We start from the raw sequence: 57,671 nt of genomic DNA on the forward strand, positions 1-57,671 counted from the left end.
TAAATGAGTTAGATATCAATCGAAAGATTAAATAATTGTTAACACTAACGATGGACTATTTCTCTTTCGCGACCACAGAATTTTGATGCTAGTATTGCGCTAATAAAAATAAAGCAGTCATAGCTAAGGAACAGAAATGAAAGTAATTTCTTTCAATATAAATGGCCTTCGTGCCCGACTTCACCAACTTCAAGCTGTTATTGATAAGCATCAGCCAGATGTGATTGGTCTGCAAGAAATCAAAGTCCATGACGAAGCCTTCCCTCTCGAAGACGTTGAGGCAATGGGCTATAAAGTCTACTTCCATGGCCAGAAAGCACATTACGGCGTGGCTATGCTATGTAAGAAAGAGCCGCTTTCGGTTCAAAAAGGTTTCCCTACCGATAACGAAGATCATCAAAAACGTATGATCATGGTGACCCTGGAAGATGATAACGGCGAGAAAGTGACTGTCCTTAATGGCTACTTCCCACAAGGTGACAACATCAACCATGAGACTAAGTTCCCTTACAAGCGCCAGTTCTATTCAGATCTAATGACCTACCTAAACGATCATCACAGCAATGATGAGCAGTTGATTGTGATGGGCGATATCAACATCAGTCCGATTGATGCAGATATTGGTATTGGTGAACCTAACCGTAAGCGTTGGTTGAAGACAGGTAAATGTTCTTTCCAACCAGAAGAGCGCGAATGGTTGAAGACACTGCTAGATTGGGGCTTTGTTGATACCTTCCGTCAAATCCACCCTGACGTGAACGATCGTTTCTCGTGGTTTGATTACCGTTCAAAGGGCTTCCCAGATAACCGTGGCCTTCGTATTGACGTAGTACTTGCGACACCTAAACTAGCAGAGAAGTGTATTGAGTCTGATGTCGACTACGAACTACGTGGCATTGAGAAACCATCTGACCATGCGCCAATTTGGTCAACGTTTAAGTAATAGATAACGCAAAGTCGATAAAGGCCAGCATTGTTGCTGGCCTTTTTTATTAAGCATTAGTCATCCTCAAGAGTGAGGAACAAACGAGTTGGGGATCTCTTATAGTGAGTAGAAAACAATTAAAGATTCCCTACTCACTCATTCTTCGCTCTATGGAATGACACTTCTATCTCAGCCTAAGGCAGCGCATTTCCGGATAGCTCAAACAAAAAATCCGGCGTCTAGGCGCCGGATTTTATTTTAGAGTTGATGCTTTCAATTAGATAGCAACGAAGTCTGCTTTGTAGTCTGGGTTTACATCAGCGTCGTAATCAACACCTTCAACACCGAAGCCAAATAGCTTCAAGAACTCTTCTTTGTACTCAACGTAGTCAGTTAGCTCTTTTAGGTTTTCAGAAGTGATCTGTGGCCATAGGTTGCGACAATGCTCTTGGATATCGTCACGAAGTTCCCAGTCATCTAGACGTAGACGGTTCTTATCATCCACTTCAGGCGCTGAACCATCTTCTTTGTATAGACGCTGGCTGAACATACGGAAGATCTGTTCCATACAACCTTCGTGTACACCTTGCTCACGCATCTTCTTAAATACCATTGCAATGTACAGTGGCATTACAGGAATAGCAGAAGAAGCTTGAGTCACAACAGACTTAAGTACTGCCACGTTAGCTGTACCACCAGTTGCATAAAGCTTGTCGTTAAGAGCTGTCGCTGCGCGATCTAGGTCCATTTTCGCTTTACCTAGCGCACCATCCCAGTAGATTGGCCAAGTTAGCTCAGTACCGATGTAGCTGTATGCTACAGTCTTACAACCGTCAGCTAGAACACCCGCTTCAGAAAGTGCATTGATCCAAAGTTCCCAATCTTCACCGCCCATTACAGTAACAGTGTCTTTGATCTCTTCTTCAGTTGCAGGCTCAACGCTTGCTTCGATGATCACGTCTTTGTTGGTATCAACGGCAGTCGATGTGTAACTATCACCAATTGGTTTCAGTGAAGAGCGAATCACTTCGCCAGTTTCTGGCATTTTACGAACTGGAGACGCTAGCGAGTAAACCACCATATCAATCTGACCTAGGTCTTCTTTGATAAGGTCGATTGTTTTCTGTTTCGCTTCGTTAGAGAACGCATCGCCATTTAGGCTTTTTGCGTATAGACCTTCTTCACGAGCTAGCTTTTCAAATGCAACAGAGTTGTAGAAACCCGCTGTACCCGGCTTTTTCTCTGTGCCTTCTTTTTCGAAGAAAACACCGATAGTTGAAGCACCGCCACCAAATGCCGCAGCGATACGAGAAGATAGACCGTAGCCACTTGATGCACCCACAACAAGTACGCGCTTAGGTGCGTCTTTGATTGGGCCTTGTGCTTTTGTGTAAGCAATTTGTTCTTTTACGTTAGCTTCACAGCCTACTGGATGCGTAGTAGTACAGATAAATCCGCGAATTCTAGGTTTGATGATCATATTCAACTTCCTTTAAATAACCCCGCTAGAATAAAAGTTTCATCATGAGATCGCATCTAATTTCTGTAAAAATGTCGCTAAAATGCAAGTGGTTGGAGCACTTTAAACCAATACTCGGGCCTCAAATAACAAAAAGGCACTCATTTGAGTGCCTTTACTATGAAATGTCTAATTATTGTTCAGCGGAAACGTAATCCGCCCACTTTAAGCTACGCTGTCCAGTTTCGCTTTAGACTTTTTTGACGTTTCGTGAGTACGAACTTCGCTCATATCGTGGCTAAAGTGGTCAACTTGGATAGCTTTGTAGCGTAATTTGTCAGCTGCAACAATCTTATCTACCTCTTCCTGCGTCAGTACGTCGGCTTCTAACGCTTGCGCAAGTCTATCCATTAATAGACCTTTACGTGCCACTTTGCCCTCTTTCGCAGCACGCATCAGTTTACGTTCTAGGCTCTTAATGTCGTACATCGCTAAGAATGCGTTTTCCATCAAGCCAACACTGTCGTTCTCGTCTTTACCAACGAAACATAGATTCGTTAGGCGATCGCGATGCGCGCCCGGTGTCATCAAGCTTTCTGCCAATTTCACAGTAAGATCATCACTTGGCTTCGCAAAATTATTACCCAATGGGAAGATAATCACTTTAAGTAAGCGACCGACCGCTTTTTGCGGGTAGTTACTGAATGCTTCTTGCAGTGATTTCGCACCGTTATGTAGACAGTGCTGAACGGCATAGTGCACGTAATCGAGATCTTGCTGCTGACGACCTTCATCTTCGTATTTCTTCAATGCTGCTGACGCCATGTACAGGTAAGCAAGTACATCACCTAGACGAGCAGAAATCATCTCTTTACGTTTTAGATCGCCACCCAACGTCGCCATAGCGATATCAGCACTAACTGCAAGTGCACGACTCAAGCGAGTCATATCTTTGTAGTATTTCTGAGTTGGACCACTCATGTCAGCCTTGATAAAGCGCGAACCTGTTAACGCCGCACCAAACGCACCGAAGGTGTTACCCATCGCATGTTTAATGTGCTTGAACAGCAGGTTATCGAACTCTTTGGCACCTTGCTTCTCATCTGGGTTCGCTGCCGCTTCCATCTCTTTTAGTACGTATGGATGACAACGTGTCGCACCTTGACCAAAGATCATCAGGTTACGCGTTAAGATGTTTGCACCTTCCACCGTGATAGCTACTGGGATACCAAGATAAGGCGCTGCAAGGTAATTCATCGGGCCATCTTGAATTGCGCGACCAGAGTGAATATCCATTGAGTCATTAAGGATCGTACGCGCCATCTCAGTCATGTGGTATTTAGCAATTGCGGTAACGATGCCTGGCTTTTCTTTTAGATCCAATGAAGTCGTGGTTAGCGTTCGTGTCGCTTCCAATAGGTAGGTTAAACCGCCGATACGGCCCAGTGATTCTGCAACACCTTCAAACTTACCAATCGACATACCAAACTGCTTACGAACGTAAGAGTAAGCACCGGTTGTACGAGCGGTCAGGTGACCCATCGCCGTGCCTAGTGCTGGCAGCGAAATACCGCGGCCCGCTGACAGACATTCCACCAGCATACGCCAGCCTTTACCTGCATAGTCCTGACCACCGATAAGCCATTCCATAGGAATAAACACATCTTTACCACGTGTTGGGCCATTCATAAATGCTAGGCCAAGTGGGTCATGACGCTCACCGATTTCAACACCCTTGTGATCTGCAGGAATAAGCGCACAAGTGATACCAAGCTCTTTCTTATCGCCCATTAAACCGTCTGGATCGTACATCTTAAATGCAAGACCAAGTACGGTAGCCACAGGCGCTAAGGTAATGTAGCGCTTGTTCCAGTTAAGACGGATACCCAGCACTTCTTTGCCTTCGTGCTCGCCGTAACAGACAATACCGTCATCTGGAATACCACCTGCGTCCGAGCCCGCCTCTGGGCCAGTCAATGCAAAACATGGAATATCGGTGCCGTCAGCGAGACGCGGTAGCCAGTAATCTTTTTGCTCTTGCGTACCATAGTGAGACAGAAGCTCACCAGGACCAAGTGAGTTAGGTACCATAACCGATACCGCAGCACTGATACTGCGAGTCGCAATTTTAGTTACGATGGTCGAGTTCGCCAGTGACGAGAACTGACGACCGCCGTATTCTTTTGAAATGATCAAAGAGAAGAAACGCTCTTTACGTAAGTACTGCCAAACTTCCTCGGGCAAGTCGCGATCTTCTTTTACAATCTTATGGTCATCAAGCATTTCAAGCAGGGTGTTCAGCTCGTTATCCATAAACGATTGCTCTTCTGCTGAAAGCGTTGGTTTAGGGTATTGGTGCAGCTTAGTAAAGTCTGGACGACCTGAGAACAGCTCTCCATCCCACCAAACACTCCCCGCTTCCATTGCTTCTTTTTCAGTGCTTGATAGCGGTGGCAATACTTTCTTAAACATTTTGAAAGCTGGGTCGCTTACCCATTTTCTTCGTAGAGAGCCCATAATCAGATCCTTTTGTTCACTATTTGGTGGTCCAATATTATTTTTTTATATAGGTACAGATTTTCGTTTTATTCAGCAGCAACTCCAGCTGCTAAAAATGGAATCAGTTGGTCTACAACAGACTTAGCGTCCATCGCTTTTCCATAGTCGTTTTCAGCAATTTCCAACAGTGCTTGGCTTGATGCCATGGTGAAAACGCATGTTCCCAAAGTAAAGTGCAAACGCCAGAACAACTCTTCTTGAGTCAATTTCGGGTTGGCTTTCATTACCGACTGGGTAAACAACGTCAATGCTTCAGAGTAACGAGTGGTAATAAACCAGCGTAAATGACCTTGCACATCGGTGTAGCCGCGGCCGATCAGCAACATAAAGCGGCTGGTCCCGTTTGGTCTAACATCATTAAGATTACGCAGCGGTCCTCGCAAAGACTCAAACACATCCGCCATCTCGTAATGATCATTTAGGTTTAGGTTTATCAGTGCGTCTTGAACCGCTGGCATAAACGCCTCTAGGTATCGATTGAGTACCGCTCTTACCAAGGTCTTCTTATCACCAAAATGGTAGTTAACCGACGCAAGGTTAACGCCCGCTTTACTGGTAATCGTACGCAGAGAGGTATCTTTGAAGCCATGTTCTGCAAATAGAGCCTCAGCAACATCAAGGATTTTCTCTTTAGTAGAATTTCTCACTGGCATTTCAATCACTCGTATTAAACAACTGTTTGAAAATATACATTCGAAACACCAAAGCAACAAGTTATTAACATCACACTTTTACTTATTGGTCTGACCAGATTGCGTAACTTGTTGAGATGAAGAAAAATTTAATTTTTTTTAATTTGAAGGGAACTGATTGGAAAAGCCCGAGTCTTACTAAGTGTAGTTAGCAGAGCATTCAGGGTTTGGACAACCCATAAGTTTACAGGCCGTCAAACTTGTTTTCTTACTGAGGCTACTAATTTACGCTGCTTTTTCTTATTAACTCCTATGTTTTTTGTATCCGCCCAGAGCATACTTGCTCTGGGCTTTTTTTATTCTGATGTTACTTATGGGCTTTTTTGAACACCCACATCGAGCTAAACAGATAGTTGCTACCCATCCCGACTAACACGCCCACGGCTAGTGCCAGCATCGGCATCACGCCCGTTTCACCAAGAACCAATACCACTGCTTTAAAGGCGAGAAAGTTAGGGATAGCGGATACGCACGCGACGCTGATAAATTTAAGCCACTGTTTTGCTAATGCGCGGTCCTGGCTCGCGAAAGTAAAGGTTCGATTGCCAAACCAAGTTACAGTTGCAGCAATCACAAAGGCAATTAGCCTACTAGTGATAAGTGATACTTCAAGCAAATAAAAACACAGCGAAAACGCGGCAGCATCGGCGATAAAGCCGATGCCTCCTACTAGTGCGAATTTCAGTAGTCGATGCGCCATTAATTAGCCTCACATCGATAAAGGGAACGACGACTTTTCGACGTAAACTCTATGATGCAGTTGAGTGACCTCTCTTGTACAACTAGCTCAACATTCTCTTTGCGTCCAATCAGTTGGACCTTTTCTAGCGAGTCCAACACACTTTCGTCGGTCAACTTTTGCGCTTTTCCATAGCTATAAAACTGTCCAGAGAATGGCCTTTTTCCCACGTAATAAGTTTCGACACTAGGATCCGCCATGGAAAAAATCACCTTGTCACTTTTCTTATCGCCTGTACCCAATTGGATATAGGTTACTGCTGCAATCAGTAACACGGGAACAATACTCGCCACCACTTTAAACCACTTAGGATCTCCGGTTATATCAGAAACAAGGATCGCTATAAGTACCCCTAAGGCAGGGATCCCCGGTAACACGTAAGCAGGAAGAATGTTGCCTGAGAAGGTGAATAGAATGAGTGGCGCTATCAACCACAAAATTAACAAGCTCAATAAACCATTTTTAACTGAAATAGCGGACCCTAACGCCTTGCGTTTAAACCACAGTAGAGCAGGTAACACGATGGACCAAGGCGCAGCCGAGTAAGCCCAGAACAGCCAAATAGTGCCACGAACTTCATCATGGGCACTACCATACAAATCCCCTTCCCAACCACTGACTAAAAAGCGTTTAAAGTGTTCGCCAACAATGAAGTAATCAATAAACCCCGGAGTGGCACGTTCAGCCATCACATACCAAGGCAGCGCAATCACCAGCATCAATGCGCTGCCAAAGACTATCGGAAATCGTCGCCACAACTGTTTAAATGCGTCCAACAAACCATGTTGAATTACTAACCAAGGAAAAACGGCTAACCCCATCAGGACGATGACTAAAGGCCCTTTCGCTAGCAGTCCAATAGCAAGACCAAAGAAGCCTATATAACCCCACGCTTGATTCGGCTTTTGTTGTTCATAGCTGAGCCAACATAGATAAAAGCCGATCATCGCAATCGTCATACCCAATGTCAGAGCCATATCCGTCATAACAGCGCCTGCTGCAATCGAGAAAATACCGCACGTTGCAAGAACCAGCGCTGTGATAAGCCCGCTATACCCCATCCGACGAGCAAACATTGCCATCATGACGATAACAGCAATTCCAGCAAGCCAATGAGGGACACGTACCGCGAATTCATTCACGCCAAAGGCTTCGATGCCATAGGCGCTCATCCACGTAAACAGTGGCGGCTTACCCCAAAATGGCACTCCATAGTCAAACTGCGGGGTGACCCAGTTGCCGGTTTCGATCATCAAGCGCGCCATCTCGCCATACCTAGCCTCTGTGGTGTCCATCAGTGGATATGCGCCAAGGCTTAATAGCCGAATAAACAGCGCGGCACCTAAAATTGCCCATAGATGAACTCGGTTGAAATTCACGCTCTTTTCTCCATTGATTGAAATGTTTGTTGCGGTTGTTTTTGTTCGATTGATTGGATGAGGTAAAGCGGACGCTGCTTGGTCTCAATAAAAATGCGCCCGATGTATTCACCCATTACGCCGACACACAAAAGTTGTATTCCCCCCAGCGCGAGTTGGACCACCATCATTGACGGGTAACCGGTAACGGGATCGCCAAACAGCATGGTTTTAGCAACTATCATCATGCCGTAGATAAATGCGCTTAACGCAATCAAACTGCCTAGCACCGTTGCAATGCGTAGTGGTCGGATAGAGAATGAGGTGATGCCGTCAACGGCAAGACCGATTAGCTTGAAGTAATTCCATTTGGTTTCGCCGCAAAAGCGCGCATCGCGCTGAAATTGAATTGTGGCCTGCTTAAACCCCGGCCATGCAAAAATCCCTTTCATATAGCGATTTCGCTCCGGCAGAGCATTGATATGGTCAACGACCTCTCGAGCCAAGAGGCGAAAATCACCGACGTTCTCAGGAATTTCAGACTTAACCATAGAATTGAGTAACCGATAGAAAGCCGCAGCCGATTGCCGCTTGAACCAAGTCTCACCCAACCTTTCACGGCGCTGCATATTGACGATGTCATAGCCTTCACGCCATTTGGCTAACATCTCTGGGATCAACTCAGGGGGATCTTGCAAGTCAGCATCAATTACAATCACAGCTAACCCGTTGCTGTGTTCAAGCCCCGCACTCATCGCTGACTCTTTGCCAAAGTTACGGCTAAGGGCAACACTTTGGATAGATGAGGTTAAAGACTCAAAACGATTCACAAGGCGTAAACTATCGTCTGTGCTACCATCATCGATATAAATGATCTCACTAGAATCAGGCAATTGGTCTAGCACGGCGGTAAGGCGTGCATGCAGTTCGGGTAAAACGTCTTGCTCATTAAAATATGGCACGATGACACTAAGCGTTATCGCCGCGTTTTTGTAGTCTGGAACAGAAGTAACGATACCCATATTCGCCCCTTATTTACTGGCTTTTAGATTCGAGATGTTCAAGGCGATGGTTGAGCTCACCGCTGATAGAAAGCCAATCTAACAACGACGATGTGGAAAGCTTGTTGTTCACGTTTTTTCCACGTTTGAATTGAGATCATTAAGTCGTTAATCATCGAGAGAAGACTATGAACAAGGTATTGCTGGTTGAAGATAACCGTGAAGTTGCGGGCATCTTATTTGATTACTTCGAATGCGAAGGGATGGAGCTTGATTACGCAGATAACGGCGAACTTGGACTTCAGCTAGCATTAGAAGGATCGTTCGACCTTATCCTGCTGGATTTAATGCTGCCACGCATGGATGGCCTAACGCTTTGCAATAAGCTCAGAGAAGCCGGTGTAAGTACACCTGTCTTGATGCTCACTGCGCTGGATAACCGTGAAGATATGCTCAAAGGATTTAAACATGGCGCGGACGATTACTTAACCAAACCGTTTGACTTAGAGATCTTAGAAGCGCGTATTCAAGCCTTAATCAAACGCTATCGTGGCCAAGTCGCCAGTACCGTGTTGCAATTTTCGAGCTTAAAAATCGACCAGAAAACCCGCCAAGCGTTTCGTGAAGACAAGCTGCTAGCGCTCAATCCAACCACCTACACCATACTAGAAATGTTGTGTCAAAAAGCGCCTGAAATCGTTACTCGCCAAGAACTGTCAGAAAAACTTTGGCAAGAGAGTGAACCCAATAATGACGTTCTTCGCAGCCACATTTATCAGCTACGAAACCAATTAGATAAGCCGTTTGCCAAGCCGATGCTGACCACCATTCCTAAGATTGGCTTTCGTCTAGAGGAACTCTGATGCTCAACGCCTCTTTCTCAAACACCAAAACTCTAACCGGCCATTTAGCGATCTTTTTCACCGCAGTATCCTTCACCGTCGGGATTGTCAGCTTTGCCATCTTCTATCTCGCTCTACAATGGTCTGAAGATAGAGTGGGTGAACGGAGAATTCTTATCGACCGTGATGCGGCTGTAGAGCGTTTTTTGAGTGGCGAAAGTGGCGTCATCCAACTCGATGAGCTGACCGTCGCATACAATGATATGGACTTAGTACCAGAAAACTATCGCGAATTTTTGCAAAACAAAGTGAGTTATTTGGGTGAAGTGGGTGAAAGCTTTAATCCCCTGTCTCATATGGTATTCAAAGGCCAATATACCGACCAAGGCAAAACCCGATCTTTGGTCCTATTAACCTTAATCGACCGAGTTGAATTTGGGGTAGATGAGCTGGTCTATTCAGGCGCCATCGTGGTGATGTTTGTCGCGACATTAATGTTTGCATTCGGCACCATTCTTTACCGATTATCGATTCGACTCATCGAGCCGCTTAACGATATCACCGAACAGCTCAATCAAGATTCCATCGATGTCGAACAAGCGTTTTCCATTCAGCCTCAATCGGCACATGAATTTCATTTATTAACCAACAGGCTCAACCAATACCGCTCTGAGTTGAACCAAACCCTCAAACGTGAACAAGCATTTGCTCGTTATGCCAGCCATGAGCTTAGAACTCCCCTCACTGTGGTCAAAGGCGCAAACAAGTTACTGATGCGCGCAGAATCCACCGAGTTTCAAAGTCGCCAGGTTCAACGTATAGAAGATGCCACACGCGAAATGATCACCATGGTCGATGCGCTGCTCTCGATTGTCCGCTATGAGCGCAATACAAGTGATGCTCCGCTAAGGGAAATAACAAAAAACGAAATTGAGTCGATCGTTGAAAGCAATACGACACAAGCCGAGCGCAAACACCTCGATATCGAACTCTCCTTTGCTGGCTCGCCGACTACCCGAGCCACAGAGCCAGTAATCAATATGATTCTGGGTAATCTGCTGCGCAATGCCATAGCCGCCACTGAGCAAGGCACTATTACCGTTGATATTTCTAAGCAACAACTCGTTATTATTGATGACGGCGCAGGGCTAAAAGAAGCGCCAAATTCTGAAGGTCATGGGCTTGGATTATTGATTGTCGACGATTTATGCCAACGTTACCAATGGCAGTTTGATATTCAAAATCATCACTCAAGGGGATGCGTGGCAACAATAAAGTTTGATCCAGTTTGATACTAACGGCTGACAATTAAGTAAGATAGGCGGCCGTTTTGCAATAATTAGAACCCATGAAGCTCGCTCATACGCCTATCACTCAACACCAATTTAATGACATTGCGTTTTTTCTAAAACGCGATGACCAACTACACAGCCACTTTAGCGGCAATAAAGCGCGTAAGTTCATGGCGTTGCTGGAACTAGAAACCACAAACATTGACACTTTGATCTGTTATGGCAGCGCACAAGCAAATAGCCTTTACTCGCTAGCCGCACTGGCCACGATCAAAGGATGGCAACTGGAGTTCTATGTTGACCGCATCCCAAGTTGGTTGATTGATAAACCTATCGGCAATTACCGCGGCGCATTAGAGCTTGGCGCAAAAGTGATACCTGTGGCTAACTCGCAACTCCATCCAGCCGATTACATTGAGCAAGTACGTCAGCCAGACCAACGCTGTCTCGTTATTCCAGAAGGTGGACGAACAACACTGTCCAAACAAGGTATCAACCAACTTGCTAGTGAGATCCTCTCTTGGAGTCGCTTTGAGCCAAGCCATCAGTTTGTCGTTGCGCTGCCTGCAGGAACTGGCACAACCGCTCTATACTTGCACAAATACCTCAAACCTCATGGTATAGAAGTACTCACTTGCCCATGTGTGGGGGGAAAAGAGTATCTGATTGAGCAATTTAAGGAACTGGGTGAATCTGACTTTCCGACCATTCTTGAGCTAGAAACCAAGCACCATTTCGGCAAGCTCTATCAACAGGACTACCAAGTTTGGCAACAACTACTCGAACAAACCGACGTTGAATTTGACCTGCTGTACGACCCAATGATGTGGCAGTGCCTACAATCATGGTATAAACAACATTCAGACAAGACCATCATCTACGTTCACCAAGGTGGAATACTCGGCAACGAAAGCATGCTGCCGCGTTATGAGCGTAAGTATGGTGTGATTTAGGAGTATGACAATGACGCGATTCATTCTAGTTACTTTGGCGCTTTTATGCTTCCCGACGATGGCAACTATCATCACCACTCCAGCGAAACCCGTAATCGGCATCAACGCATCAGAAATAGCCAAGCGTGCCTGTTACTACCAAGATCAGGCCTATTCAGACGGCGCGATTCTTCAAGTTGGTGAGCACTACATGGTGTGCAAAGCAGCCAATGATTTTGAGACCAATGGCGCGCTTAAATGGGTGCAATTAGAAGCAAGATCCGCTCCCGAGCAGCAAGCGCCGCAAGGTGGTAAGCACTACTCCGTTAACTGATAGATTTAGAGGTCCAGTTTGATCACACCTATCGCCGTACGCCTTGTTAAAGGTGACGATCTAAAATTAGCGATTCAACGCTTAGTTGATGAACACCAGATTCAGGCCGGCAGCATTGCTTCGTGCGTGGGCTGCTTTACTCAGTTCAGGATTCGTTTGGCGGGCGCGACTCAAACTTTGCAGTTGAATGAGCCGCTTGAGATTGTTTCGATCATGGGCACGCTAACCCCAGAACATCAACACATTCACCTTTCTGTCGCGAAAGAGAATGGTGAAGTGGTTGGTGGGCACTTAATGGAAGGCAGCCTAATCGATACCACTGCCGAGTTGATCCTTCATAGCTATCACAATTTGAGCTTTGAGCGAGAGTTTGATGAGCAAACGGGCTTTACCGAACTCGTTGTTCATCATCAACAAGGGTTTTAAGTCAGAAAACTTAGGCATTAACCTCCCCTAGCAGGCCCTACCTAAGCTCTCTGCCTCTTCACTTGGGTCCGCTTTATCTAAATAAAGGTTCTCGTCTGCTGCAATCAAAGCGTACTCCATGTCTTCTTCAGGCTTCTTGAAAGCGATGCCGACACTGACAGAAACTTCCATGTTGTAAGGACGCACTTTTTTACGCTCAACTTCTTTTTTAAGTTTCTCTTTAAGCTCTACCACTCTTGGTGCTGGGCAGCCTGGTAAAATCACAAGGAACTCATCGCCACCTGCTCTCACTATATAATCAGAATCTCTGAACACGCCTTTCATCGCTTCCGCTATATGTTTAATTGCCGCATCACCACAATGGTGACCATAAGTATCATTGATCTTTTTCAACTTATTGCCATCAATTGCCAAGATGGCGAGGGTTTGATTGAGAGCATCAGACAAAAATTCCGGTGTACTAAACACTTTACGATTGTATAACCCGGTCATCTCGTCACGATTGGACTCTTCGTATACCTCAGAAAAGCGCTTCTTTTGAATCTTGTATTGCATGTAATGAATCGTCGCAAACAGAGAAACCACCAATGACAAAAAGAAGATAGGCACAGTATCAAAAATTAATTTGCTAATCGGTAATTCAAATACAAGCGTTGATTTATTATCAATCACATAAGAAGAACGAAAGGAAAGCTCCCCCATTGGGTATTGCGGATAGTCCACATAGATGTAGTTCATACCGCCTTGGTCACGGCTAGAAATTGAGGCTTCCTGCGCCAATATTGAAGCATCAAAATAGATATCTGCGCTAATGTCACCAATGACCTCCCCTTGATCGATAACAGGACTAGACAAGGTAATCGTTTTAGAGCCTGTGATGATATCGCTATAAATACTTGAAACCAGCAGGCGATCAGATAATGACTCCTTAGTCGCATAGGGAGAACACAAGTTGTACATCTGGCATCGTTCTTGGCTGAACATATGCTCATTCACCTGAAAACCTTCTAGTCGACTAAATGAAATCAATTTCCCTTCATTTTCATACGAACGATAATAGATTAGGGAGTTTTCTTTCCCTATAAATGAGTTCATATTTCCGAATGCATAAATTATAGAAGAAATTATGGTTTCCTCTTTGCCTTCGAACTCTGACTTCTTTCCCGAGATTGGATAGATATAAGCGTTAAGACCATACTTACCGCTCTCATGATAAATTTTATTTAATTTATCACCATCAATGTAGAAAACAGTATTTACAAAAAGTGATGTATAAGCTAATCGCTGCTTTTGTTTATCTAGATACTCTGTAGCATAAGCAAACTTGGATTTTTTATCGCTAACTTCAGAAATCGAATACAAAATAAAGGCGATGCTATAGGATATAAATGCAAGAGCAAGAGACTTAAATGCAACATTCCATTTATGATCTTTCACACTCATATGCTCACCACTTTACTCAGTTCTATAAGGTTGTTCACACTGTACTTGTCAAAAAGCCGTTTCTTATAAGTGCTGACAGTCTTATCACTGATTTTTAATAGATGAGCGATATCTTTGTTGCTTTTTCCACTCAGTAGATGGTTCATCACCATAGCTTCGCGATTTGACAGCGTTACTCGCTCCTCATTCCCGTGGACAGATTTATCACTCTTAAATTTGAAGAATGTGTAACCGTTAGTAATGCCCTCAACCGCATCACGAAGAATTTCTTGATGCTCAGATTTACACACATAGCCATCCGCTCCCGCTTTGAATGCTAATTCGCTATATAATGAGCTTTCTTCTGCTGAGTAGAATAATACCTTACCTTGATAACCGTGGGATTTAATACGCCGATAAAAATCATATCCATCGCCATCTGACAAGTTAATATCAAGAATCACAAAGTTAATACTTTTATTCTTAGTCGCTTCCAAAGCGCTTTTCAAAGAATAAACGACAGATATCGAGTTCACACAATTCATATTGCTTAGGGTTGCTTTTATCGCCACCCCTACTAGCGGGTGATCATCAAAAACCAAAATGTTAAATTTATTCATCATCCACTCGTAACATATTATTCATTTCATCTACTGGTACAGGCTTACTGATGTAATAGCCTTGGCATACATCAACATTTATTTCTTTCAATAGCTCCCAGCATTCATAGGTTTCTACGCCTTCAGCAACCACTTTCGTTTTAAATTCACTGGCCAAGTTGCATATAAATTTTATTATTTGTTGCTTCTTAGTATCTTGTTCACAGTTCATCACAAATGAACGGTCAATTTTTATCTCATTAAATGGCAATGCATATAAATTTTCTAATGTAGAATGCCCTGTGCCAAAGTCATCGATGGATATATTGATATCGTTTATTCTTAACTTGGCTAAGTTTTTAAATAGCGATGTATTTTTTTTGTATGCATACTCTTCCGTAATCTCGATGGTCAGCCTTGCCGGGTCGATATTCGATTTATTACACTTTTCAATAAGGCTGTCAGCAAAGTAAGGTTGCTCTAAATTAAACTGGTCAACATTGATCGACACATCTCTTGGTAGCAAACCCGCCTTCATGTCTTCAAACACATTATTGACGACAATATCCAACAGTTCACAAGATAAGTTACTACGTTCTACTATCGGCAAAAACACATCGGGCGTCAGTATGCCTAGCGTCGGATGACGCCATCGTGCAAGTGCTTCTACCCCAATAACAGTGCAAGTGCTAAGTTCCACTTGAGGTTGGTAGTAGTTACATAACTCACCATTGGCTAAACCGATAAGAAAGCTCTCATCAGTAACGTCATAGCGTGTACGCGGAACACTTGGCGGGACTCTGCGCTGATGACTCACCAGTTCTTGCAACACTTCTGCTTTAAAGGGTTTTGATATCTCTGCAATTAGGTCAAAAGAGAAGCCTTCACACATTGATTTCACCGTCGCAATGATAGGTAGATCCATCGCGCTGATAATCGCAACTTCTCCCTTGAAGCCTAGTTGATTCAGCATCAGTAGCATGTCTATACCATCTTTATGAGGCATGCTTAAATCGCAAATAATCAAATCTACTGAGTGTATTTCTACAAATGCTAAAGCTTCATCAACGTTGTCAAAGCAAGATACTGTTTCCGCACCTAATGCAAGTAAGCTTCGTTTGAGCAGCTTTAACTGAATAAGGTGATCATCAAGCAGCACTATATGTTTATTAAACTTCACCTGACATCCTCCACATTTTGGTGGCTTCAATTTCTGCATTGAGTTTTTGCATAAAATCCTCCGCCGTGTGGACTAGCTCTTCATCACACGTTTTCTCTACTTGCTTACACTGTTCTGCGAGCGCCGAGATACCGACAGCACCTAACGCGCCCTTTACTCGGTGCAATGCCTTGCGTTTAGCACCCAAACTGTCCGAGCTATTAAGAACCGTTAGATCTTGTTCCATTGTCTGAATAAAGATATCGGCAAACTCTGAACGCTCTTGTTCACCATATGGAACTAACCAACTTGGCATTTCGGAGTTATCACCGAGATATTCCATAAGAAATACGCGTAATGCATCGATGCTGTAGGGCTTACATAGCACAGCATCTTGGCCTGACGCCTGCCCCAGCTCATTGGCTACTCTGGCATCTTCAGCAGTAATACCTATCACCGGCAGATGAGAGTAAACTTCACTACTTTTAATCAGTCGGGTTAACTCAAACCCGTCCATGACTGGCATGTGAAAGTCGGTAAGAACTATCGAAACATCTTGGTTGAGGTTGAGATAGTCAATCGCCTCTTGACCATTGCTAACAATATGATGTTGAACACCAATTTCATCCAACTGCATTCTTAGAATGGTTTGATTGATCCCATTATCTTCCGCAACCAGTACTTTCCCCGCTAAAGCCCTACTCTCAATCGGCTCGCTGTACTCATTGTCAGACTGACTTAACAGCTTCTGGATAACACTAGGATAGCGACACTCTTCGATAGTAATTGGGCTTTTCGCTTTGCCATTAATCGTCGCTAGTACACGACCTTGTTCATCAAGAGAAATATTGGCACCATCCGTTGCCACCGACATTTTCCAGATACGGCACCACTGCTTGAGCGCGACGGGTAAATCTTCTGAATAGCTAAACTGCGCCAGGTGACGGTCTTCTTGCTCGACACACTTAAGCGGAATCGTAAGGTAGAAGGCAGAGCCAACATTGGGAATACTTTCAACTGACATATTCCCGTCCATACAATTCACCAACTTCTCGACAATGCTCAAGCCCAACCCTGAACCGCCATACTGCCTTGTTACCCCGGCATCCGCTTGAGTAAATGGCTTAAGTACTTTATCAATCTGCTCAGTGGACATACCAATACCGCTGTCAGAAATGGTTAATTTCAATTCAGCTTGTGTACTAGTTACTTCAATTTTGACGAAACCAGATGAGGTGAATTTGATCGCATTAGACAATAAGTTATTGAAAATTTGTACCAGTCGAACTTCATCAATTAGAACAAATCGACATACTAGAGGGTTGATTTCTACTTGGTATAACAGCCCTTTAGCGTGTGCCGCTTGCTCATATGAACGCACTGACTCACACAACAACTCAAGTAAGTTCACCTTAGTTGGGTTTAAGATAAACTGCTGTGCATTAAGCTTGGAAAAGTCCAACACTTCATCGACTAGCACATTTAGGTGGCGGGTTGACTTCTGAGCCTGCGCTAATAAGTCTGCCGTTCGCCCTTGCTTTTCTCTTAGAGACGCGAGCTCTAGCGAGCCTTGAATAGCGGCGATTGGTGTTCTTAATTCATGACTCATCGTTGCTAAAAACTGCTCTCGAGCTATTACTGCTTGCTGAGCTTCTTCACGTGCGGTAATAAGGTCACTCTCACGTTGCTTCTGTTCACTGATATCATCAAGTACCGTCAGCACATATTCTGTATTAGCAGTCAACGAGCGAATAGCCTTTCGCTGTCTAGAGATATGATGAAGATTACTGTCACAGCCCTTCACTTCGTGATAATCCACTATAGATTGACCACTAAGAACCAGCGCCACTTCCTCTTCGTTATCAACGAGATATTGATTCGAAAAGTTATCGTTCAGTGTGCAGCCTAAGCACTGTTTATTTATATAGCGAGAACAATTGCTCAACAGTAACTTGTTGTGTCTATCATGGATGAACACCCAACTATCAAGTTCAGTAATAATCGATTTAAGCCACTCTTTCTCTTTTTCTCCTTGATTGGCGCTAGACTCCGCTAGCTCAACCTTCAATTTAAGGTTAGAAATCAAGAAATAGGCAAATAACCCAGAAAACAACAGAACAGCAAAGACTGCCGCTCCCATCTGCCAAAGATTTTCTGACGTAACACCATTAACCAAGTTGATGCTGCGATGGCTACGCATAACTTTTTTCAGTTCATTGGTATCGATACTTGTGAAAAGGCTGTTCAGTAGAGCATTTAATTCAGGATTATTCTTTGTCGCTAGCGCTAAATGCACTTGTAGTGAATCGTGTTCACCAACCTCAAGCTCGCTCGCATCGTTTCTTAGTAAAATCGTATGGGTAAGCTCTTGAGGAATGTAGGCAACATCGATGCGATGAGCTTTAAGATCATTCACTATCGACATAAGAGCCGTGTATTGTGAGATCTGGTTATCTCTCCACCCAACTAGGTGAACAAGACCTTTCTCATCAACACCACTTAAAATGCCTACTTTTTCAAGCCCCGGCTTGGGTTCTGGAACGCCTGACTTTGTTACCGCTACGTAGTTCACGGACATAAAGGAGTTGGTCAATTGCCAGTTGGGGATGTTTGTTACGTCTGTATAAGCGACAGGCACGATATCAGAACGAAAGCCTGACAGCTTCCCCTTAACATTATTAGCCGGTTCAACATACTCAAACTCTAACCCGCTACGTGACTTTAACAGCTCAAAAAAGTCATATAGAAAGCCGTCGAGGACGCCATCTTCATCTCGAAATAAAAACGGATAGGAGTTCGCTGCAGTACTATAAGTGATCGGTCGCTCATTACCTTTAACAGCGAGATACCTTGCTAAGCGACGTTCAATGGTATGGTAGCGGTTGTTCGATACAATCGTTCGAACGCTCGCACCAGACTTCTCGAGATCGATGATCTGATTGACTTCATCAATTAACCACTGATTGCCTTTAGCGGTAATTAACCCAATATCTTCGCCTTCAACCCACTCGGGTGTATCGACCATCCCATTGATAATGTTATTGCTATCTAGGTAGGTGCTAAGAACAACAAAACTAGAGATGAATGCGTTGCTTTTACCATCGCGCATTCTGGTGGTAGCTTCATTCAGATCTTTAGCATAGTAAATCTTGCGGATGCCATTTCGTTCAAGCTGTTCGCAATAAGATGTGCCCTTTACACATGACCAATTGAGCTCGGTCGCTGGGTTTTCACTCAGTGAGTCATCAGAATACCAAACCGCCACGCGACTTCTAAAGAATGGCTTGGAAAAGAGAAAACGCGACTCTCGCTGTTTCGTACGGCTGAAACCTACTGACCCCAGCACTTCTTGATGCTCAACAGCCAGTAGAAGTTCATTAATTGTTGGGTATGGCTTGAACCTAATTTCAACATTCATCGCCGAGGCAACGTTCGTCAGATAATCATTACTAATTGAAAAGAATGTATTGGTTTGAGTGCTACATTCCTTACCGCACAGTCCATTTGAAACAACACCAAAAATAAGCGTCGACGATTTTGGTTTGGTTGCGGGGTACACAGCATGTGCAGCACTACTTGAAATAACAAATAGCGCAACCAAGGTCATAACAAAATTTAATATACGGTAAAAACGGATCATTATTACTTTCTCTAGCCTGTAGGAAGGCAAGAATATGAATACTGGAAGCATTGTCAAATCAATAAAGACAACGAAAAATACATAAGCAACTGAATTAAATAAACTTTTCTTTCATCTGTAAGTACATTCCTACTCAAATCTCAGAGACTACTTACAATAATATTCATTACGCTTCCTTTATTCCTACAGCGATATTTTCAACGATTCCGTCTAGCCAACACCCCAAAAAAAATATGAAATTAAAGCAGGGGGGAAATATCTATACTTTCAGAAAGTAACTAGGCACTACTATGCCATTTTTTAGAATCAGATTAATGTAGGAATTATCTCTAATTACCCCAAAAATTATAAAAAAACTCCGCTGGAGTCAGCGGAGAAATGAGCACAATACTTAAGGATTATGTTTTTTAGTTCAACGTTAGCGGCGCCTATAAAGTAAGGCACGCGCATTTAATATTGCGTCCCGTGTCGGAACCTCGATTATATTCATTCCTTTAAAACGCTCTGGCTCTTTGATCGCGACATCATGAGCTAAAATAACCAATTTCGCGTTCTTAATATCTTTGCCAGTGATACGGTTGTTGATACCATTGGCACCTTGGGTTTCGACTTTAATTTTAAGTCCCATGGTATAAGCGGCTTTCTCTAGTGACTTGGCGGCTAAAAAAGTGTGCGCCACACCAGACGGGCAAGATGTCACAGCTAAGATCTCGGCCTCACCCTCTCCATCTATAGCGTGATATGCGCGAACCAATGCCGCCTCTTCTTCTTCATCAAGTACGTTTTTCTTCAATAAAATAACAATCAATGCCGTAGTTAAAGCGCCCGCTAGTGTACCGACGATATAACCGAGTTTGCCATCGACGACAGGAAGCACTATCCAGCCGCCCCAAGGCGCATGGTTAAGCACATGGAACGTAAAGCCAATCACGTTACCGACAATGCCGCCAAGGACAATCGCAGGTAATACCCGCGCAGGATCGGCCGCTGCAAATGGGATCGCCCCTTCACTGATACCAATCATGCCCATAATGCCTGCTGCTTTGCCTGCTTCACGCTCGTCACGTTTGAATTTCTTCGGAGATAAGAAAGTCGCCAATGCTAATCCAAGTGGCGGCGTACAAATTGCGATTCCAACCCCGCCCATTAACCATGGCTGAGTGTTGACTTGAGTTTGAGCAAACAAGGTCGCGACTTTATTCACTGGGCCGCCCATATCAAATGCCGTCATTGCACCTAATACCGTACCAAGCATCACTTTGCTCGCACCCGCCATACCAGTCAGCCAGTCATTAAGCCCTGCCATGGCGGCCGATATTGGCGAACCAATTAGCCACATCACCAAACCGCAAGTGGCAAAAGTCCCTACCAATGGATAGATAAAAATGGAACCGAGTGACGTCATGCTGTCTGGCAATTGGATTTTCTTAAGCATTCGCACCACAAAGCCAGCAAAAAAGCCAACCACGATCGCACCTAAAAACCCAGTGTGATACTGGTCTACCGCAACCCAAGAACCAATCATACCAGGCGCGAGTCCTGGCTTATCCGCAATCGAATAAGCAATATAGCCACCAAGCACTGCGGTAAATAGGGTTAAGCCTGCAATGCCCATTTTAGCGATATCAGCCAATACGCCGCTTTCCGGTACTGCGCCATGGCCAGAAATCATCACAGATAGGGACAGCAGCACCCCACCAGCAACGATAAAAGGGATCATGTGCGAGGTGCCAAACAGTAAGTGTTCTTTAATATGGGCTAACCGCAGCTTCCATGGGCTTAATGGTTCCGGCAGAGGTAATGGCTCGTCATCCCAAAACTCATGACTTGGCTGTTGGATATCGGTTAAAAGTTCTCGCGCCTGCTCAACACTTTGCGCCGCTTTTAACTGACTAATGAATTCTTCTTCGATGAGTTTGGTTGAGAGCTGTGCAAGCACTTCGATATGGTGATGATCGCCACCATCTGGCGACGCAAGCATGAAGAACACATCCGACAGTTCACCATCTTCAGCGCCATAATCAATACCGGTTCGACTGATACCGACCGCGACAGCAGGCTCTGTGACCGCATCACTTTTAGCATGCGGGATAGCCACACCATCTTCAAAGCCGGTGTTGCCGATCTGTTCACGCTTCCATAAATCGGCTAAAAACTGCTCTTTATCGGCTAATTTCCCTGCCGCATCGAGCAATTCAACTAACTCTTTGAGCGCGTCATCTTTAGTTGTGGCCTTAAGATCCAAACAGATCGTTTCTGGCTCAATTAGATTAGTAATGTCCATTGTATTTACCTTGCAATGTTCACGCTCGAACATAGATTAACCAGCGACCATGGTGTTAGATATAGGACGAAAACACCATTAACTGGATTATTGTAACACTCACACCAAACTGTGATATGCGTCTTTCAAATCATGGTGCCAAATCAAAACCAGCGTTTTATGCTGTGCTAATATCCGAAAAAATAACAAGCCGAGAAACACCGTGAAAATAGTCGCTGTCACCGCCTGCCCTACAGGCATTGCACATACCTATATGGCAGCCGATGCTCTTATCAAAGCTGCGCCCAAATATAAGGTCCAGATCAAAGTCGAAACACAAGGTGCAATGGGGATAGAAAACCTCCTCTCACCGCAAGATATCGCACTGGCAGATCGAGTGCTGATTGTGTCTGACATTGATATTGACCAAGCAGCCCGCTTTGAAGGCTGTAACGCGATTCGTGTTTCTATTGAAGACGTTCTGGTCAATGTCGATAAAGTGTTCTTACTGCACTGCCGTTAACGATTCCCTGCCGAAAGCCGTTAATTATGAACGAATATCAGATTACCTTTTTAGTCGAAAGCAGCGAAACAACGGCTCATATCGCCCAGCCTTTACGCCGCTTAGCCAAGAAGTTCAAAAGTACAATTAAGATCATTAACATAACCCGCAACCGTAGCGCTGACTTAACTAAGGCGGTGGCAATGCTCCAAGTGGGTTTGGTGCAAGGTGATCTGTGCCAAATCACCGCAATAGGCATGGATGCAGAGCTAGCCTGTTTTGTCCTCAAAGATGTGATTGCCGACCATTACACCCTGATTGGTTCGCAAATCAACTATGAGTTTTCTAGTGAGCTCGCCAAAAGGCTTCCTCAGCTATGCCCTGAGAGTGAAACCAAATGGCACTACGCCAAGGCCCACACCGAACTGACCAAATTTGAATGCTTAAAGGGGTTGGCTCAACTGATACACCCTGGCCATCCTGACGAACTCCTGCTCGCCTTTATTAAAAGGGAAGAGCGCTCTTCGACTTGCGTCACTCCGGGTATCGCCCTACCTCATGTGATGTTTGACGATATCGACCATATAGCCATCACGGTAATCGCCAGTGACAGCCCGATTGATTGGGCTTCACAAATGGGCGATGTTCACCTTGCTATAGCACTGGTGATGCCAGCAAAACCGACTCGCGAGCAGATCATCGCCGCCACTAACCTCACCCGTAACCTACTTTGCGAGCAGCTCCCCGAGCGACTTAAACTCACACGCAGCAGCGTTGATCTGCAAGCGCTGCTGATGTATTCCATGTCTCAGCTATTATCTTAACCTCGAAGCTGTCTTGCCTAGTTTTTCTTATCTAACCTTTAAGCCGAGCCACGATATTCGGTTGGCGTTCTTCCGGTGCGATTTTTAAACACTCGGCAGAAATAGTTCACGTCTTTAAAGCCACAACGCATCGACACTTCATTGAGCTTAAAGTTGTATTTTTTGAGCATGAACTTAGCGCGATCAATACGTACCCAAGTAATATAGTCAGCCAACGTCATATGGCCTTGCTGACGAAACAATCGAGAAAGATGATTAGATGAGATACTAAAGCGCGTCGCGATGCTGTCTCGGGTGATCTGACGATGGAAGTTCTCTTGAATATAGATACAAATACCCTGATAAAGATCTTGAACGCGACTTTGTGATTTCTCGACTGGTGCATCAAGCATGGTTTTGCTGTATTGCAGCAGCGCTTGCAGCAATAACTCATCCATTGGCTTTTTATTACTTTCTCTCGCCAGCGCACTCAGCGCCTCTAAAATATTATCGATGGCAAAACCGGAACGGGTTTGAATGCTGTGCTTTTGAATGTCGTAAAAGCTCGCCTCCCCTTTGCGCTTACTGACCAAACTGAGCCCTAATTGCCTGCGACCAAACAACATACTCAGCACCGAGCAGTCGGTATCCCAATCTGGTTTATTCCAACAGTTAGGCGGGACAAAGATCGCATCGCCTGCTTTGGCGACAATACTGGTCACTTTGCGTTCATGGGTTTCAATTTCATTGATGTATTCCCCATCCAGCACAAGTTCTAAACGCGGAAAGTTAACCTGATAGCTAAACGCCGGAGGCGTATGAAAATCTCCGGCAAACCAGATGTTATGAAAAGGCTCTCGTTCATTCAGTACCGACGAGATTAGGTCATGAAATACCATGTTTAATCATCTCTAACTACAAGCTAAGTCCGCACATTGCAGTGCTAATCACCTAGATATACTCCTTAGTGAAACATAGCGCTATTGAGCAAAATCACAATTCGGGATCTAGGTTATAAAAATCCAGCTTTAGAGATAAAACTCCAGTTACAAATTCACATAAACACCTCATAAAACCAACAACCAAAATCTACGCATCCTATATGAATAAAGGGATAAAAAGCGACTCAACTTTGTCAACACCAAGCCCCAAACCGCCTCGCAGCCGATCAAAATCACACTCTAAAACGGACGCAACAATCCTCCAGTAAATGCATTTTTTCTTCACTACAGAGCGTTGCTGATAGATTTCAGAATACCCCTAACAAAACAAGAAACGCATTAGGGGTCCACTATGATCACCAAATTGATCAATGAAAATTTAATTAAGCTTGAGCTGCAAGCCACCTCCAAACAAGAGGTATTTGAAGAGCTGATTGAGGTTCTGCACCAACAAGGTCGAATTTCTAATAAGGCAGATTTTTTAGCTGATATCCAAAAGCGCGAAGCAGAAGGTAACACTGGCTTTGAAGATGGCATTGCCATCCCGCACGCAAAAAGTGCTGCGGTAATTGAACCTGCCGTCGTGATTGGTATTCACAAAGCCGGCATCGAATACGGCGCAGATGACGGCCAGCCATCAAAACTGTTTTTTATGATCGCCTCTCCTGATGGCGGTGATAACCACCACATCGAAGTTCTTGCGGAACTCTCTTCTAAACTGATTGAAGATGGCTTTGTGGAAAGTTTTATCAACGCAACTTCTCCTCAGCAAGCGCTTGAGCTACTACTACAAAAACCTCAAGCAGAAGAGGCGCTACCTTTAGAGAACACCAAAGGATTTATCATCGGTGTGACTGGTTGCCCTGCTGGCGTTGCTCACACTTATCTAGCGGCTGAAGCACTTGAGAAAGGCGCACATGCTATGGGCTTTGAGGTCAAAGTCGAAACCAATGGCTCTATCGGCGTTAAGAACAGCCCAACAGACGAAGAGATTGCTCGCGCTGATGCGATTGTTGTGGCCTGTGATAAACAAGTTGATATGGCACGCTTTGCCGGTAAACGAGTGATCAAAACCAACGTAAAAGCGCCGATTCGTGATGCTGAAGGTTTGATTACACAAGCGCTGAATGCACCCGCTTACCAAGCTGAAACCACCAGCGCTCCTCAATCTGTTACCGAAAAAGCCTCTCAAGCACGTTCGGATCTTTACCGTTACCTAATGAACGGCGTATCACACATGATCCCATTCGTGGTGACGGGTGGTCTACTTATCGCCCTAGCTCTAGCAGTCGGTGGTGAACCAACGGAAGCGGGCATGGCGATTCCTGATGGCAGTCTTTGGAACCAAATCTTAGAAGTCGGTGTGGTTGCCTTCACTCTGATGATCCCAATTCTTGCCGGTTACATCGCCTATGCGATTGCTGACCGCCCTGCTCTGACTCCAGGTCTAATCGGTGGCTGGATTGCCAACAACGGTTCATTTTACGGTGCTGACGCAGGTACTGGCTTTATCGGTGCCATTATCGCTGGTCTGTTAGTCGGTTACTTCGTTAAGTGGATCACTTCAATCAACTACCACAAGTTTATTCAGCCACTTGTGCCAATCATGATCGCGCCTATCACAGGTTCTCTGTTTATCGCGGGTCTGTTCATCTTTGTCATCGGCGCACCTATCGCAAGCCTAATGGACGGTCTAACTGCAATGCTAACCAGCATGAGCACAGGTAACGTGGTTCTACTTGGCATCGTACTTGGTGGCATGGCTGGCTTTGATATGGGCGGTCCATTTAACAAGGTCGCGTTCCTATTCTCTGTCGGCATGATTGCTAGCGGCCAAACTCAATTTATGGGCGCAATGGCGTGTGCAATCCCTGTAGCACCACTAGGCATGGCTCTGGCGACGGCACTTGGCCGCAAGTTTGACCTGTTCGAGTCTTCTGAAATTGAAGCAGGTAAAGCCGCAGGCGCAATGGGCTTAGTTGGTATCTCTGAAGGTGCGATTCCATTTGCTGCGCAAGACCCTATGTCGGTTATTCCTGCCAACGTACTGGGCTCTATGGTTGCAGCGGTTATGGCGTTCTCGTTCGGCATTACCAATAGCGTTGCTCACGGTGGTCCAGTTGTCGCTCTACTTGGCGCAATGAACTACCCACTGCTAGCCCTTGTTTGTATGGCAGCAGGTGCCGGTGTTACAGCACTGACTTGCATCACCTTAAAGAACCTTCGTAAAGCGAAATACACAGCCGCTGCGGCTTAATCCTTCCCTACTGATATTGGCTTGGGCATCGCGTCCAAGCCACTTTTCTCTTTATGGTGATGTCAATGTCTGAACTAACTATCAATACTGAATCGCTGCTTGAGCGCGTTTTTTACCCGATGACTAACGTGATTCAAAACTACGCATGGGGCAGCCCATCTTCGTTTACTCAACTGTTTGGTACTGCGAATACAGCGGGTGAACCTCAAGCCGAGATCTGGATGGGCGCTCACCCAAATGGTTGCTCAATGGTCGATACAGGCGCTGAGCAGACTAAACTCTCCAACCTAATCAGCCAGAACCTTAATCTGTTCTTAAGTGACAAAATTGCTAGCCGCTTTGGTGAGCTGCCGTATCTGTTTAAAGTACTTGCGGCTGAAAAAGCGCTCTCTATCCAAGTTCACCCGAACAAACAACAAGCCGAACTTGGTTTTGAGCAAGAAGAGCAGCAAGGTATTCCGCTCTCTGCAAGCAACCGCAACTACAAAGATGCTAACCATAAGCCAGAGCTGGTTTACGCGTTAACCGACTATACGGCGATGAATGGCTTTAGGCCGATTAGCGAGATCCTTGCCCACTTCAACTACCTAGATATTCCTGAACTGAACTCTCTGGTGAACGACTTATCGGGCGATCAAACTCCTAATGGCCTAGCGAGCTTTTTCGCTGGATTGCTATCACTGCAAGGTGAGCAGAAAGAAGTCGCGCTGATGATGCTGATCATGAAAGCCAAGCTGTCGCCAACTCCGCTGTTTAACCTCATCACAGAGCTAGAAGAACAGTACCCTGGCGACGTTGGTCTGTTTGCTCCATTGATCCTCAATGTGATTGCCTTAAAACCCGGCCAAGCGATGTATTTAGATGCCGAAACGCCTCATGCGTACATCAAAGGCACAGGGCTTGAGATTATGGCGAACTCTGACAACGTACTGCGTGCCGGACTCACGCCAAAATACATGGATGTGAAAGAGCTAGTCTCTTGCACTCGTTTTAATGAAAAGCGCATTGATAGCTTGCTGCTAGAGCCTACTCATGACAATGGCATGCTGGAGTACCCAATTCCGGTCGAAGATTTTAAGTTCGCTATTATTGAACACTCCGAGCAGCGAGAGATTGACACACAAGGCGCTGAAATACTGCTGCCACTCGATGAAGCTATGACCCTCACCCACATTTGTGGCGAGCAGTGCGTCATCGAAAAAGGCCAATCGGTGTTTATTCCAGCTTATGCACAGCAGTACACCATTGACTGCTCAGGTCGAGTCGCCCGCGCATACAGTTAACAACGTGCTCCTGCCTTCCCCCAAGGTCAGCACTAACACAATGCCCTGCTTATGCAGGGCTTTTTTATATCTATCTAACCTATTGATTTAAATTTATTTTGTGAGCGTCCGCACAGGTTAAAAATGACGTTTATCACACTTAAAATTAGCGGATACAAAAGTCTAGTAGTTGGATTTTTTTTACTATTTCCGAGTTTGAGTTCAAGGATTAAATTGACTCCATTGCATAAGCACTGATGAGTCAAAAATAGATGATTACTGAACTAACAAACGTCAATTTAATTACTGGCAACCTTCAAGCAAATAATAAAAAAGAAGTGTTTGAAGAGCTTGCTCAAATGCTACTAGACAACCAGCGCATTAATAATAAATCTGCATTCTTAGATGATATTGAAACGCGTGAATCCTTAAGCATTACCTCTATGGATGGCATTGCTTACCCACATGCGAAAAGCCAAGCCGTAACCAATCCTGCTATCGCCGTTGGCGTTAAGCGTGAAGGCATCGAATACGGTGATGAAGACGGTATCAAACCCACTCTATTTTTTATGATCGCCTCACCAGATAACGGCGCCGATCACCATATTTATGTCCTTCAAGAGCTGTTCGGAAAATTCAGCGAAGAGTTTATTGAAGAGATCCAAAACGCGAAAGACGAACAACAAATCCTTAATATTTTAATCAATTCATAAGGCGTAGTAATTATGAGTACCCTAACAGCTCAAGCTACTAACAATAGCGATTTTAAAAAACTACTCAGCACCATGAAAGGACACCTTTTATTCGGTACTTCTCATATGCTTCCATTTATTGTTGCGGGTGGTGTACTTCTGGCATTAGCGGTAATGGCATCAGGTAAAGGTGCGGTTCCGGCTGACGGCTTACTGGCGGATATTTCCAATATCGGTATTAAAGGCCTAGTGCTATTCCCTATCATTCTTGGCGGCTTCATTGGTTACTCAATTGCAGACAAACCAGCGCTTGCACCCGCGATGATCTCTTCTGGCATCATGGCAGATATGGGCGGCGGCTTCTTAGGCTGTATCGTGGCGGGTTTCATTGCCGGTGGCGTGGTATTCCAACTTAAGAAGATCCCACTTTCAGCGAACATGACCGCACTTGGTGCTTACTTCATCTACCCGCTTATCGGTACGCTGGTTTCTGCTGGTATCGTTCTTTGGGGCATCGGTGAACCAATCAAACTGTTCATGGCGTCTATGAACGAGTTCCTAGCTTCAATGGCTGGCGCGTCTAAAGTGGTTCTAGGTGCAATTCTTGGTGGTATGACGGCGTTCGATATGGGCGGCCCTATCAACAAAGTCGCAACCCTATTTGCTCAAACTCAAGTTGACACTCAACCATGGCTAATGGGCGGTGTGGGCATTGCAATCTGTACGCCTCCTCTAGGTATGGCGCTAGCAACCTTCCTATTCAAGAAGAAGTTCACTAAGCAAGAACAAGAAGCAGGTAAAGCTGCAGCAATCATGGGTTCTATCGGTATCTCTGAAGGTGCGATTCCGTTTGCTGCAAACGACCCAATGCGCGTACTTCCTTCAATCGTTGCCGGTGGTATCGTAGGTTGTGTATTTGGCTTCCTGACTGACGTACTACTACATGCACCATGGGGCGGTCTGATCACGGCGCCTGTATCAAGCAACATCCCAATGTACGTAGTTGGTATTGCACTAGGCTCGCTAACGACTGCACTTATCGTAGGCTTCTGGAAACCAGTCGCTGAAGAATCAGAAGAAGAGCTCGAACAAGCAGCACCTGCGCAAGCTCAAGCGGCCCCTGTAGCTGGCGAAGGCGAGTACGATGTAGTAGCCGTAACTTGTTGCCCATCAGGCGTAGCACACACATTCATGGCAGCGAAAGCACTAGAGAAAGCAGGCGCAGCAGCAGGTATTAAGATTAAGGTAGAAACTCAAGGTCAAAACGGGATTCAGAACCGTATTACCGACCTAGATGTAGCTAACGCGAAACTGGTTATCTTAGCTCACGATATTCAAGTGAAAGATGCACAGCGCTTTGCCAATGCGAACGTGGTTGAGTGTTCAACCAAAGAAGCGATGAAGAAAGCGGCTGAGTTAATCAACGGCTAGTCTCCACCCTAAACAACGATTCATTAGGTCTCTTTTATGGGGCCTAATTTCATTTCTTTGACCATTAACTCAAGTTAATCCAACACCCTACTAACGCATAACCAGACACCAATTTTGGCGGAGCAAAACGGCTGACGCTAAACCCTTCTCGCTTGAGCATTTTTTCAATTCCAAGCGGTGAAACCGTCACAAAGTGCTTAGCGCCATGCTGCTTTGCAGCCTCGACCGTCAGAAGAAACAGCGTGATAGCACGTTGCGTTTGGTTAAGAGCCTTCCCATTAGATACAGGTTGGTTAAAGTCGATACACGCAAAGCGAGACAACTCCCAAACATCATTGGCTTTGGGCGCAGTCCCACTGCCCAACAATTCTGGAAATACCTCCTCTAACAAATAAGGTTGTGTGGTCGGCAGTAACCTTGCGCAGCCGACGATCTCATCATGAGTATTTTTGCTAATCACATATAAGGTGTCATCACCGTCAAATTGATCGATTTCCAACTCTTGATCAATACAGTGCTGGGTTAAATCTAGATCCCAACCAAGATGGTTGATAAACACTTTATGCCGATACTTAAAAAATGCCTTTCTTCCTTGTGCGCAAAGCTCACGCTGCGTTGCAAAAACGTATTTCACCGAGCGTTTTTCCTATTAACAACCTAAAATTTCTCTAACCCAACCTAAGCAATAGATTTTAATGCCCTGATATTTATAAGCTTTAAGTTCTATCGAACAGGTTAAGTTAGGTGAAATAAATTACCGCTAATTAATCTTTATCTTCACACTTTTGTGAATGGTTCACTGAGCTCCATACTCGGCTAGGTAAACCGAAAAGATCGATAAACCCTTCAGCACTATTTTGATTAAACGTGCAGTTTTGGCCATAGGTGATGAGCTCATGCACATACATGGAGTGCTCAGCACTGCGTCCAACAATATAGGCACTTCCTTTATAGAGCTTGAGTTTGATTTCTCCACTCACCGTGGCTTGAGTGGTATGAATAAACTGGTCAATGGCAGACTTTAGCGGGCTAAACCAAAGCCCGTCATACACCTGTTTGCTATAAACCGCCTCTAGGTTGGCTTTAACCGCCAAGAGATCCGCAGGTAAGGTCAACTGTTCAATCTCTCTATGAGCTAACAAGAGAAGTTGCATTGCCGGCACTTCGTACAGCTCCCGTGATTTGACCCCTACCACTCGGTTTTCAATCATATCCACTCGGCCGATACCGTGCTTTCCAGCCACAATATTAAGCTGACTAAACAAACTGAGAGGCGCCAAAAACTCCCCATTAAGCGAAGCAGGAACACCTTGATGAAAACCAATCGAAATATACTCAGGTTCATCAGGGGCCTGCTGCGGTGATTGAGTCAAAGACCAAACTTCTTCGGTGGTTTCCCAGCTTAAATCTTCAATCGAGCCCGCCTCAACATTTCTGCCCAACACGTTGAGATCTATGGCCCACGGTTTCTCTTTGGTTACGTGAGGTTCAATCCCATATTTTTCTGAATAAGCAATACTGTCTGCTCGGCTAAAAGGCCACACGCGAGCCGGAGCATAAATCTTGAGTGACGGGTCGAGCAACGCCACCGTCAAATCTAAGCGAACTTGGTCATTCCCTTTCCCAGTACAGCCATGAGCAACAGCACCACATCGATAGTTCTTAGCGCACTCTACCAATAGCTGACCAATCAATGGCCGCCCCAATGCGGAAGAAAGTGGATAATGATTATCGTAAAGAGCATTGGCCTTTAAGGCTGGGAGGCCATATTCCTCAACAAAACGCTGTTTCGCATCAACAATGATAGAAACGTCGGCACCTGCGATCAGAGCTTTTTCTTGGATCTCATCCAGCTCCTCACCTTGGCCTAAATCGACTGCCATCGCGACAATGAACTTGCAACCCATCTCGTGGCGCAGGTATGGGATACAGGCGGTCGTGTCTACGCCTCCGGAATACGCCAACACGACTCGATCGTTTGGATTCATAAATTACTTTCCTTGTTAAGTATGATTTAAATGAAGAGGTTATTGATTGTCAGGACTCGACTCGATGAACTGCGTAATGATCAATGCCATAAACATGATGGTGAAACCGCCAAACTGGTAAATAGAAAGCGTTTCGCCAAGTAGTCCAACACCGCCAACCACCGCAAACACGGGCTCTAATGTGAATACCAAACCAACGACAAACGCCGAGACTCGCTTTTGCGCCCAAGTTTGCACCATCAGCAATAACCCAATGACATAGAAACCAGAAATAAAGGCAGTAAGGTGGACTTGAAATGAATAACTGGATAGTTTGGTCACATCAATGTCAAAAGCAGCAAAGACCAGCAGCGTACTGATAAGCACCTGTACGGAAATGAATATTTCAGCTTTAGCATTCTTAGCCCCCCTGTCCATCATCACGATATGTAAAGCGTTAAAGAACGCACCGAGCAGCATCAACCAATCGCCCTCACTGAACTGATACACCGTCTGATAATCTAAAGACTCCAACGATGCGATCACTAACCCAGACAATGCCAGCGCCACGACATTCATTAAGCTTCTGCTCGGGAACTTACGCAGTATTACCGCAAGAATGATGGGCACAAAAACCACCGTTAACCCGGTGATAAACCCAGCTTTACTTGAGGTGGTGAATTTCAGACCAGCAATTTGCAAATAATAGATTAGGAACAGGACGACTCCGGTCGCGAAGCCATAGCCCAGATTTAGCGGCTGTCGGCCATTACGAAGATAAAAGAAGAACAGCATAGGAAGCAAAAACAGCAACGCGTACACCAGTCTTAAGAACAAAAAATCGGCCACCGGAGTGTCTGAGATGGCCATCTTCATCGGCGCAAAAATCAGCCCCCATGTCGCCGCTATCCATGTCAAACTGAACAAAGCGATACGCTGTTGAACTCGCGTAGAGAGTGAGTTGAGTCCCATCATTTTTCGGCGCTCGTAACAATCTGCGAGTTGAGCACTGCCAGTACCAGCGCCGACTCACGTACCCGTGTAGGCGATGTGCCACCAAACGAGTTGCGCGACTCGACCGAATGTCTAACTGTAAGTATCTCAGCTTTGATGCCGGAAAAGATGTCATTGAACACCACCAAGTCTTCAACATGGGCATCTTTCAGCTCTTTATCCTGCTGTTCGAGCCATTTAACCAAGCGACCGATAAGATGGTGGCTTTCACGAAACGGTAGATCCCTCTCCTTCACTAGCCAATCAGCTAGATCAGTCGCGCAGGTGTTGCCTAAGATCGCGTCCGCTTGCATTTTTTCGGGAAATGCCTCGAAACCACTTAGCATCGCATTGGTCAGTTTTACCGCGTTGGTTATGGTTTGCGCCGTATCAAACAAAGGCTCTTTGTCTTCTTGCATGTCTCGGCTGTATGCCAACGGCAAGGACTTGAGTACCACAAGCAGCGACACTAGGTTGCCGTATATTCGCCCCGACTTAGCGCGAATTAACTCAGCAGCATCGGGGTTTCTCTTCTGGGGCATGATTGACGATCCTGCCGTCAATTCCTCTGGCAGTTGAATAAATCCAAACTGCGGCGTGCTCCAAATAACAAATTCCTCCCCAAGACGAGAAAGGTGCATAGCAATAACAGACGCCGCATAAAGGTAATCAAGAATGAAATCTCTATCAGATACCGCATCAAGCGAGTTTCTCATTGGTGAACGAAACCAAAGCTCAGTAGCAGTTTGCTTTAGGTCGATGGGATGACTCGTCCCTGCTAATGCGGCAGCACCAAGGGGGGATTGGTTTAAACGACAGCGATTGGTCTGCAAACGATAGCGATCACGCAGGAACATTTCAGCGTACGCCAATAAATGGTGCCCTAACGTGACGGGCTGAGCACACTGCAAATGAGTAAAACCCGGCATGATGTCCGCATGGTGAACCAAGGCTTTGTCGACTAGGATCTCCACCGTATTGGCGAGCAACTGGTCGAGTTCATCGGTTGCTTTTCTAACCCACATTTTCGAATCGACCGCGACTTGATCATTACGTGAACGCGCCGTATGTAACTTCCCTGCCACCGGGCCAATAAGTTCACTTAAACGATGCTCGATGTTCATATGCACATCTTCTAGTTCAGGTTTAAAAACAAACTCTCCATCCTCAATTTCTTGTTTAACGGTATTTAACCCTGCTGCTATCGCATCAAAATCTTCACTAGTAATAATCGCGCAATCTTTTAGCATTCGTGCATGTGCGATCGATCCGGCAATGTCTTGTTGTGCCAATTTATAATCGAAATGTACTGACGAGTTCACCTCCTCCAATATTTTGCCTGGACTTGTTGAGAATCGACCTCCCCACAACGGATTCGATTTATTGGCGTCATCCTTCTGTGTTTTCTGTTTGTTTTCCGTAACCATATCGACTTAGCTCCTTGCTAAATAAACCGCCATCTTGAAATTAAAATCACTGCCAAACTGTTTTTTCTTTCGCCTTATTTCTCGCAGTCGATAAGCATTACTTAACCAAAGCGCCTTATAGATGATGTTCAATGACAGCCACTTAATAAGACTGCGATTAATAAACTCTTTTTCGGATGCAAAAATTTCAAACCCGGCATTAATAGAAATGGTTTCCATCACGGCTTTCGAATAAAAAAGAAATAGCTTCTTGTTTGAATGTTTTAACGTGCGTATGCAGGCATTGAGCAAATAGTGGCCATAGCCAACAGAGCGGTATTTTTCACAAATAAAAACAACCGCGATTTCTGACCAATTGTCCAATAAATCGTGGACTAGAATTGCGCCAATAAATTCACCGGTGTGAATATTCAATAAGACAAAAGTGTCTTTGCTTTTAGTCCACTCCCGATAGCTATACCCCGTGATATCAGGGGAGCTAGAGATTTGTTCCATAACGAGCAATGCTTCTTGATGTGTTAGCCCTCGACGCTGCAACTCCAGCCCTCGGTAAGTATTCAATTGGTTTGTAGTCTGTCTCTCTATAAACATGCTTTATCCATAAACATGCTTTATCCATTTTTTGTTGAATAACCTCTAGCTCAACGGCTCATTAAGAAAGCATATAAACGAATGAAATGAGAAAATAGCTGACAGAAATTACAGGGTTAGAACAGGCGATAACACTCGCCATAGAGTATTACCGCCTAAGAAAGATAAAGAGAGGTGGAATAAAAAGAAATTATAGAGGGTGCTAAAAGCCTAATAAAAACATCCATCACAATATTCAACTGGTCCAATATCGACCGTGACACTACCAAAGAAATAATAATTAATAACCGTAATATATTCCTCTAATTTTCCCACTACCACTTAGGGTAACCATCCAATTAACGACACCTTAGAAAAACATGTTAGAGGATTTAATTCATAAACTTATCGACTGCCATTCAGTCAATGAACTGGTAGAACGCGCATTAAAAGCAAGCCACAAATTAGGGTTTGAACATTTTGCCTTTGGTCACCAGCAATACTCACTCTCTGAAGGTAAGCGAATTCACCTACTTAACAGTTACCCCAAACAGTGGAATAAGCTCTACCTAGATAACCAGTTTGTACAGGTTGATCCTGTCGTGTCATATGGGGCGCGAACCTCCCAGCCATTGCTTTGGTCGAACGTAAGACATATCTCAAAAGAGTTTTGGGAAGAAGCCCGTACGTTCGACTTAGCGATAGGATGGTCGAAAGCAAATCACGACCATAAAGGTGGCGCAAGTTTAGTGTCTATTTCTCGCTCTCATAACGAGCTCACCAAAGCAGAATTAAAGCAGACCACACCCTATTTACTTTGGGCCACCAGCCTGTTTGAGCATAAATACTGGCAACTCCATACCACTGAGCGCACATCTAAAACCTTGCTGACAAAACGAGAGCAAGAGATTCTTAAATGGAGCGGTATAGGGAAAACGGTATTTGAAATTAGCGTAATACTGGGCATAAGCGAACGTACTGTCTCTTTCCACCTGACTAATGCGGCTAAAAAGCTCAATGCGTCCAATAAAACTTCTTCCGTGGCGAAAGCGATTGTATTGGGTTTAATTGAACTCTAGCCGCTTAGATTGCCCTTACCGCTATGCCAATTTACCTGTGCATGTTCTTTGTCAAAGCTCAGTCAATAAAGCGTTTTTCCAATTGACGCAAACGTTTGCTATTGATAGATTGCGCCATCTTTTTTTATTGTAAATGTTTGTTATGACACTCTTTAAACGTACCCTAGCACTCTCATTAGCACTACTTTCTTTCACAGCTTTCGCTAAGCCTCAACCTATCCTTGTTCAAGGTGCTATGGACATTGAAACCAGCACGCTTGTTAACGCTCTAGAAGACGCAAAGGAAACCACTGTTGGTTCATGGACCTTCTGGCAAGGTGAAATCGATGGCTACCCTGTGGTGGTATCACGCACAGAAGTGGGATTAGCGAACGCGGCAGCATCAACCACTATTGGTATTGAGCTCTTCAAACCTAAGTACATCATCAACCAAGGTACGTCTGGCGGCCACGACCCTAAGCTTTACCGTGGTGATATCGTGATTGGCGAGACTAGCTTCAATATGGGCGCATACAAATCAGAGTTTACCGAAAAAGGTAAAGGCATTAACCCAACCAAATGGCAGAACTTCGATGTGACGATGCGCCTTCGTGAAAACGGAGAGCTCGTCGAACACAAACAATTTGAAGCTGACCCTACACTAGTGAAAGCTGCTCTTTCTGTCGCGGGCTCTTACGAGAAAGGTAAAGTGGTGAAAGGCCGCATTGGTACAGCAGACGAATGGAACCGTGAAGTAGATCGTATCAACTGGCTGCACGAAACCTTTGGCACATCAGTTGAAGAGATGGAAACGTCATCGGCTGCACTCGTCGCAAACGCTTATAACGTGCCTTTTGTTGGCATTCGTATTTTGTCTAACACAGACCAACATAAGCAAGACTTTGATCCGCAAACCGCGGTTGACTGCCAGCTATACACAATCGATGTGATTAAAGCGCTGATTAGCAACCAGTAGCAAGCAATGCGGAAAAGTTAATCACTAACTTACTGCGAACTCGCTTAAGTTGAGCTCTATCCAAATAAAAACGCCACCGGTCAAGGTGGCGTTATTTATTCTATCTAAAACTATTGAACCTTAAACTTACCGACAAGTTGAGATAAGTCGACTGAGGTTTCACGCAGCTCTTCACATACCGAGTGCGTCTCTCCTGCGTTATTATTTAGCAACCTTACGATTTCTTGAATCGCCGCCATGTTAGTACTTACTTCTCCGGTCACCTGGCTCTGCTGCATGGCTGATGTTGCAATCAAGGCATTAAGGTCATTCATCTCAACCACAGAGTTAGTCACTTGGTTAAGCGAGTCCATAACCTGATTGGTGTTCGCTGCGGTCTGCTCGCAGCTATGACGAGTAGCGTCCATTTCATTGACGACATTGTCTGTCGTTGATCTTAGCTTGGCGAGCATCTCGTTGATCTGAGACGTGCTGTCTTGCGTTCTTGCTGCCAGCGCTCTTACCTCATCCGCTACTACAGCAAAACCGCGGCCTTGCTCACCTGCGCGAGCGGCCTCTATCGCGGCATTCAGCGCCAGCAAGTTAGTCTGCTCGGCAATCTCACCAATCACTTGCAACACGCTACTGATTTGCTTGGTGTCTTCACTCATGGTGCTGGTTACTTCAGACATCGCAGAGACCTGATTAACCAGAGCATTCACGCTGGTTACCGCGTTATTGACGGTCTGCTTAGACTGCTCAGCAAATTGATTGGTGCTTTCTGTCAGCTTGGCGGCATTATCAGCACTGTCTGAGATAGAAGCGGCGGTTGCACTCAACTCTTCAATCGCCGTGATGGCTTGCTCGGTTTCAAGTGTGTGCTGATCTAACGTCTTAACGTTTGATGCCGACTGCTCAGCGATATTATGCACCGCACTATCAATCGCTTGTGAAGAGCGAGAAACATCGACAAACATGTGCTGAAGCTTCTCGATGAACTGGTTAATAGACAAAGAGATGGTGCCTATCTCATCGTTTCGTTCCACCGTTAAACGCTGGGTTAAATCACCATTGCCTTGCGATAAATCCGCGACCACATCTTGTAAACGCTTCAACGGTTTGAAGGAGTAATTAATCACCACCACACTGACGGTGATGATAATAGCTGCGCAAACTAGCAGCGCTAAGGTGATCAGCCAATTAAGCTTATCGGTATTACTTTGGATAGTATCTAAGTCGATATAGCCGACTAACTGCCATGATTGGCCTGCAAACTCTATCTGGCGTTGAATCGGCGTTAGGTTATCACCTTGCTTATTGCTAAAGATGGTCACATTGCCTGCCATCAACTGGGCATAGCTACCTTGTGCTGCATATTCAGAAATGATCGCCCCGAACTCGTTGAGATGTAAGGTGAAGAAATCAACCGAGTCATCGGCACGTTTGACTGAAAATACGATTTGGTAACCCGCTTCCGTTCTTGTCATTGGACTAATGGCCAGCTCATCACCATGAGACTCAGCTAGGTCAATGAATACCTGCGCATCTTCATCGCTCATGCTGCCTGTATCATCGAATGCGTAGCCGTTAACCACCTTCACCACATGCGCAAAGCCGCTGTTGTCTTTAGCTTCTGCGATATCCATCATACTGAAGTTCAGGCTTGAGGCTAGCGAGAGCTTATTGCTGAGTTCGGTTTCGATCTTCTTCTTAATCAGATCAACATTGTGGGTAATATTTTGGCTATCAGATTCTTGAATATAGCGGCTAATAAAATGATTTACGCTGAAGTATGACGTCGCAATAGTGAGGGTGATGATTGCAACAATAAGGGCAATGATCTTATTCTTAAATGACAGGTTGGTCATAACACTTTACATCCTTAAAAGTGACTACGAGATAGTACTGCGCTCCGGCAGTAAGAAAGCAAATTGTAATGAGTTATTAGCCTAAAGTGAATACAATCCTCTAAAAATAGAAACAATTAAGCAACACCGTAGATATCTAGAACTATGACTAAGCTTAGGGGAATGTTTTATCAACGGATGATTAGGGAAAAATGGCCAACTCTGCTAGTATCCGCCCCCTATTACAGTTAGGGCCAACGACCATCGTTTTGTCGAGCTCGAAAGCCACCCAACCACCAGCTAGGTAAGTAGAAACCAGGAGCTTATTATGATGACTGATGAAGAAAGAATTGAACTGCAACAGAACAACCCGTTGCACGGTCTTAAGCTAGAAACCATGCTGCAAGAGTTGGTGGATTTCTATGGTTGGGACATTCTTGATACGGCAATGCGCTTTAACTGCTTTAACACCAAGCCGTCAATTGCTAGCAGTGTTAAGTACTTAAAGAAAACCGAGTGGGCACGCGAGAAGCTAGAGAACTTTTATCTTTACCGCTTTAAACGCATGCCTCGCGCATCGGCTGAAGAGTATGACTTACCTCCTCGCGCTCGTACCTTTCCACATGGCCTAAAACCGAAAGAGCCAATGGAGTTAACCGTTGAATCTATCTTGAAGTCACAAGCTAAAGCGGCGTCAGCGCACAAAGCGAAATCATCACGTGGTCGTAATTTCCGTCGATAGTGAACGACATAGATTTGAAGTGATACAGAGCCAGGTAAGTGATGTCTGGCTCTTATCTGTAACTTGTCAGGCCAACAACTCCTTCCCGTCCTCAAAGCTAAAAAACATGTTTCATGTCATATAGTTCTCGTGATAGCAATTCAATATAATTATTGAACTCCAACACCAAATCGTATTCTTTATCGACCTGGTATGGGCTAAAAGGTAGAAAGTCTTTTACGACTTCAGCACTAGGGTGGCCTGGTTTCTTGCGCTTAGGGTCTGACGAGAAAACGCTAACTGCGGGCTGTAACTTACCAGCTACCCCTTTGTGCCAGTTATTCTGTGCCCCATGATGCATAACTTGCAAACAGGCTAGATTGGCTAGACGCGCTTCACCGATACCATCAAACAACCCTTGCAACTGTTCTTTGGTAGACAGACTCCCATCTCCTGTAAACAATATTCCTGACTTTTTATCACCTTTGCTCAGCCTAGATTCATAGTTAGAGGCACTTTGGTGAACGATAAAATTATCAATTTTATCGATAGGAGAGCAGTAGAGAAATAAAGAGATAATGTTACGGTTTTCACCACTAGAGCCAAACGTTCTATCATACACTGCCTTTATTTTCTTCAATGAGCCTTCTACCGTTCTCGCCGTTCCATCTAGCAAAACACTCATCTCCTTTTCAACTGCATTAGAGAATGACTTGTTCTTATTAGCAGAAAGCGACTCATCGTTATATGTGATAAATTCAAATATCTCTTCTAACATGAGTTTATCACTATCACTTATTTGGAACACGTTCGAGTAGCCACCGACTTTATTAACCTTCCCGAGTACGTTTATTGGATCAAAACTAAAGTCATCTGTCTCAATAGCATTAGGTTGAGAACCCCTATCAGATGTAACAAATACGATATTCTTAATTTTTCCTGGGAATTTGTTATTAAGATATTTACACGGATCTAAATAAAACTTCATCTTATCACTTGAAGAAGAGAGACCTTTCGACATTGCAGCATATAGCCTTTGATCTAAGGCCATGTATGGCAGCAGTAAAACCTTTATCTCTACTTTTTTTAGTAACTCTTCGAGGCCATTAGTATGGTCTGAATCAAAATGAGAAATAACGGCGAGATCGATCGTTTTAATATGTATTTTCGATATTTGATCATTCAAAAAGACTCTCTTGCTCGATGTACCGCAATCGTATAAGAACCTAAAGCTTTCCCCTTTCCAATCTATTTCACCAGTAGAAAATAACCCTTGTCCTACAGAATGAAACTGAACTTTATATTCAAGGAAGCCGCACTCGCTCATTAAACCCATACCTTAGCCTTTACTATTACGTTAACCAAAACGAACTAAATTCCTAGTCGAGACGAATACCTAACGAAAACTAGGTATCCAATCACTAACTATTCTTCTTATAATTCTCAGCCTGCTCTAACACGCCTTTATAGACATCATCATTTGCGATTGGCGGGAAGCCGTATTTATGCAGTAGCAAAATCAGGTCTACCTTAAGCTTGGCTTTAATATCATCCCGCCCTGCCCAATCTGGGTATTGGGCAACGTCATCGACAATCACTTTCATCTCTTTGGCGAGCTCTAGCATCTTGCCGTCTTCGTATTCAAATTCATACTTGGTGCGCATGTGCTCCAAGATATCGAGGAAAGCTTTTTCTTCCATATCGATGCCGAGGTCCTCGAACGAGGTGAGCTCAGTTACCATCTCGCTCATTAGAGAGGTCATCTCTTTGATGATGCCTTCAAACATCTCGTCCACGAATGGTTCGAACTCTTCACCTCGTAGTTCGTTACCTTCACGGCGCTCGTTGTATTGCTCCACCAGCGATTGTAAGCGCTTCGAGAAGTCGACACCTTTGAGCTGGTTTACCTTTTTAAAGTCACTAATGGCTTTGCCTAGCAGCTTTTGTAGCAACTGGATTTTGGTATGAGGCAGTTTAAGCTTTAGAACTCGCTCCATGTACTCGTCATCGAAGATATCGATGGATTCTGCTTGCTCTTCACCGATAGTGAAAATTTCTTCTACGCCTTCAGCACGCAGCGCTTCTGCCACTAATTCGCGAACATGCTTGTTCATTTGTGCCGTGTCTGGCGCATCACCTTTGGTCAGCTTGTAAATGATTGACCGAACAGCAATGTAGAAATGAATCAAGTCGCGTTCTTGCTTAGAAAGCGACTCACTACCACAGCAAACGTCATAAGCCGCTTTTAAACGCTTCACTAAGCCCATGAAGCGGTGTTCATTCTTCTTGTTCACCAAGACAAACTCTGCAGCAAGATTTAAGCACTCAAGCTGTAATCTAGGTTCGCCACTAAAGTATCCGGAACGGTCAAAGTTATGGAACATCTTACCCAGCAGATCGAGGTGATTCTTTACCTCTATCACTGAGAGTTGTACATCCTCAAAGTTGCTTTCGTCGGCTTTTGAATACATTGCCAACGCTTGGTTCATGCGAGTTTTAATGCCGATGTAATCGACAACTAAGCCTTTGTCTTTGCCTTCAAATTTACGGTTTACGCGTGAAATAGTCTGAATCAGGTTGTGCTTTTGTAGCGGCTTATCGATGTAGATGGTGTCTAACTCCGGCACATCGAAGCCTGTTAGCCACATATCAACCACAATCGCGAGCTTAAAGTTGGATTTCGGATTTTTAAACTGGGCGTCGAGTGACTTACGGTAATCTTTGGTGCCAAGCAGTTTGTGGAGCTCGTCTTCATCGTTACTGCCACGGGTCATGACCATTTGCACCATCGCCAGTGGCATCACCTCTTTCGCTTCCTCTTCCGTGAGCGTTTCACCCTCTAGGCACTTCTTCACTTCAAACCACTCTGGGCGCAACAGCTTCACTTGTTTGTAGAAGTCATAGGCGATTTCACGGCTGGCGCAAACAAACATCGCTTTGCCTTTGACCGTTGAACCTTCGGCTACACGCTCTTCGTAATGGACAACAAAGTCTTTGGCTAATGCTTCCAAGCGGTCTTCATCACCTAAGATGGCATTCATGTTGGCAGAAGCTTTTTTGCTCTCTTCAATCTGATGCTCACTGGCGCCTGCCTCAGCACATTCCTCATAGTATTTCTCGACTTCTTGCAGCTTACTATTATCGAGAATAACTTTTGCGGCACGCCCCTCGTAAACAATTCGTACCGTGATTTCATCATTTACAGACTCAGCCATCGTGTAGCTGTCTACAGGGTTACCGAATACATCTAACGTTGCATCAATAGGCGTGCCAGTAAAGCCAACATACGTTGCACTAGGTAATGAATCATGAAGATACTTAGCAAAGCCATAGCTCTCTTTTACATCGACAGCGACGCCGTCTTTGTATTGCAGTGTGACTTTTTTGTCGAGATTGACTTGAGAGCGGTGCGCCTCATCCGAGATACAAATGATGTTGGTACGGTTAGACAGCAGCTCAATGTCTTCAGTGAACTTGTGGATAGTCGTGAGGAACACACCACCACTTTTTATTCCTTGTAGTTTGTCACGGAGGTCTTGTCGGCTAACGACAGAAACCACCATCTCGTCACCGATATAATCACTGGCATTACAGAACTGTTCAGAGAGTTGATCATCTAGGTCGGTACGGTCAGTAATAAGAACAATGGTTGGGCTTTCAAAATCGACACTTTTCATCAATAGGCGAGACAAAAACTGCATGGTGTAGCTCTTACCACAACCTGTCGCCCCAAAATAAGTACCGCCCTTACCGCTACCCCATGGCTTACGCTCTTTGTCGATGTTGTAATAAAGCTTACGAGCTGCGTAGTATTGAGGATAACGACAACATACTTTCACTTCTTTCTTCGAGGTATCAGGGAAGAAGATGAAGTTTTTCAACACGTCCAACAATCGAGTTTTATCGAACAGGCCCGCTATCATGGTATAGAGCGAATTGATGCCTTGTTTTTCAGTGGCCTCGTTACCTGTCACCTTGCGCCAAGCGTAATAGAAATCATAAGGGGCAAAGGCGTTACCCATTTTGTTGTTTACGCCATCGCTAATAATCGTCAGGGCGTTAAACACAAACAATTTAGGAATAGCGCGCTTATAGCGGATGTGGATTTGCTCCCACGCATCATAGATGGTCGCTTGCTCTTCACGTACAGCGCTTTTGAATTCAAATAGGACTAGCGGTAAACCATTAATGTAAAGAATGCCATCAGGGATACGTTCTTCATCACTGTTTTCAATCTTCAATTGATTTACGACTTTGTAGATGTTTTGGTCTACGGATTCGAAATAGCTAACACGCTCTTCTGCGACTTTTGGCTCAGCAGATTGTGTTTTGTCTTCCAGAAGAGGCACAAATATTAATCGCAACGCTTGCGCCAAATGTTTACTGTCGATTAGCTCGATGTAGAGATCTTTCTTGGAGCGGTCTTCACGCTTAAGTAGAAAACCATTAGCAAGCCAGTCACAAAACGTCTTGTTGCTTTCGTATAAGTCACTAGCAGGTAGGCGATTAAGCTGGTGGACAATTTGGTCAATTTCACCTTCGGTAATGTCGTCCGCTTGATATTGCTTGGCAAGGTAAGTACGTAAGTCATCGAGAAGCAGCACTTGCTCTTTGTCTTCACGCACGACTTGCTCACCCACCACATGCGGATAGCCTTGCTCACCCAATAATTCAATGATGGCTTGTTCGAGTTTGGCTTCAGTAAATTTTAAGCTCATGGTTTAAGGCGTTCCCTACATCAAAAGGTTACAAATGGGCGGCATAGTGCTGCTTGAACAGCTTTAACATATTACGCTTGCGTTTATAGGTAATCGCTAGGTGTGCAACTTCACTGTAAAACTGTGCTTTCTGTTTATCGTGTCGCTCAAGCAGCGATTCGGCTTTTCTCAACAATTCGATAGCAGAGGTATAAGCGTCATTATTGGTTTGTTCTATATAAACAGTAACGACCCGCAAGTAGTAACTTAGCGTGTTATCGGGCTTTTCATCGACCACTGCATCAGCAAGCTTTAGCAATACATTGGTCGACACTTTACGTGTTGACACCCAATCACACGCTTCGCTTAACTTGTGGTTATCCATATAGAACAGCACCAAGGCATCCATCACATCAGGCTGCGAAAAATGATGGCTTGGTGGTTGATATGCCTTCTTAAAGGTGCGCTCAACACGAGTAAGAAATTCATCATCCTCAACTTGATAGTTTTGTTTAAACTTCGCTAAGCGTTGGTAACGCTGAAAACTTGGCAGTTGTTCTAACTGTCTGTTGGCTAACGTCCATGCTGAATTTATTTCACCCAGCTCTAAATAAAGGCGGAACTGAGCCTCATCACAGGCGTTAAGCTCATACTGACTGGCGCTCTTTCTTGCTTTTGCGAGCCAATATTCGGCTTCTAACGGCTCGTGATTATCAATAAATAGATCAACAATTTCTAAGTAGTCACGATGTGTTCGTGCAATTTTTTGCTTAATCGCCACCACTTCACGCCAATCAGAGCTTTGTTCAATCAGTGGCATCGCCCATAATCGCAAGTTCCAACCATTTTCATCCTGTGAAGATTGTTCAATCGCTTGTCGGCATAAGTTGAGAAAACAAGTATTAGTTTGCCAAACAGGTTTAAAATGCTCTTCGATGGAGGGAAACACATCAAACTCATAATTGGTTAAGCGTTCAAACATCCACTCCGCTTTCGCCTGTTCGCTCCAATTCAATTTTGCCAAAATACCAGGCATGTGGGTATTAATCAGCGCTTCAACATCAAGCCGATCACCGCTCGAATCATCAATATACTCAAGCACTTTATTCAGGCGCTGCACGATATATTGGATGAGCTTCCACTGTTGTTCCGCTTCTAAACTTTGCATCGACTCAACAATCATACTGAGTTGTTCATATGCTGAATGGAAATAAGCGGAACTTTCGCGCCAATCCCAGATTTCCTCGCGAGGAAGAGCTTGAGTGACGAGTTTTTTTAAATCGCCATACACCGCTGGCATATCATGTATTTCGATTTTTGTCAGCAGAGCATTCCATGCGTATTCATCCTCTTCGAGGTAATCAAGCAGCATCTCTAACGTGGCCTCTTCACCAAGGCTTTGTAGATGCTTTTTAATTGTCTCTCGTTCACTTTGTTGATTCGCTAGAAACTCTTGGTCTTGCAGAATCATGGCAAGCGCAACGGCATGCTTACACACGTTTTGATACTGAGCAGCTGGGCAATCACACACCGCTGACAGGGACGTAGAGCAATCAAGGCTAACGTGATAATCATAACTGCCTCTTACTATGGCATTAGCAGTATGCTTTTCGACACTGACGTTACGTACTGCACCGCTGTGGGCGAGCTGTATCCCTTTTTGTAACGTCGCGGTTTCACACATGGACATCAACTCAGGTAATTGAGGCCATGCGATGCCTGTTGGAAGGTTTTTGTTCATATTCGTCTCTTTGCTCCACTGCCGCTTTGGCTTGCTCTACTTCAGATGCCCTATTTCCTTCGTTATCTGAGAGTCCTCCACTTTCGTTACCTCAGAACCTTCCACTGCCGTCATCTCAGAACCGAGGGACGAGGTATCTGAGATCTCACTTTTCATTCACACCACCGTATAAAGAGCGAGATTCCGGATAAGTTCGTTCCTCACTTTCCGGAATGACGAAATGGGTTATTCCACCAGCGCTTTGGCTTGCTCGACTTCTGGTGAATCAAGGCGTAGCTCGCCTGAGATCAGTTTAGGAAGTAACGTGTCACGGAGTTTGGTCAATATGTTTATGTCTCGATTTAGCGCAACCCTTTTGTCTGCGTAAGAGCTAAACATTGGCTCTATTACCTGAGAGATATGTTTAGGCGGTAAAACAACCTTCTGTTCAGAAAGTATTTTTCGACTTAGTTCTGTTTGCCCAGTACTCCCTTCACCAAGCGCTTCAATACGCTTTTCGTTGGACAGCATTAATTGTCCAAATGTGTATTTGAGGCACTTTTCTCCATTTGATCGAACAACAGTTACGTGCGAATCCACCACTGTAACTTCTTCTAGTTGCGTAACCTGAGCAACTCTACCAAGCGTACCCACACCTGTTGAGTTAACCAATACATCGCCAACTTCAATCTCTCGTCCTGCAATTTTTCTTAACTCTGGGTTATTTCGACGACATAAATCAAAATTAATATCATGATGACGGATACACTTTTGATTGATAACTCGGACGCCACCTTCTTCAACATACTTTGGCGAAATGCCTCTACGAAGTTCGGTTGTAATTTCAGACAAAGACACCGTTACCCACCCCTTAGGCACCCAACTCAACTCACTCTCTTCAAATTCTCTTGGGAAGAGCTGACGAACATTATCAGGCAGGGGCTTAAAGTCAGCACTTTCACGTACTGCTTTGCGGCGTTCAACACGGGTTTCAAATACCTCTGGAATGGGGTTGTCAGCATCAAGGGCGTTATCAATCACAGGATCAAAATCGACAAACCAAGATTTAAACAACGTTTGCGCCATTTGCTCTAGGGTTTGGTTGATTTGGCCGTTGAGAGAAATCTTTTTATCAAAGCAATCCAAAAAAGAAGATATTTTTTGCTGTTCACTAACAGAAGGGAGCCATAACTTATGCTCTCTCAGTTGTCCGAGATTAAAGCCAGGTACCGCAGCCCCAATCCCATTTTTTAGGATTTCACTCTGCTTCTTAGGAGACGAAAAAACGTAGTAAACAAAGAGCGGGTCTGCTTTATTTGAATCTAAAGTTACCTTCATTTGTTTATTTGAAATAATGTACTGTTCAAATTTTCGTGATTCATCAAGCAACCCTACTTGGTTGATAGTGCCCCAGCACGTGAAGATTAAATCACCAGCTTTAACTACTGAACGCTTAAACTCTATAGCTTTATCTTCACTGACAAATACTAACCCCTCATCAGACATCCTATTTGATGTATCTGCACTTAAGTTACCTCCACGGATAACTGGCACACCATCCTCTTGAAAGAATTTAGAACTGATCGCCGAACCAAAGGGACCAGTTGCTAAAGCTGATTTTTCTTTCGAAGCGATTTCCTCAAGGGTAAACTCTTTCCATTCACTCCCCATAACCCAATGCCTCCAAGTTACTGCGAATCGCTTTATCTAGCGCTTCGGCTTGGTTCATTTGGCTATATAGAGTTTGGGATAGCTCACGCATTTTGGTTTCAAATGGAATACCATCGTCTTCTATTTCCGCAGCGCCTACGTAACGCCCCGGAGTGAGTACAAAATCGTTGGCTTTGATCTCATCAAAAGTTGCTTGCTTACAGAAGCCTGCCACGTCTTCATATTTCTCAAGCTTGCTGTCACCACGTTCTACTCGTGCTTTTAGCTCGGCGTCATCACTGCGCCATGCGTGGTAGGTATCTGCAATTAACGCGATATCATCTACGGTTAGCTCTTTGTGTACACGGCTGGTCATGGTGCCCATTTCACGAGCATCAATAAACAAGGTCTCTTTTTCACGCTGGCGGTAGCCTTTCGCGGTATTAGCTCGCTTGTTCTTGGTGATGAACCAGATACAAACTGGAATTTGGGTTGAGTAGAACAACTGACCCGGTAAGGCGATCATACATTCCACTACATCGTTCTCGATAAGCTGTTGGCGGATTTCCCCTTCACCAGAAGTGTTTGAGCTCATTGAGCCGTTCGCCAATACAAAACCAGCGGTGCCTGTTTCGCTTAACTTTGAGAGCATGTGCAGAATCCAACCGTAGTTGGCATTGCCTGTCGGCGGAATGCGGTAGCCAGAAAAGCGCGGGTCTTTAGTTAGCTCGTTCTCGTCACGCCATTGGCTAATGTTAAACGGCGGGTTGGCCATAATGTAATCGGCTTTAAGATCTTTATGCTGGTCGGCAAAGAAGGTATCAGCTGGGCGCTCGCCCAAATTGCCTGATAAACCGCGAATGGCTAAGTTCATCTTGGCTAGCTTGTAGGTGGTCGACGTCAGCTCTTGACCATAAATCGCGATGTCTTTGGTGCGGCCTTCATGCTGTTTTACAAACTTTAAAGACTGCACGAACATACCGCCCGAACCACAAGCAGGGTCATAAATTTTACCTTGGAAGGGCTCTAGCATTTCTGTAAGTAGGGTTACGACAGACTTTGGCGTATAGAACTCGCCGCCCCCTTTACCTTCTGTGGCAGCAAACTTACCAAGGAAGTATTCGTAGACTCGACCTACTAGGTCTTCTTCGCTCATATCACACTCATTAGCAAGTGTGTCGATGTTCTCGATAGTATCGATCAGTGACGCAAGCTTCTTCACTTCAAGGTCTTGGCGAGAGAAGTAGTTGTCTGGCAATGCGCCTTTCAAGCTTGGGTTGGCTTTTTCAATATTAGATAAAGCGGTATCGATGATGACGGCAATGTTGTCTTGCTTAGCGTGCTTTTTCACGTATGACCAACGAGAAGCTTCTTCGAGGTAGAAGATGTTGTCTTGTTGGTAAAACTCTTTCATTTCAACAAAGGCTTCTTGCCCATCGTCGATCATCTGCTGGCGACGAGTTTCAAACTTGTCACTGATGAATTTAAGAAATACAAGGCTCAATACGACGTGCTTGTACTCTGATGATTCAACGCTGCCACGCAGTTGGTTGGCGGTATCCCAAAGGGTTTCCTCAAAGCCTTTCTTTTTCGCAGGGGCTTTCTTCTTTGCTGGTGCTTTAGGCATGACGATAAATACTTCTCAATAGATGAACTTGGCCCCAAAAACAGAGCCAAGATTTATTGCGAGGTATTGTATCGTAAATGCAATTTTTTGCATTGGTTGGAGTGAGGTTTTGCCAACTAAATTAGATGGTTGTTATAGAATCGACCAACGTTGCTGCTCGCCCTGAGATAAAGGCCGCCTTAATGCCTAGTTCAACAATACACGGAAATGTCATTTCAGCGAGTTGCGGCAACAGTGCTTCATCAAAATAGATGTTTTTCACTTCATAGCCGCCATTCGCTCTCACCGTATAATTAGCCGTTGAACTTGAACGAATCGGGTTAGTGACATGGAGCATCGAGAAATCAAAGTTCCGTGCTTTTTTACGTGAGTAACCATGAGCTGAATTATAACCGAGTAGGAGCATTTGATTTTGTTTCAGGGCAATACGAGTACTTTGATAGCTCGCCTCTTGTTCTTCCAGTACCGCGAGTCTCATTCGCTCATTGATTATCGAGATCTCAAACTCTAGTTCGTTTTGCAATCTAGTTTCTAGCTGTTCGATAATTGGATGGTAAACCCATTGTCTTGGCGCTTGTTCAATTACGCTGGCTGTCAGCGATTCCAGTGGTTCCATTAAGTCGAGCTCAGAGACATAAATCGCCATCATCGGAACACCTAAGCGCTTCACCTTCTCCAGCTTTTCTTCAGACACATCATTAGTCACCACAATTTCAATAAACACCTTCTGCTGGTGATCAATGAATCCAGTAACATCAGGGATAAACTCCCTCTCCATTTGCTCTAATAAAGCCTCAGTAAACATCAACAATTCCGGGGCCAGCGTTTCATGTTTGGCATGTTCGATACCAGCCAGATCAAGTTGATGGCGAGACACTGTTAGATCTGGTGACAAAATGCGCTTTCCATTCTCAATAATATGCTTGCAGATTTTGTGCAAAACGCTCTCACTGCACTCGTTACTGTCCATCGCATGATGAGCAAAATGGTGTTGTTTCACTTCCCCTTTTTTGGCCACTAGCTTATCGCCACAACCAACGCAAAAGCAGTCACACGCTAATCCACTTTCGACTTGATCAATATGAACCAGTTGGTCGTTGATTAAGCCGTATGCACAGATATTTTTTTCTAAATGACTCATGTTTCTCTCCAGTTTTCGTTTCAATTTGTATGAGTAAATAAGGGGAACTCCCTCGAAGAACGAAAACACCATGGCCAAGAAAAACGATATGAAACAGAGTATTACCTAGCAATACTAGGTAACATTAGGTTCATAAATGCATATAGAGAAACATCATGAAGAACAGTACTGAAGAACTAAAGGCGGCCATTGCCGTAGCGGAAGCATTTTGGCAAGACTATACCACAATGACAAAAGCAACATGTTTTGGGATGTACTTCAGGCCATGGTTTCTTTAGTAAAAGAAAGCTCATATCTCGAAGCTGGGGTAACTGAAGAGTGTTATTTCACATCAAGTGAACTGGCCGAGAAAGCGGCCTATTTATCGAATAAAAAAGCCTCTAGTTTTAATAGCTCACGACTCAATACATATTTAAAAAAACTCAATCAACGACTGGAGGAACTTGCTCCATCTTTAGAACGTATCGCTGGTGAACTTGGCTTTGACGTCATCCCAACTATACACAAGGAGTCAAACTTGGGGGGGCAAGGTAAACAATCCATTTATAGACTGTATGCAAAAAAGATTGAGACAATCCCATCTGAAAGCATTGCTCCCCAAAAGGCTGTCAATACTCCTACAAATCACTATGAAATCGACTATTTCCTAGAATCTGTGCCTAAGCTACCAATTTACACCCGCTGGCTGCACAACATTGATATGGACAACCATCGCTGGAAGATGCTCCTTTTTACAGGGAGTCCGGTCATACTTCCTATCTTGTGCGTTGTCTTCTTGTACTTAGCACTTGCAGGCATTGTGAACCCGATTTTCTTGTCTAGATTCATCATGTTCACCATTATATATGTTGCTGCTTTTCTATTGTTTTTCAGGTATTTGATAGATGCTCTTAATTACAACATCACCACGCTTCCCGACATCATGCTGCCATTGAGTCTGAAGTCAGCGGTACTGCATTACGAACTAAAAGAACCAGGTAGTAAGGAAGGGCGAATCAAGCGATTAGCTGTCAAAGTGTATAAAGCAAAATGCCCTGTATGTGGTTATCGAGTAGATATCAAATCAGTCGGCTTACCGTTTCGCTCAAGACTAATCGGCGTCTGCGATAACAACCCACTAGAGCATAGGTATAGCTTTGATTTCACGACTCAAAAGGGTACAAAACTGACTTAAAACGAAAAAGCCCCAGCATTTCTGCTGGGGCTTTAGAATGTGGCGGTGAGTGAGAGATTCGAACTCTCGATACGTTGCCGTATACACACTTTCCAGGCGTGCTCCTTCAGCCACTCGGACAACTCACCGAATCAAATTGTGGTTGGTATCGTTAACCAACGAGGCGCTAATTTAATGATTCTATTAGGTTAGGTCAAGCCTATTACCCAAAAAAAGCGCCGTTGTTAGCCTGTTTGTACACTTACTAGCTAATTCGATCATGAATCGGCCAGTTATGTTGATAAATAGCGCTTATGGCAGCTTTACGTCACGCTCAAATCGCTCAAGCAAAAAGTCGATGAATAAGCGCAGTCGCTTAGGTTGGTACTGACGACTTAGGTAAATCACATTAAGGTCAGCGCCTGATGCAGAAGTCGCGGCATTGAAGTTTTTCATATAACCATTTAGTACCGTCACCAACCGCTGCTGCTTAAGGTCTTCATTGATGTCTAGAATCGACTTAAGTGCTATCCCTGCCCCGTCCAACGCCCATTGACGAATCACTTCACCATCATCGGATAATCGCTTAGGAACCACGGTGATGGCATTGTGCTGAGCATCATCTTGAAAATGCCATGTCTTCAGTTCTTCGTTGCTGCGTACCATAGCTAAACAGTCATGTTCGGCTAAGTCTTGCGGGGTGAGTAACGTGCCTTTCCTTGCCAAGTATTGCGGAGAGGCGCACAACACTCGTCGGCTCGATGCCAGCTTACGAGAAATGAGGTTACTGTCGGCCAACTCCCCGTAGCGAATAACAACATCTAACCCCGACTCGGCCAAATTGGTCAGGTTGTCGTTAAGGTATAGATAAGGCGTCACGTCCGGGTATTGCTCACAAAAGGCCGACACAATAGGAGAGATATACTGCTTACCTATATCTCTCGGTGCTGAAATTTTTAGTGTTCCGCGCACTTGCTTGCTGCCCGTTTGGAGCAGGTTCTCTGTCTGCTTAACCGTGTCGATAATTTCTAGGCAAGCTTGATGGTACATAGCGCCAGAATCGGTCAATGAAATATGCCGCGTACTGCGATTAAGCAGTTTAACGCCATAGCGCTCTTCCAGAGCCTGCAACCGAGCAGTGACGGTTGCAGGTGACAACCCTAACTCTCTACCCGCTGCGGCTAAGCCTTGGTTTTGAACGATGCTCGCAAACAGCGTCATATCAGCAAACTTGTCCATGCCCTCTCCTTTTATTATTCGACTGAGCTGAATAATCAATTCAAATATTACTCAATTATCAAATCTCATCCAATAAATATACTGACTCCATCAACACGAATTGGAGAACAGAGCGATGAGTACACTTTTTGAGGCCACTAAGCTTAAGCAACTAACTCTACAAAACCGCATGGTAATGGCGCCCATGACGCGAGCGCGAAGTAGTCAGCCGGGTAATGTGCCAAACCAAATGATGGCGACCTACTACCACCAGCGTGCAAGTACGGGGTTGATTATCTCGGAAGCGACGCAAATTTCTGATGACTCGCAAGGTTATTCGTTTACGCCCGGAGTCTACACTGACGAGCAAGTCGAAGGGTGGAAAAGCATCACCCAAGCGACCCAAGCTCAAGGGGCTGCGATGTTCTGTCAGCTATGGCATGTCGGCCGCGTCTCTCATCCTACTTTTCAAAAAGGTGAGTTACCCATCGCCCCTTCCGCGCTTAAGCCCGTTGCTACGCAGGTTTGGATTGCTGATGAGCAAGGTAATGGCAACATGGTCGACTGTGTTGAGCCAAGAGCCATGACACAAGAGGATATCAACCGAGTCATCGCAGACTTTGCCCATGCGGCTCAAAGGGCTATTGAAGCGGGGTTCAACGGCGTCGAGATTCACGGTGGCAATGGTTATCTGATCGACCAGTTTTTGCGTACAAACTCGAACCAGCGCAATGATCAATACGGCGGTTCTACCACAAACCGACTTCGCTTTTTGTTGGAAGTGGTTGATGCAGTCAGCAAAGTAATTGGCGCTGATAAAGTCGGCGTTAGACTTGCTCCATTCATCACGTTTAAAGATATGGACTGCCCTGAGATTGTGCCGACGATTTTAGAGGCATCGAAACAGCTGCAAGCTCGAGATATCGCTTATTTGCACTTGTCTGAAGCAGATTGGGATGACGCGCCTGTTATTCCAGAGGATTTCCGTATTGAGCTGCGTAACAATTTCACCAATACCATTATCGTCGCAGGCGGCTATAGCCAAGAAACGGCAAATGAAATACTGGCCAAAGGCTATGCCGATTTAGTTGCGTTCGGGCGCCCATTTATTGCTAACCCAGATCTGGTTGATCGTCTAAAGCATCAGCAACCGTTAGCGGAACTTGATGGAGCGACTCTGTTTGGCGGCGACTGTCGTGGCTATACCGACTACCCGGCACTTGAGCTCTCTTGATAAAGGGGAAATGAGCTCAAAACGGAAGAAAGACGCCCTTGAGCGTCTTTCTTAAATAATTGTTAGCGGTGCAAATAATGCTTCCTGTCCTTATGCTTCCTGCCTCTATGCTTCTTGGTAATAGCCCGGAACGCGGAACCACTTACGGCACATATCTAGGAAGTAACCGTATAACACGCCCATACCGCAAGATACCACTGCGTTAGAGGTCACTGCCGTAATGATTTGATCGCTTGATGCGCCAACGGTAAACAGAATTGCTGCGTACACAGGTGACTGAAACAGCACGTAAGCCACTAGGTCGGAGATGTTCTTCATTACGCCAGTGTCTGAGATACGAGCGCCTTGGCGTAAAACGTAGTCTCGGAACAAGCCATATGGGAAAGCAATCGCGATGTTGACTGGGATCGAAAGTGTGCGAGACGCTAAAGATTGCTCAAAGGTCATGCCTGAAATAAAGATCTCAATGATCATGCCAGACACAAAGCAGAAAACTACCATCGCAAACGTATCAGCCGCGGCATTACGGATACAAAAAGGCCCAAGAGACTTCATTTTAACTCCAACACAAAAAACTGCACTTTTAAATAAACGACAAAACAAACACCCAAGACCAAGCAAACCAGCCAGTCAATATCGCTATTAAATCATTAAATTTGCAGTTTTAGATTTCAAAGTTAAAACAAAGTGGTAAATAAACAACTATAATCGGTAATAAAGTTAGATATATCCGCTACTTTTTTGATGTGAGCTCAAAAAACCATCAGATTTACGTAAGTTAGTTACAGTAATCTTTTACTTGTACAGTCAGTACGTCTAACTCATCTTGCGGAGGAAAGTTGCCAGCCACTAAATGGTGCTCGATGTTGGCGAGGTTGGCTTCCAATGCAGGAGACTGAATCGCTTCTAGCTGGCGTTGAATTTGGACAAAGCTCTCACGCGCATAGAGTAGATTCTCGTTTTCAATCGCCATAAAGAACATCATCAAAGGTTCCTCTAACTCTATTTCTCCACTATTGTGCGACGAATTCAGTAAATGAGGCTTAAATTGGTAGAGTTGTTCAGAATGACTCAGCAGCGCATCATCAAGCTCGGTTTCATCAACAGGCTTAGAGACGATATAGTTAGCCCCCGCCGTTAGCATGCTCTGCCAAGTATCTTTAAACACATCGGCAGTACAGCCAAGGATCAATACCTTCGATTTTTCACCACTTAAACCGCGAATAACGGCCGTCGCCTCTACCCCATCCATTCCCGGCATGTGGTTGTCCATCAAGACTAGGTCATATTCGCCCGTTCTTATTTCATGAACCGCCAGTTCGCCGTTCTCAACACATTCACACGAGAAGCCTTTATTGGTCATGAAGGTATTTAGGATGATTGAGTTAGTGCGATTATCTTCAACAATAAGCGCTTTTAATCCATGGTAATCGAGCTTCTTGCGCTCTTTATATTCGGCAAAGATCGCTTCACCAATGTCTACCTGCAGTGCAACTTCAAAGCATGACCCTATCCCAACCCCACTGGTCAGTTTAATTTCACCCTCCATTAAATCACACAGTTGCTTGACGATGGCAAGGCCAAGCCCGGTACCACCAAAGCGCCGAGTAGTTGAAGACTCCGCTTGTTCAAAGGGTTTGAAGACTTTTTGTTGGACGGATTTGTCTATCCCTATCCCTGTATCTCGCACTTGGATAATTAAGAAGTTACGGCCGTTTCTGTACTCTTCTTTAAAGCTCACTTCCACGTAGCCACGTGAGGTAAACTTAACCGCGTTGTTGAGCAAGTTGAACAGAATCTGCCTTAACCTTGCTTTGTCACAGCGATACCAACGACTCTCTGGCACTTCAGAATAGACTTTGAACTGTAAGCCTTTTTCAGAACACAGAGTGTAATACACACTGTTGATACTGCCGATGATGGCCTCTAACGGGAATGGCGCTCGCTCTAACTCTAAATGCCCTTGCTCTACTTTAGAGAAATCGAGGATCTCATTGAGCAGCGTCATCATATGTTCGCCCGATTCGTATAAGGTCTTCATATGTTTGCGTTGCTCACTCATTAAGTCACTTTTGAGCAGTATCTGAGCGGTACCGAGTACACCATTCATTGGCGTTCTGATCTCATGTGATAACGTGGCTAAGAAGGCACTTTTGGCTTTGGTTGACGCTTGGGCCTTAACCTTCTCTTCTTCGAGATAAACGGTCTTCTGGTTAAACGAATCAATCAGGTATTTGATCTCATCATTACTGTTGTACTTAAGGTCGATGCTGCCGCCCTCTTTGGACTCCTGCACACTTCTCGCGACAACCACAACGGGAGAGATAAGAAAACGGTTAATCAAGAAGTAGCCAAGCATTACGAACGCCAGCATGAAAGGGACAATCACAGCTTCCACTTTTGAGACCACGTCATAGACTTGTTCGGCTACCAGTCGCTTAGCATTAACGACATCGACGCTCCAATTAAAGTCACCAAAGGTGTTCTTACTGATGTAGATGTTTTCAGCCAGCTGAAAGTTATACTCCGTCACCACATCACCGTAGCCGTCGCGTAGGATCACCCCTAAGTCGTATTCCTCTGCGTGCAGGCGTACAAACTCGATTAGCGATTCAAGAGAGATATCTACCGTCGCCACGCCAGCGAATTCGCCATTACTGTAATAAGGTGACGATGCAGTAATCATTTGCACATGCGTGAACGGGTCTATGTAAACAGGTGACCAAGAAACGGTACCTTGAGGCTGATTCACCACCGAGGTATACCAAGATTCTTTGTTATAGCCGCCGGATGCGGGATTATCCCATGAGTAGACTCTATCCACCTGGCCATCATTGGCTCGGTTGAAAAATAGACTTTTGAACGCACTGCTCTCATCAATGGAATAAGGCACTGGCCATAACCCACCACTGACGGTGATATCGTCGATCAGCAGAAACAGTTGGTGCAGTAGGTAGGCTTGATGCTGTTGTGACTCGTCGGTGCTACCAATACTGACGATGCCCTGCAAAATGCCTAATGATTTATTGAGTGGCTCTTTGATTTGAGTAGAGATGAGTTCGGTGCGTAATTCAAGGTTTCGCTCTAGCTGGGCGCGCGTTGGAGGCTCCACTACCAAATAGTTAATCGTACCGATCAACCCCACCGCCACAGCTAAGTAAATAGCTAAGGCAATGATACTCTTCCTTTTTAGTGACGAGCGTATATCCATAAATCTTTGAATTTTTATCGTTTATTAAAAATTATAGCGAATATATCAATGCAGCAACCTTTTTCTCTTATGTGTTGGCTGTTACCATTGCCTCATCACAAGTCCTGACTGTAATAGGGTGTCTATTTTGACTTTACAACAACTGCTGTCATTGCCAGAGCTAGAAGATAAACTGATTAACGAAGCTAAGACTTACGGTTTCGTCACTGCGATGGCCGCTGCGCCTAATATTCTTCCGCCTGAAGAGTGGCTACCGTTCCTTTGGGGTGGTGAAGAAGTAGCACCATTTAGCGATGGCGAGCAACTCGAAACTTACATTGAGCACATCATTGCACTTTGGAATCAATACCGCCCTGCACTGCTTGATAATACCTGGCAGTGGCCTGAAGGCTGCACACTTGATGAAGAAGATATTGTGACAGCGCAAACTCGTGATTTCTGTGAAGGTCTACTGCAAGGCTGGCAGCTTTCTAGAGACGATTGGGAAACCATCATGCCAGATGGCACAGAAGACAGCGCCCTACTTGGTGGCGTGATTTTGTCTTTGAGCATGCTTTACGATCCAGAAACATCGATTGCGACGCTAGCAGAGCAAGGTATTCAAGGCCTAGAGCAGTTTGAAGAGATCTTCAATGCGATGCCAACCATGCTGTGTGGTCTAACGATGCGCGGTGTAACACTGGCTGAAGCAAACTAAATTCAGCTTGCTAGAGTGAATATAAATGGGGCGAAGTTCGCCCCATTTTTAATACTGCCTTTCTTCACTACCCCTCCTCTCCCTTATCAAAATCGACCCTTATATCACGCAGAAAAATAGGACAAAGCACACCAATAACTCGCAGTGATTTATAGCAAACTTTAGAATTTGTTCTAGATCATTAAAGTGTTCGAAAATGCAATCTTTGGTTTTAAATATTTAAACTTTGATGCGGTTTAAGAAATTAAACTGCAC

45 protein-coding genes and 1 tRNA gene are annotated in these 57,671 nt (G+C 44.7%); 18 read left to right on the forward strand and 28 right to left on the reverse strand.

What is annotated here, in order from left to right; all coding sequences use genetic code 11:
• Positions 1-136 precede the first annotated feature (136 nt).
• Positions 137-943 (forward strand): exodeoxyribonuclease III, encoded by an 807-nt coding sequence (gene xthA, locus ELS82_RS04595; RefSeq protein WP_134834407.1) that lies wholly within the window; start codon positions 137-139, stop codon positions 941-943.
• Positions 944-1,202: 259 nt separating this feature from the next.
• On the opposite strand, the gene fabV is transcribed toward xthA, so the two are convergent.
• The 6 genes from fabV to ELS82_RS04625 form a co-directional block, all read right to left on the reverse strand.
• Positions 1,203-2,405, reverse strand: coding sequence for an enoyl-ACP reductase FabV (gene fabV / locus ELS82_RS04600; RefSeq protein WP_134834408.1), 1,203 nt, complete (start codon positions 2,403-2,405; stop codon positions 1,203-1,205).
• Positions 2,406-2,609: 204 nt separating this feature from the next.
• Positions 2,610-4,901, reverse strand: coding sequence for an acyl-CoA dehydrogenase (locus ELS82_RS04605; RefSeq protein WP_134834409.1), 2,292 nt, complete (start codon positions 4,899-4,901; stop codon positions 2,610-2,612).
• A gap of 68 nt (positions 4,902-4,969) precedes the next feature.
• Positions 4,970-5,596, reverse strand: a complete 627-nt coding sequence (gene psrA, locus ELS82_RS04610) for a TetR family transcriptional repressor PsrA (protein WP_134834410.1) — start codon at positions 5,594-5,596, stop codon at positions 4,970-4,972.
• Positions 5,597-5,942: 346 nt separating this feature from the next.
• Entirely contained in the window at positions 5,943-6,335 is a 393-nt protein-coding gene (locus ELS82_RS04615; RefSeq protein WP_134834411.1) for a GtrA family protein, read from the reverse strand.
• Positions 6,335-7,753 carry an ArnT family glycosyltransferase gene (locus tag ELS82_RS04620; RefSeq protein WP_134834412.1) on the reverse strand — a complete coding sequence of 473 codons (1,419 nt, stop codon included), beginning with the start codon at positions 7,751-7,753 and terminating at the stop codon, positions 6,335-6,337. Before ELS82_RS04620 ends, ELS82_RS04615 begins: the two co-directional genes overlap by 1 nt.
• On the reverse strand, positions 7,750-8,754 hold the full coding sequence (locus ELS82_RS04625; protein ID WP_134834413.1) for a glycosyltransferase family 2 protein: 1,005 nt from the start codon (positions 8,752-8,754) through the stop codon (positions 7,750-7,752). Before ELS82_RS04625 ends, ELS82_RS04620 begins: the two co-directional genes overlap by 4 nt.
• 167 nt (positions 8,755-8,921) lie before the next feature.
• Here ELS82_RS04625 and ELS82_RS04630 point away from each other — a divergent pair, with 167 nt between their 5' ends.
• Genes ELS82_RS04630 through ELS82_RS04650 form a run of 5 tightly spaced genes read left to right on the forward strand, consistent with a single transcriptional unit; the run spans position 8,922 to position 12,559 of the window.
• Complete coding sequence (locus tag ELS82_RS04630; RefSeq protein WP_134834414.1) at positions 8,922-9,596, forward strand: response regulator transcription factor; 675 nt, start codon at positions 8,922-8,924, stop codon at positions 9,594-9,596.
• Positions 9,596-10,867, forward strand: coding sequence for a sensor histidine kinase (locus tag ELS82_RS04635; protein ID WP_134834415.1), 1,272 nt, complete (start codon positions 9,596-9,598; stop codon positions 10,865-10,867). Before ELS82_RS04630 ends, ELS82_RS04635 begins: the two co-directional genes overlap by 1 nt.
• Positions 10,868-10,923: 56 nt before the next feature.
• Complete coding sequence (locus tag ELS82_RS04640; RefSeq protein ID WP_134834416.1) at positions 10,924-11,820, forward strand: pyridoxal-phosphate dependent enzyme; 897 nt, start codon at positions 10,924-10,926, stop codon at positions 11,818-11,820.
• 58 nt (positions 11,821-11,878) lie between these two features.
• Entirely contained in the window at positions 11,879-12,133 is a 255-nt protein-coding gene (locus ELS82_RS04645; protein ID WP_244230753.1) for a DUF1496 domain-containing protein, read from the forward strand.
• Between the two features lie 18 nt (positions 12,134-12,151).
• Positions 12,152-12,559, forward strand: coding sequence for a PPC domain-containing DNA-binding protein (locus ELS82_RS04650; protein ID WP_134834418.1), 408 nt, complete (start codon positions 12,152-12,154; stop codon positions 12,557-12,559).
• Positions 12,560-12,586: 27 nt separating this feature from the next.
• Here the strand turns inward: ELS82_RS04650 and ELS82_RS04655 are convergent, their stop codons facing one another.
• The 5 genes from ELS82_RS04655 to ELS82_RS04675 all read right to left on the reverse strand — a co-directional run bounded on the left by ELS82_RS04655 (position 12,587) and on the right by ELS82_RS04675 (position 21,663).
• The gene (locus tag ELS82_RS04655; protein ID WP_134834419.1) at positions 12,587-14,002 is read right to left on the reverse strand and encodes a sensor domain-containing diguanylate cyclase; all 1,416 of its coding nucleotides are present in this window, start codon (positions 14,000-14,002) and stop codon (positions 12,587-12,589) included.
• On the reverse strand, positions 13,999-14,601 hold the full coding sequence (locus tag ELS82_RS04660) for a response regulator transcription factor (protein ID WP_134834420.1): 603 nt from the start codon (positions 14,599-14,601) through the stop codon (positions 13,999-14,001). Before ELS82_RS04660 ends, ELS82_RS04655 begins: the two co-directional genes overlap by 4 nt.
• Positions 14,594-15,760: an EAL domain-containing response regulator gene (locus ELS82_RS04665; RefSeq protein WP_134834421.1), complete on the reverse strand. Its 1,167-nt coding sequence runs from the start codon at positions 15,758-15,760 to the stop codon at positions 14,594-14,596. The genes ELS82_RS04660 and ELS82_RS04665 overlap by 8 nt, the downstream gene beginning before the upstream one ends.
• A complete protein-coding gene (locus tag ELS82_RS04670) occupies positions 15,750-19,379 on the reverse strand; it encodes an ATP-binding protein (protein WP_134834422.1) in 3,630 nt (1,209 codons plus the stop codon). The genes ELS82_RS04665 and ELS82_RS04670 overlap by 11 nt, the downstream gene beginning before the upstream one ends.
• Before the next feature lie 418 nt (positions 19,380-19,797).
• Positions 19,798-21,663, reverse strand: coding sequence for a fructose-specific PTS transporter subunit EIIC (locus tag ELS82_RS04675; protein WP_134834423.1), 1,866 nt, complete (start codon positions 21,661-21,663; stop codon positions 19,798-19,800).
• Positions 21,664-21,865: 202 nt separating this feature from the next.
• On the opposite strand from ELS82_RS04675, the gene ELS82_RS04680 reads away from it, so the two are divergent.
• Both ELS82_RS04680 and ELS82_RS04685 read left to right on the forward strand, forming a co-directional pair.
• The gene (locus ELS82_RS04680; RefSeq protein WP_053438548.1) at positions 21,866-22,165 is read left to right on the forward strand and encodes a PTS fructose transporter subunit IIB; all 300 of its coding nucleotides are present in this window, start codon (positions 21,866-21,868) and stop codon (positions 22,163-22,165) included.
• A 23-nt stretch (positions 22,166-22,188) separates the two neighbouring features.
• Positions 22,189-22,968: a PTS sugar transporter subunit IIA gene (locus ELS82_RS04685; RefSeq protein ID WP_208733138.1), complete on the forward strand. Its 780-nt coding sequence runs from the start codon at positions 22,189-22,191 to the stop codon at positions 22,966-22,968.
• A 38-nt stretch (positions 22,969-23,006) separates the two neighbouring features.
• Here the strand turns inward: ELS82_RS04685 and ELS82_RS04690 are convergent, their stop codons facing one another.
• On the reverse strand, positions 23,007-23,846 hold the full coding sequence (locus ELS82_RS04690) for a helix-turn-helix transcriptional regulator (RefSeq protein WP_134834425.1): 840 nt from the start codon (positions 23,844-23,846) through the stop codon (positions 23,007-23,009).
• 394 nt (positions 23,847-24,240) lie between these two features.
• On the opposite strand from ELS82_RS04690, the gene ELS82_RS04695 reads away from it, so the two are divergent.
• From ELS82_RS04695 to ELS82_RS04710, 4 genes are all read left to right on the forward strand, one after another.
• On the forward strand, positions 24,241-26,145 hold the full coding sequence (locus tag ELS82_RS04695; protein WP_134834426.1) for a PTS fructose transporter subunit IIABC: 1,905 nt from the start codon (positions 24,241-24,243) through the stop codon (positions 26,143-26,145).
• Between the two features lie 65 nt (positions 26,146-26,210).
• Positions 26,211-27,428 (forward strand): mannose-6-phosphate isomerase, class I, encoded by a 1,218-nt coding sequence (gene manA, locus ELS82_RS04700; RefSeq protein ID WP_134834427.1) that lies wholly within the window; start codon positions 26,211-26,213, stop codon positions 27,426-27,428.
• Between the two features lie 251 nt (positions 27,429-27,679).
• Entirely contained in the window at positions 27,680-28,120 is a 441-nt protein-coding gene (locus ELS82_RS04705) for a PTS sugar transporter subunit IIA (protein ID WP_134834428.1), read from the forward strand.
• A gap of 12 nt (positions 28,121-28,132) precedes the next feature.
• Positions 28,133-29,530: a PTS fructose transporter subunit IIBC gene (locus ELS82_RS04710; protein WP_134834429.1), complete on the forward strand. Its 1,398-nt coding sequence runs from the start codon at positions 28,133-28,135 to the stop codon at positions 29,528-29,530.
• A 64-nt stretch (positions 29,531-29,594) separates the two neighbouring features.
• Here the strand turns inward: ELS82_RS04710 and ELS82_RS04715 are convergent, their stop codons facing one another.
• The 5 genes from ELS82_RS04715 to ELS82_RS04735 form a co-directional block, all read right to left on the reverse strand.
• Positions 29,595-30,164, reverse strand: coding sequence for an acyl-homoserine-lactone synthase (locus ELS82_RS04715; protein ID WP_134834430.1), 570 nt, complete (start codon positions 30,162-30,164; stop codon positions 29,595-29,597).
• 130 nt (positions 30,165-30,294) lie between these two features.
• A complete protein-coding gene (locus ELS82_RS04720) occupies positions 30,295-31,518 on the reverse strand; it encodes an argininosuccinate synthase (RefSeq protein WP_134834431.1) in 1,224 nt (407 codons plus the stop codon).
• Positions 31,519-31,557: 39 nt separating this feature from the next.
• A complete protein-coding gene (locus ELS82_RS04725) occupies positions 31,558-32,472 on the reverse strand; it encodes a DMT family transporter (RefSeq protein WP_134834432.1) in 915 nt (304 codons plus the stop codon).
• Complete coding sequence (gene argH / locus ELS82_RS04730; protein WP_134834433.1) at positions 32,469-33,917, reverse strand: argininosuccinate lyase; 1,449 nt, start codon at positions 33,915-33,917, stop codon at positions 32,469-32,471. The genes ELS82_RS04725 and argH overlap by 4 nt, the downstream gene beginning before the upstream one ends.
• A gap of 6 nt (positions 33,918-33,923) precedes the next feature.
• Positions 33,924-34,508, reverse strand: coding sequence for a GNAT family N-acetyltransferase (locus tag ELS82_RS04735; RefSeq protein WP_134834434.1), 585 nt, complete (start codon positions 34,506-34,508; stop codon positions 33,924-33,926).
• Between the two features lie 359 nt (positions 34,509-34,867).
• On the opposite strand from ELS82_RS04735, the gene ELS82_RS04740 reads away from it, so the two are divergent.
• On the forward strand, positions 34,868-35,566 hold the full coding sequence (locus tag ELS82_RS04740) for a LuxR family transcriptional regulator (RefSeq protein WP_134834435.1): 699 nt from the start codon (positions 34,868-34,870) through the stop codon (positions 35,564-35,566).
• Positions 35,567-35,708: 142 nt separating this feature from the next.
• Positions 35,709-36,521, forward strand: a complete 813-nt coding sequence (locus tag ELS82_RS04745; RefSeq protein WP_134834436.1) for a 5'-methylthioadenosine/S-adenosylhomocysteine nucleosidase — start codon at positions 35,709-35,711, stop codon at positions 36,519-36,521.
• 110 nt (positions 36,522-36,631) lie between these two features.
• Here ELS82_RS04745 and ELS82_RS04750 read toward each other — a convergent pair whose 3' ends face one another.
• Positions 36,632-38,368, reverse strand: coding sequence for a methyl-accepting chemotaxis protein (locus ELS82_RS04750; RefSeq protein WP_134834437.1), 1,737 nt, complete (start codon positions 38,366-38,368; stop codon positions 36,632-36,634).
• A gap of 307 nt (positions 38,369-38,675) precedes the next feature.
• On the opposite strand from ELS82_RS04750, the gene ELS82_RS04755 reads away from it, so the two are divergent.
• On the forward strand, positions 38,676-39,089 hold the full coding sequence (locus tag ELS82_RS04755) for a VF530 family protein (RefSeq protein ID WP_134834438.1): 414 nt from the start codon (positions 38,676-38,678) through the stop codon (positions 39,087-39,089).
• Between the two features lie 97 nt (positions 39,090-39,186).
• Here ELS82_RS04755 and ELS82_RS04760 read toward each other — a convergent pair whose 3' ends face one another.
• The 6 genes from ELS82_RS04760 to ELS82_RS04785 form a co-directional block, all read right to left on the reverse strand.
• Positions 39,187-40,404, reverse strand: a complete 1,218-nt coding sequence (locus ELS82_RS04760) for an MBL fold metallo-hydrolase (protein WP_134834439.1) — start codon at positions 40,402-40,404, stop codon at positions 39,187-39,189.
• An 85-nt stretch (positions 40,405-40,489) separates the two neighbouring features.
• A complete protein-coding gene (locus ELS82_RS04765; RefSeq protein ID WP_134834440.1) occupies positions 40,490-43,786 on the reverse strand; it encodes a type I restriction endonuclease subunit R in 3,297 nt (1,098 codons plus the stop codon).
• Between the two features lie 28 nt (positions 43,787-43,814).
• The gene (locus ELS82_RS04770; protein ID WP_244230751.1) at positions 43,815-45,506 is read right to left on the reverse strand and encodes an SWIM zinc finger family protein; all 1,692 of its coding nucleotides are present in this window, start codon (positions 45,504-45,506) and stop codon (positions 43,815-43,817) included.
• 225 nt (positions 45,507-45,731) lie between these two features.
• The gene (locus tag ELS82_RS04775; protein ID WP_134834441.1) at positions 45,732-47,156 is read right to left on the reverse strand and encodes a restriction endonuclease subunit S; all 1,425 of its coding nucleotides are present in this window, start codon (positions 47,154-47,156) and stop codon (positions 45,732-45,734) included.
• Entirely contained in the window at positions 47,146-48,762 is a 1,617-nt protein-coding gene (locus ELS82_RS04780; protein WP_134834442.1) for a type I restriction-modification system subunit M, read from the reverse strand. Before ELS82_RS04780 ends, ELS82_RS04775 begins: the two co-directional genes overlap by 11 nt.
• A gap of 121 nt (positions 48,763-48,883) precedes the next feature.
• A complete protein-coding gene (locus ELS82_RS04785; protein WP_134834443.1) occupies positions 48,884-49,903 on the reverse strand; it encodes a hypothetical protein in 1,020 nt (339 codons plus the stop codon).
• 208 nt (positions 49,904-50,111) lie between these two features.
• Here ELS82_RS04785 and ELS82_RS04790 point away from each other — a divergent pair, with 208 nt between their 5' ends.
• On the forward strand, positions 50,112-51,077 hold the full coding sequence (locus tag ELS82_RS04790; protein WP_134834444.1) for a glutathione S-transferase family protein: 966 nt from the start codon (positions 50,112-50,114) through the stop codon (positions 51,075-51,077).
• A gap of 40 nt (positions 51,078-51,117) precedes the next feature.
• On the opposite strand, the gene ELS82_RS04795 is transcribed toward ELS82_RS04790, so the two are convergent.
• Both ELS82_RS04795 and ELS82_RS04800 read right to left on the reverse strand, forming a co-directional pair.
• Positions 51,118-51,205, reverse strand: a tRNA-Ser gene (locus ELS82_RS04795).
• A 163-nt stretch (positions 51,206-51,368) separates the two neighbouring features.
• Complete coding sequence (locus ELS82_RS04800; protein ID WP_134834445.1) at positions 51,369-52,295, reverse strand: LysR family transcriptional regulator; 927 nt, start codon at positions 52,293-52,295, stop codon at positions 51,369-51,371.
• 115 nt (positions 52,296-52,410) lie between these two features.
• Between ELS82_RS04800 and ELS82_RS04805 the strand changes: the two genes are divergently transcribed.
• Entirely contained in the window at positions 52,411-53,508 is a 1,098-nt protein-coding gene (locus ELS82_RS04805) for an alkene reductase (RefSeq protein WP_134834446.1), read from the forward strand.
• A gap of 105 nt (positions 53,509-53,613) precedes the next feature.
• On the opposite strand, the gene ELS82_RS04810 is transcribed toward ELS82_RS04805, so the two are convergent.
• Both ELS82_RS04810 and ELS82_RS04815 read right to left on the reverse strand, forming a co-directional pair.
• Complete coding sequence (locus tag ELS82_RS04810) at positions 53,614-54,063, reverse strand: L-alanine exporter AlaE (RefSeq protein WP_134834447.1); 450 nt, start codon at positions 54,061-54,063, stop codon at positions 53,614-53,616.
• A gap of 223 nt (positions 54,064-54,286) precedes the next feature.
• Positions 54,287-56,719, reverse strand: coding sequence for a hybrid sensor histidine kinase/response regulator (locus ELS82_RS04815; protein WP_134834448.1), 2,433 nt, complete (start codon positions 56,717-56,719; stop codon positions 54,287-54,289).
• Positions 56,720-56,846: 127 nt separating this feature from the next.
• Here ELS82_RS04815 and ELS82_RS04820 point away from each other — a divergent pair, with 127 nt between their 5' ends.
• Positions 56,847-57,416, forward strand: a complete 570-nt coding sequence (locus ELS82_RS04820; protein ID WP_134834449.1) for a UPF0149 family protein — start codon at positions 56,847-56,849, stop codon at positions 57,414-57,416.
• Positions 57,417-57,671: the final 255 nt, after the last annotated feature.

Source organism: Vibrio ouci, assembly GCF_004551525.1.
GTDB classification, from domain to species: domain Bacteria; phylum Pseudomonadota; class Gammaproteobacteria; order Enterobacterales; family Vibrionaceae; genus Vibrio; species Vibrio ouci.

What these genes read in the sequence shown, in the direction of transcription:
- ELS82_RS04615 (WP_134834411.1), bottom strand. Translation starts at nt 6,335, where the DNA reads ATGGCGCATCGACTACTGAAATTCGCACTAGTAGGAGGCATCGGCTTT.
- argH (WP_134834433.1), bottom strand. Translation starts at nt 33,917, where the DNA reads ATGGTTACGGAAAACAAACAGAAAACACAGAAGGATGACGCCAATAAA.
- ELS82_RS04770 (WP_244230751.1), bottom strand. Translation starts at nt 45,506, where the DNA reads ATGAACAAAAACCTTCCAACAGGCATCGCATGGCCTCAATTACCTGAG.
- ELS82_RS04800 (WP_134834445.1), bottom strand. Translation starts at nt 52,295, where the DNA reads ATGGACAAGTTTGCTGATATGACGCTGTTTGCGAGCATCGTTCAAAAC.
- ELS82_RS04765 (WP_134834440.1), bottom strand. Translation starts at nt 43,786, where the DNA reads ATGAGCTTAAAATTTACTGAAGCCAAACTCGAACAAGCCATCATTGAA.
- ELS82_RS04735 (WP_134834434.1), bottom strand. Translation starts at nt 34,508, where the DNA reads ATGTTTATAGAGAGACAGACTACAAACCAATTGAATACTTACCGAGGG.
- ELS82_RS04725 (WP_134834432.1), bottom strand. Translation starts at nt 32,472, where the DNA reads ATGATGGGACTCAACTCACTCTCTACGCGAGTTCAACAGCGTATCGCT.
- ELS82_RS04635 (WP_134834415.1), top strand. Translation starts at nt 9,596, where the DNA reads ATGCTCAACGCCTCTTTCTCAAACACCAAAACTCTAACCGGCCATTTA.
- ELS82_RS04785 (WP_134834443.1), bottom strand. Translation starts at nt 49,903, where the DNA reads ATGAGTCATTTAGAAAAAAATATCTGTGCATACGGCTTAATCAACGAC.
- ELS82_RS04640 (WP_134834416.1), top strand. Translation starts at nt 10,924, where the DNA reads ATGAAGCTCGCTCATACGCCTATCACTCAACACCAATTTAATGACATT.
- ELS82_RS04760 (WP_134834439.1), bottom strand. Translation starts at nt 40,404, where the DNA reads ATGGGTTTAATGAGCGAGTGCGGCTTCCTTGAATATAAAGTTCAGTTT.
- ELS82_RS04745 (WP_134834436.1), top strand. Translation starts at nt 35,709, where the DNA reads ATGACACTCTTTAAACGTACCCTAGCACTCTCATTAGCACTACTTTCT.
- ELS82_RS04775 (WP_134834441.1), bottom strand. Translation starts at nt 47,156, where the DNA reads ATGGGGAGTGAATGGAAAGAGTTTACCCTTGAGGAAATCGCTTCGAAA.
- ELS82_RS04655 (WP_134834419.1), bottom strand. Translation starts at nt 14,002, where the DNA reads ATGAGTGTGAAAGATCATAAATGGAATGTTGCATTTAAGTCTCTTGCT.
- ELS82_RS04710 (WP_134834429.1), top strand. Translation starts at nt 28,133, where the DNA reads ATGAGTACCCTAACAGCTCAAGCTACTAACAATAGCGATTTTAAAAAA.
- ELS82_RS04755 (WP_134834438.1), top strand. Translation starts at nt 38,676, where the DNA reads ATGATGACTGATGAAGAAAGAATTGAACTGCAACAGAACAACCCGTTG.
- ELS82_RS04705 (WP_134834428.1), top strand. Translation starts at nt 27,680, where the DNA reads ATGATTACTGAACTAACAAACGTCAATTTAATTACTGGCAACCTTCAA.
- ELS82_RS04815 (WP_134834448.1), bottom strand. Translation starts at nt 56,719, where the DNA reads ATGGATATACGCTCGTCACTAAAAAGGAAGAGTATCATTGCCTTAGCT.
- ELS82_RS04645 (WP_244230753.1), top strand. Translation starts at nt 11,879, where the DNA reads ATGGCAACTATCATCACCACTCCAGCGAAACCCGTAATCGGCATCAAC.
- ELS82_RS04810 (WP_134834447.1), bottom strand. Translation starts at nt 54,063, where the DNA reads ATGAAGTCTCTTGGGCCTTTTTGTATCCGTAATGCCGCGGCTGATACG.
- xthA (WP_134834407.1), top strand. Translation starts at nt 137, where the DNA reads ATGAAAGTAATTTCTTTCAATATAAATGGCCTTCGTGCCCGACTTCAC.
- ELS82_RS04630 (WP_134834414.1), top strand. Translation starts at nt 8,922, where the DNA reads ATGAACAAGGTATTGCTGGTTGAAGATAACCGTGAAGTTGCGGGCATC.
- ELS82_RS04605 (WP_134834409.1), bottom strand. Translation starts at nt 4,901, where the DNA reads ATGGGCTCTCTACGAAGAAAATGGGTAAGCGACCCAGCTTTCAAAATG.
- ELS82_RS04625 (WP_134834413.1), bottom strand. Translation starts at nt 8,754, where the DNA reads ATGGGTATCGTTACTTCTGTTCCAGACTACAAAAACGCGGCGATAACG.
- ELS82_RS04805 (WP_134834446.1), top strand. Translation starts at nt 52,411, where the DNA reads ATGAGTACACTTTTTGAGGCCACTAAGCTTAAGCAACTAACTCTACAA.
- ELS82_RS04660 (WP_134834420.1), bottom strand. Translation starts at nt 14,601, where the DNA reads ATGAATAAATTTAACATTTTGGTTTTTGATGATCACCCGCTAGTAGGG.
- ELS82_RS04690 (WP_134834425.1), bottom strand. Translation starts at nt 23,846, where the DNA reads ATGGTATTTCATGACCTAATCTCGTCGGTACTGAATGAACGAGAGCCT.
- ELS82_RS04740 (WP_134834435.1), top strand. Translation starts at nt 34,868, where the DNA reads ATGTTAGAGGATTTAATTCATAAACTTATCGACTGCCATTCAGTCAAT.
- ELS82_RS04670 (WP_134834422.1), bottom strand. Translation starts at nt 19,379, where the DNA reads ATGATCCGTTTTTACCGTATATTAAATTTTGTTATGACCTTGGTTGCG.
- psrA (WP_134834410.1), bottom strand. Translation starts at nt 5,596, where the DNA reads ATGCCAGTGAGAAATTCTACTAAAGAGAAAATCCTTGATGTTGCTGAG.
- ELS82_RS04695 (WP_134834426.1), top strand. Translation starts at nt 24,241, where the DNA reads ATGATCACCAAATTGATCAATGAAAATTTAATTAAGCTTGAGCTGCAA.
- ELS82_RS04750 (WP_134834437.1), bottom strand. Translation starts at nt 38,368, where the DNA reads ATGACCAACCTGTCATTTAAGAATAAGATCATTGCCCTTATTGTTGCA.
- ELS82_RS04780 (WP_134834442.1), bottom strand. Translation starts at nt 48,762, where the DNA reads ATGCCTAAAGCACCAGCAAAGAAGAAAGCCCCTGCGAAAAAGAAAGGC.
- ELS82_RS04720 (WP_134834431.1), bottom strand. Translation starts at nt 31,518, where the DNA reads ATGAATCCAAACGATCGAGTCGTGTTGGCGTATTCCGGAGGCGTAGAC.
- fabV (WP_134834408.1), bottom strand. Translation starts at nt 2,405, where the DNA reads ATGATCATCAAACCTAGAATTCGCGGATTTATCTGTACTACTACGCAT.
- ELS82_RS04675 (WP_134834423.1), bottom strand. Translation starts at nt 21,663, where the DNA reads ATGGACATTACTAATCTAATTGAGCCAGAAACGATCTGTTTGGATCTT.
- manA (WP_134834427.1), top strand. Translation starts at nt 26,211, where the DNA reads ATGTCTGAACTAACTATCAATACTGAATCGCTGCTTGAGCGCGTTTTT.